The 56,643-nt window shown below is 72.9% G+C and carries 56 protein-coding genes (2 of these 56 cut by a window edge); 43 read left to right on the forward strand and 13 right to left on the reverse strand.

The genetic code is table 11. The features are described from left to right. The 17 genes from BJY14_RS40775 to BJY14_RS40855 form a co-directional block, all read left to right on the forward strand. Positions 1-808 carry the 3' portion of a phosphatidylinositol mannoside acyltransferase gene (locus BJY14_RS40775; protein WP_179848472.1) on the forward strand. 122 nt of this gene lie to the left of the window's left edge, so the window shows 808 of its 930 coding nt (coding positions 123-930); its start codon lies off the left edge, out of view; the stop codon is at positions 806-808. A 10-nt stretch (positions 809-818) separates the two neighbouring features. Next, the gene (locus BJY14_RS40780) at positions 819-1,979 is read left to right on the forward strand and encodes a glycosyltransferase family 4 protein (RefSeq protein WP_179848473.1); all 1,161 of its coding nucleotides are present in this window, start codon (positions 819-821) and stop codon (positions 1,977-1,979) included. 8 nt (positions 1,980-1,987) lie between these two features. Continuing rightward, entirely contained in the window at positions 1,988-2,530 is a 543-nt protein-coding gene (locus tag BJY14_RS40785; protein WP_179848474.1) for a LemA family protein, read from the forward strand. 124 nt (positions 2,531-2,654) lie between these two features. After that, on the forward strand, positions 2,655-3,692 hold the full coding sequence (locus BJY14_RS40790) for a DUF3048 domain-containing protein (RefSeq protein ID WP_312879700.1): 1,038 nt from the start codon (positions 2,655-2,657) through the stop codon (positions 3,690-3,692). 132 nt (positions 3,693-3,824) lie between these two features. Next, a complete protein-coding gene (gene pdxS / locus BJY14_RS40795; protein WP_179848475.1) occupies positions 3,825-4,748 on the forward strand; it encodes a pyridoxal 5'-phosphate synthase lyase subunit PdxS in 924 nt (307 codons plus the stop codon). A gap of 140 nt (positions 4,749-4,888) precedes the next feature. Beyond that, positions 4,889-5,503, forward strand: a complete 615-nt coding sequence (locus BJY14_RS40800; protein ID WP_179848476.1) for a DUF6928 family protein — start codon at positions 4,889-4,891, stop codon at positions 5,501-5,503. Positions 5,504-5,608: 105 nt separating this feature from the next. Next, positions 5,609-6,226 carry a pyridoxal 5'-phosphate synthase glutaminase subunit PdxT gene (gene pdxT, locus BJY14_RS40805; protein ID WP_312879703.1) on the forward strand — a complete coding sequence of 206 codons (618 nt, stop codon included), beginning with the start codon at positions 5,609-5,611 and terminating at the stop codon, positions 6,224-6,226. Positions 6,227-6,229: 3 nt separating this feature from the next. Continuing rightward, on the forward strand, positions 6,230-6,985 hold the full coding sequence (locus BJY14_RS40810) for a YebC/PmpR family DNA-binding transcriptional regulator (RefSeq protein WP_179848477.1): 756 nt from the start codon (positions 6,230-6,232) through the stop codon (positions 6,983-6,985). An 82-nt stretch (positions 6,986-7,067) separates the two neighbouring features. Beyond that, entirely contained in the window at positions 7,068-8,222 is a 1,155-nt protein-coding gene (locus tag BJY14_RS40815; RefSeq protein WP_179848478.1) for a GNAT family N-acetyltransferase, read from the forward strand. A 55-nt stretch (positions 8,223-8,277) separates the two neighbouring features. Next, positions 8,278-8,853 (forward strand): crossover junction endodeoxyribonuclease RuvC, encoded by a 576-nt coding sequence (gene ruvC, locus BJY14_RS40820; protein WP_179848479.1) that lies wholly within the window; start codon positions 8,278-8,280, stop codon positions 8,851-8,853. After that, complete coding sequence (gene ruvA / locus BJY14_RS40825; protein ID WP_179848480.1) at positions 8,850-9,458, forward strand: Holliday junction branch migration protein RuvA; 609 nt, start codon at positions 8,850-8,852, stop codon at positions 9,456-9,458. Before ruvC ends, ruvA begins: the two co-directional genes overlap by 4 nt. A gap of 29 nt (positions 9,459-9,487) precedes the next feature. Beyond that, positions 9,488-10,564: a Holliday junction branch migration DNA helicase RuvB gene (gene ruvB, locus BJY14_RS40830; RefSeq protein WP_179848481.1), complete on the forward strand. Its 1,077-nt coding sequence runs from the start codon at positions 9,488-9,490 to the stop codon at positions 10,562-10,564. 175 nt (positions 10,565-10,739) lie between these two features. After that, positions 10,740-11,249: a preprotein translocase subunit YajC gene (yajC, locus tag BJY14_RS40835; RefSeq protein WP_179848482.1), complete on the forward strand. Its 510-nt coding sequence runs from the start codon at positions 10,740-10,742 to the stop codon at positions 11,247-11,249. Positions 11,250-11,291: 42 nt separating this feature from the next. After that, entirely contained in the window at positions 11,292-13,100 is a 1,809-nt protein-coding gene (gene secD / locus BJY14_RS40840) for a protein translocase subunit SecD (protein WP_312879705.1), read from the forward strand. A gap of 2 nt (positions 13,101-13,102) precedes the next feature. Then, positions 13,103-14,272 (forward strand): protein translocase subunit SecF, encoded by a 1,170-nt coding sequence (gene secF, locus BJY14_RS40845; RefSeq protein WP_179848483.1) that lies wholly within the window; start codon positions 13,103-13,105, stop codon positions 14,270-14,272. A gap of 12 nt (positions 14,273-14,284) precedes the next feature. Next, the gene (locus tag BJY14_RS40850; protein WP_089316298.1) at positions 14,285-14,809 is read left to right on the forward strand and encodes an adenine phosphoribosyltransferase; all 525 of its coding nucleotides are present in this window, start codon (positions 14,285-14,287) and stop codon (positions 14,807-14,809) included. Positions 14,810-15,222: 413 nt separating this feature from the next. After that, positions 15,223-17,397, forward strand: coding sequence for a RelA/SpoT family protein (locus BJY14_RS40855; protein WP_218907595.1), 2,175 nt, complete (start codon positions 15,223-15,225; stop codon positions 17,395-17,397). A gap of 55 nt (positions 17,398-17,452) precedes the next feature. Here the strand turns inward: BJY14_RS40855 and aspS are convergent, their stop codons facing one another. From aspS to BJY14_RS40870, 3 genes are read right to left on the reverse strand one after another with little or no spacing between them, the layout of a single operon-like run. Then, positions 17,453-19,213, reverse strand: a complete 1,761-nt coding sequence (gene aspS / locus BJY14_RS40860) for an aspartate--tRNA ligase (protein ID WP_179848485.1) — start codon at positions 19,211-19,213, stop codon at positions 17,453-17,455. Then, the gene (gene hisS, locus BJY14_RS40865) at positions 19,210-20,490 is read right to left on the reverse strand and encodes a histidine--tRNA ligase (RefSeq protein WP_179848486.1); all 1,281 of its coding nucleotides are present in this window, start codon (positions 20,488-20,490) and stop codon (positions 19,210-19,212) included. The genes aspS and hisS overlap by 4 nt, the downstream gene beginning before the upstream one ends. Positions 20,491-20,501: 11 nt before the next feature. After that, the gene (locus tag BJY14_RS40870) at positions 20,502-21,197 is read right to left on the reverse strand and encodes an MBL fold metallo-hydrolase (RefSeq protein ID WP_179848487.1); all 696 of its coding nucleotides are present in this window, start codon (positions 21,195-21,197) and stop codon (positions 20,502-20,504) included. 222 nt (positions 21,198-21,419) lie between these two features. Here BJY14_RS40870 and BJY14_RS40875 point away from each other — a divergent pair, with 222 nt between their 5' ends. Both BJY14_RS40875 and BJY14_RS40880 read left to right on the forward strand, forming a co-directional pair. After that, the gene (locus BJY14_RS40875) at positions 21,420-22,169 is read left to right on the forward strand and encodes a peptidylprolyl isomerase (RefSeq protein WP_179848488.1); all 750 of its coding nucleotides are present in this window, start codon (positions 21,420-21,422) and stop codon (positions 22,167-22,169) included. Positions 22,170-22,242: 73 nt separating this feature from the next. Then, positions 22,243-23,478 (forward strand): DUF349 domain-containing protein, encoded by a 1,236-nt coding sequence (locus BJY14_RS40880; protein WP_179848489.1) that lies wholly within the window; start codon positions 22,243-22,245, stop codon positions 23,476-23,478. 16 nt (positions 23,479-23,494) lie between these two features. Here BJY14_RS40880 and BJY14_RS40885 read toward each other — a convergent pair whose 3' ends face one another. From BJY14_RS40885 to BJY14_RS40900, 4 genes are all read right to left on the reverse strand, one after another. Further along, positions 23,495-24,058, reverse strand: coding sequence for a TIGR03086 family metal-binding protein (locus BJY14_RS40885; protein ID WP_179848490.1), 564 nt, complete (start codon positions 24,056-24,058; stop codon positions 23,495-23,497). Between the two features lie 65 nt (positions 24,059-24,123). Next, positions 24,124-24,750 (reverse strand): DUF305 domain-containing protein, encoded by a 627-nt coding sequence (locus tag BJY14_RS40890; RefSeq protein WP_179848491.1) that lies wholly within the window; start codon positions 24,748-24,750, stop codon positions 24,124-24,126. Beyond that, positions 24,747-25,382, reverse strand: a complete 636-nt coding sequence (locus BJY14_RS40895; RefSeq protein WP_179848492.1) for a thioredoxin-like domain-containing protein — start codon at positions 25,380-25,382, stop codon at positions 24,747-24,749. The genes BJY14_RS40890 and BJY14_RS40895 overlap by 4 nt, the downstream gene beginning before the upstream one ends. 102 nt (positions 25,383-25,484) lie before the next feature. Then, entirely contained in the window at positions 25,485-25,934 is a 450-nt protein-coding gene (locus BJY14_RS40900) for a hypothetical protein (protein WP_179848493.1), read from the reverse strand. Between the two features lie 248 nt (positions 25,935-26,182). On the opposite strand from BJY14_RS40900, the gene BJY14_RS40905 reads away from it, so the two are divergent. The 7 genes from BJY14_RS40905 to BJY14_RS40935 all read left to right on the forward strand — a co-directional run bounded on the left by BJY14_RS40905 (position 26,183) and on the right by BJY14_RS40935 (position 33,498). Beyond that, positions 26,183-27,490: a replication-associated recombination protein A gene (locus BJY14_RS40905; protein WP_179849951.1), complete on the forward strand. Its 1,308-nt coding sequence runs from the start codon at positions 26,183-26,185 to the stop codon at positions 27,488-27,490. A 105-nt stretch (positions 27,491-27,595) separates the two neighbouring features. Then, positions 27,596-28,012, forward strand: coding sequence for a DUF948 domain-containing protein (locus BJY14_RS40910; protein WP_179848494.1), 417 nt, complete (start codon positions 27,596-27,598; stop codon positions 28,010-28,012). Beyond that, positions 28,009-28,326, forward strand: a complete 318-nt coding sequence (locus tag BJY14_RS40915; RefSeq protein WP_179848495.1) for a hypothetical protein — start codon at positions 28,009-28,011, stop codon at positions 28,324-28,326. Before BJY14_RS40910 ends, BJY14_RS40915 begins: the two co-directional genes overlap by 4 nt. Before the next feature lies 1 nt (position 28,327). Beyond that, the gene (gene alaS / locus BJY14_RS40920) at positions 28,328-30,997 is read left to right on the forward strand and encodes an alanine--tRNA ligase (RefSeq protein WP_179848496.1); all 2,670 of its coding nucleotides are present in this window, start codon (positions 28,328-28,330) and stop codon (positions 30,995-30,997) included. A 55-nt stretch (positions 30,998-31,052) separates the two neighbouring features. Beyond that, a complete protein-coding gene (gene ruvX / locus BJY14_RS40925; RefSeq protein WP_179848497.1) occupies positions 31,053-31,511 on the forward strand; it encodes a Holliday junction resolvase RuvX in 459 nt (152 codons plus the stop codon). Next, entirely contained in the window at positions 31,508-32,668 is a 1,161-nt protein-coding gene (gene mltG, locus BJY14_RS40930; RefSeq protein ID WP_179848498.1) for an endolytic transglycosylase MltG, read from the forward strand. Before ruvX ends, mltG begins: the two co-directional genes overlap by 4 nt. Further along, the gene (locus BJY14_RS40935) at positions 32,665-33,498 is read left to right on the forward strand and encodes a shikimate dehydrogenase (protein WP_179848499.1); all 834 of its coding nucleotides are present in this window, start codon (positions 32,665-32,667) and stop codon (positions 33,496-33,498) included. The genes mltG and BJY14_RS40935 overlap by 4 nt, the downstream gene beginning before the upstream one ends. A gap of 7 nt (positions 33,499-33,505) precedes the next feature. On the opposite strand, the gene BJY14_RS40940 is transcribed toward BJY14_RS40935, so the two are convergent. Next, positions 33,506-34,894: a prenyltransferase/squalene oxidase repeat-containing protein gene (locus tag BJY14_RS40940; protein WP_179848500.1), complete on the reverse strand. Its 1,389-nt coding sequence runs from the start codon at positions 34,892-34,894 to the stop codon at positions 33,506-33,508. 151 nt (positions 34,895-35,045) lie between these two features. Between BJY14_RS40940 and BJY14_RS40945 the strand changes: the two genes are divergently transcribed. Further along, positions 35,046-35,750: an HIT family protein gene (locus BJY14_RS40945; protein ID WP_179848501.1), complete on the forward strand. Its 705-nt coding sequence runs from the start codon at positions 35,046-35,048 to the stop codon at positions 35,748-35,750. Here the strand turns inward: BJY14_RS40945 and BJY14_RS40950 are convergent. Together BJY14_RS40950 and BJY14_RS40955 are read right to left on the reverse strand one after the other, a co-directional pair. Next, positions 35,726-36,670: a PfkB family carbohydrate kinase gene (locus BJY14_RS40950; RefSeq protein ID WP_179848502.1), complete on the reverse strand. Its 945-nt coding sequence runs from the start codon at positions 36,668-36,670 to the stop codon at positions 35,726-35,728. The two genes, BJY14_RS40945 and BJY14_RS40950, sit on opposite strands and share 25 nt — an antisense overlap. A 9-nt stretch (positions 36,671-36,679) precedes the next feature. After that, entirely contained in the window at positions 36,680-37,171 is a 492-nt protein-coding gene (locus tag BJY14_RS40955; RefSeq protein ID WP_179848503.1) for an NUDIX domain-containing protein, read from the reverse strand. A 537-nt stretch (positions 37,172-37,708) separates the two neighbouring features. On the opposite strand from BJY14_RS40955, the gene infC reads away from it, so the two are divergent. The 9 genes from infC (at position 37,709) to BJY14_RS41000 (ending at position 47,806) form a co-directional block, all read left to right on the forward strand. Continuing rightward, positions 37,709-38,239 carry a translation initiation factor IF-3 gene (infC, locus tag BJY14_RS40960; RefSeq protein ID WP_258943360.1) on the forward strand — a complete coding sequence of 177 codons (531 nt, stop codon included), beginning with the start codon at positions 37,709-37,711 and terminating at the stop codon, positions 38,237-38,239. 182 nt (positions 38,240-38,421) lie between these two features. Further along, positions 38,422-38,616, forward strand: a complete 195-nt coding sequence (gene rpmI / locus BJY14_RS40965; RefSeq protein ID WP_179848504.1) for a 50S ribosomal protein L35 — start codon at positions 38,422-38,424, stop codon at positions 38,614-38,616. A gap of 70 nt (positions 38,617-38,686) precedes the next feature. Next, positions 38,687-39,064 (forward strand): 50S ribosomal protein L20, encoded by a 378-nt coding sequence (gene rplT, locus BJY14_RS40970; protein WP_021597478.1) that lies wholly within the window; start codon positions 38,687-38,689, stop codon positions 39,062-39,064. A gap of 34 nt (positions 39,065-39,098) precedes the next feature. Continuing rightward, a complete protein-coding gene (locus tag BJY14_RS40975; protein WP_179848505.1) occupies positions 39,099-39,938 on the forward strand; it encodes a TrmH family RNA methyltransferase in 840 nt (279 codons plus the stop codon). Between the two features lie 269 nt (positions 39,939-40,207). Next, positions 40,208-40,711, forward strand: a complete 504-nt coding sequence (locus tag BJY14_RS40980) for an STAS domain-containing protein (RefSeq protein ID WP_179848506.1) — start codon at positions 40,208-40,210, stop codon at positions 40,709-40,711. 188 nt (positions 40,712-40,899) lie between these two features. Continuing rightward, positions 40,900-41,988 (forward strand): sensor histidine kinase, encoded by a 1,089-nt coding sequence (locus BJY14_RS40985; protein WP_258943344.1) that lies wholly within the window; start codon positions 40,900-40,902, stop codon positions 41,986-41,988. A gap of 133 nt (positions 41,989-42,121) precedes the next feature. Next, positions 42,122-43,231 (forward strand): phenylalanine--tRNA ligase subunit alpha, encoded by a 1,110-nt coding sequence (pheS, locus tag BJY14_RS40990; RefSeq protein ID WP_179848507.1) that lies wholly within the window; start codon positions 42,122-42,124, stop codon positions 43,229-43,231. Further along, complete coding sequence (pheT, locus tag BJY14_RS40995; protein ID WP_179848508.1) at positions 43,231-45,714, forward strand: phenylalanine--tRNA ligase subunit beta; 2,484 nt, start codon at positions 43,231-43,233, stop codon at positions 45,712-45,714. Before pheS ends, pheT begins: the two co-directional genes overlap by 1 nt. A gap of 475 nt (positions 45,715-46,189) precedes the next feature. Then, complete coding sequence (locus tag BJY14_RS41000) at positions 46,190-47,806, forward strand: ABC-F family ATP-binding cassette domain-containing protein (RefSeq protein ID WP_179848509.1); 1,617 nt, start codon at positions 46,190-46,192, stop codon at positions 47,804-47,806. A 55-nt stretch (positions 47,807-47,861) separates the two neighbouring features. Here BJY14_RS41000 and BJY14_RS41005 read toward each other — a convergent pair whose 3' ends face one another. From BJY14_RS41005 to BJY14_RS41015, 3 genes are all read right to left on the reverse strand, one after another. Next, a complete protein-coding gene (locus BJY14_RS41005) occupies positions 47,862-48,701 on the reverse strand; it encodes an ABC transporter permease (protein WP_179848510.1) in 840 nt (279 codons plus the stop codon). A 79-nt stretch (positions 48,702-48,780) separates the two neighbouring features. Further along, a complete protein-coding gene (locus tag BJY14_RS41010; protein WP_179848511.1) occupies positions 48,781-49,749 on the reverse strand; it encodes an ABC transporter ATP-binding protein in 969 nt (322 codons plus the stop codon). Further along, positions 49,746-50,243 carry a MarR family winged helix-turn-helix transcriptional regulator gene (locus tag BJY14_RS41015; RefSeq protein WP_179848512.1) on the reverse strand — a complete coding sequence of 166 codons (498 nt, stop codon included), beginning with the start codon at positions 50,241-50,243 and terminating at the stop codon, positions 49,746-49,748. The genes BJY14_RS41010 and BJY14_RS41015 overlap by 4 nt, the downstream gene beginning before the upstream one ends. Before the next feature lie 164 nt (positions 50,244-50,407). On the opposite strand from BJY14_RS41015, the gene argC reads away from it, so the two are divergent. The 7 genes from argC to argH all read left to right on the forward strand — a co-directional run. Then, positions 50,408-51,436: an N-acetyl-gamma-glutamyl-phosphate reductase gene (argC, locus tag BJY14_RS41020; RefSeq protein WP_179848513.1), complete on the forward strand. Its 1,029-nt coding sequence runs from the start codon at positions 50,408-50,410 to the stop codon at positions 51,434-51,436. After that, positions 51,433-52,590, forward strand: coding sequence for a bifunctional glutamate N-acetyltransferase/amino-acid acetyltransferase ArgJ (gene argJ, locus BJY14_RS41025; RefSeq protein ID WP_179848514.1), 1,158 nt, complete (start codon positions 51,433-51,435; stop codon positions 52,588-52,590). Before argC ends, argJ begins: the two co-directional genes overlap by 4 nt. Positions 52,591-52,613: 23 nt before the next feature. Next, a complete protein-coding gene (argB, locus tag BJY14_RS41030) occupies positions 52,614-53,525 on the forward strand; it encodes an acetylglutamate kinase (protein ID WP_179849953.1) in 912 nt (303 codons plus the stop codon). After that, complete coding sequence (locus BJY14_RS41035) at positions 53,522-54,715, forward strand: acetylornithine transaminase (RefSeq protein ID WP_179848515.1); 1,194 nt, start codon at positions 53,522-53,524, stop codon at positions 54,713-54,715. The genes argB and BJY14_RS41035 overlap by 4 nt, the downstream gene beginning before the upstream one ends. Before the next feature lie 2 nt (positions 54,716-54,717). Continuing rightward, entirely contained in the window at positions 54,718-55,635 is a 918-nt protein-coding gene (argF, locus tag BJY14_RS41040) for an ornithine carbamoyltransferase (RefSeq protein ID WP_179848516.1), read from the forward strand. A gap of 8 nt (positions 55,636-55,643) precedes the next feature. Further along, entirely contained in the window at positions 55,644-56,180 is a 537-nt protein-coding gene (locus BJY14_RS41045; protein ID WP_179849954.1) for an arginine repressor, read from the forward strand. Positions 56,181-56,330: 150 nt separating this feature from the next. Further along, positions 56,331-56,643, forward strand: partial view of an argininosuccinate lyase gene (argH, locus tag BJY14_RS41050; RefSeq protein ID WP_179848517.1) — the beginning only. Its footprint extends 1,106 nt past the window's final position; 313 of the gene's 1,419 nt are visible here — the first part of the coding sequence; the start codon lies at positions 56,331-56,333; its stop codon lies beyond the right edge, outside the window.

Genomic DNA, 56,643 nt, shown 5'->3' on the forward strand with positions numbered 1-56,643 from the left:
CGCCGCGCTCGCCGACCGCACCTGGCACCGCTACGGCGGCGGCGTGCGGCAGCTGGAGAAGAACCTGTGCCGCGTCCTCGGCAAGGACGCCGTCGACGACGAGGTCCGCGTCCTCAGCAAGAAGGTGCTGCGCTCCTACTTCCGCTACTGGCTGGAGGTCTTCCGGCTGCCCGAGTACGACCGGGCGCGGATCCTCGGCCGGATGCGGGTCACCGGCGAGAAGAAGATCTTCACCAACCTCGACTCCGGGCGGGGCGTCATCCTGGCGCTGCCCCACATGGGCAACTACGAGCACGCCGGCGCGTGGCTGGTGCACTGCGGGTACCCCTTCACCACCGTCGCCGAGCGGCTCGAACCCGCGTCGCTGTTCGACCGGTTCGTCGAGTTCCGCGAGGGCCTCGGAATGGAGGTCCTCGCGCACAAGGGCGCCTCCGCCTACGGGCGCATGGCGCAGCGGCTGCGGGCCGGCCGGCCCGTCTGCCTGGTCGTCGACCGCGACCTGACCGAGAGCGGCATCGACGTGCGGTTCTTCGGCGCCACCGCCCGGATGCCCGCCGTGTCGGCCGCGCTGGCCGTCCAGACGGGCGCCGCCCTCATTCCCGTGACACTCTGGTACGAGGGCGAGTATTGGGCTGCGCGGGTCCACGAGGAGATCCCCGTGCCGGACGGGGGCGGCAGACAGGAGAAGATCCAGGCCATGACCCAGGACCTCGCGCGCGCCTTCGAGGAGGGCATCGCCGCCCACCCCGAGGACTGGCACATGCTGCAGAAGGTCTGGGTGGACGACCTCCCGGACGGCCGAAGATGAGGGCCGGCCGATGAGGGTGGGACTCGTCTGCCCCTACACCTGGGACGTGCCGGGCGGCGTCCAGCAGCACATCGGCGACCTCGCCGAGGCGCTCGTCGCGCTCGGCCACGCGGTGTCGGTCATCACGCCCGCCGACGACGACGCCGATCTGCCGCCCTACGTCGTGTCGGCCGGGCGCGCCGTCCCCGTCCCCTACAACGGCTCGGTCGCGCGGCTGGCGTTCGGGTTCCTGTCGGCCGGCCGGGTCCGGCGCTGGATCCGCGAGGGCGGGTTCGACGTCCTGCACGTCCACGAGCCCGCCGCGCCGTCGCTCGGGCTGCTCGCCTGCTGGGCGGCCGACGGGCCCATCGTGGGCACGTTCCACGCCTCCTACGAGAGGTCGCGGGCGCTGTCGGTCACCGCGCCGATCCTGCAGAGCGCCCTGGAGAAGATCACTGGCCGGATCGCGGTGTCGGAGGCCGCGCGCACCACGCTGGTCGAGAACCTCGGCGGCGACGCCGTCCTGATCCCGAACGGCGTCGCGACCGAGCGCTACGCGCCGGCGGAGCCGCTGCCCGGCTGGCGCGGCCGCACGGACACGCCCAGGGACGGCGACGGGGGAGCGCTGGGGTTCCTCGGCCGGATGGACGAGCCGCGCAAGGGGCTGCAGGTGCTGCTGCGCGCCTTCGAGATCCTCGGCCGCTCGCGCCCGGGGCTGCGGCTGCTGATCGCCGGTCCCGGCGACGCCGGCGACGTGCTGGCGCGGGTCCCGGCCGGCCTGCGCGACCGCGTCGTCGTGCTCGGCATGGTGAGCGAGCAGGACAAGGTCCGCGCCTACCACTCGGTGGACGTCTTCGTCGCGCCCAACCTCGGCGGCGAGAGCTTCGGCATCGTCCTCGCCGAGGCCATGGCGGCGGGCGCGCCCATCCTCGCCAGCGACATCGAGGCGTTCGACCGCGTCCTGCGCGGAGGCCGGGCCGGGGCCCTGTTCCCGGCGGGCGACCACGAGGCGCTCGCCGCGGCGGCCGGGGAGCTGCTCGACGACCCGGCCCGCCGCAAGCAGCTGTCCGCCGAGGCCCGCGCCGCCGTCCGGACCTACGACTGGTCGTCGGTGGCCCGCGACGTGCTGCGGGTGTACGAGACCGTCACCGGCGGCCGCGCGGGCGTGGTCGAGTCCGGGCTCGGGGCGTAGGGGGCGGCGTGTCCTACGACTGGGTCATCGACGTCCTGTTCTGGATCGCCGTCGCCTTCCTGATCGTGGTGTACGTGTCGTGGCGCGCGACCAGGCTCGACCGGCTGCACGTGCGGGTCGAGACGGCCCGCGCCGCGCTCGACGCCGCGCTCGTCAGGCGGGCCGCCGCCACGCTGGAGCTGGCCGCTTCCCGGCTCCTGGACCCGGCCACCAGCCTGGTGCTGGCCACCGCCGCCCACGAGGCCCGCACCGCCGACGCCGAGGGCCGCGAGTTCGCCGAGAGCGACCTGTCGCGGGCGCTGCGCGCCGCCGTCGACCAGCCCGGGTTCGTCGACGCCCTCGACGCCCGCGGCGGCGGCGACGGCAGGGCGGTCCTGGACGAGCTGGAGTCCGCCGCCGCGAAGGTCGCCTACGCCCGCCGCTTCTACAACGACGCCGTCTCCCAGGCCCGGATCGCGCGCCGCAAGCTGCTCATCCGCGTCCTGCCGCTCGCCGGGAGGGCACCGCTCCCGGACTTCTTCGAGATCGACGACGACCCGCCCGGGATCTGAGGGCCCGCGATCCGCCGGGGCCGCGTTGATCGGGGCAGCCCCGCGCGGCCGTACCACCGGGCGGGCGAGCGCATCAGATCACGTTCGCTACCCTCTGGCAGATCGTCCAAAGGAGGGGTAGATCGTGCGATCTGTCTGGGACACCACCGTCCGGGGGCGTGCGGCCGCGGGGATGGGCGTCCTCGTCATCGGCGCCGCGCTGTCGGCCTGCTCGGGCTCGGACGGCGCCGCGAAGCCGGCGCCGCCGCCGAGCGGCACGGGCACGCCCCAGGCCGCCGGAACGCCGACGCCCGCGACGCATCCGTTCACCGGCGGCGCCAGGGGACTGGCCAATCCCGTCCTCGCGGTCAAGATCGAGAACACGCGGCCCGCGCTCCCGCAGAGCGGCGTGTCGGCCGCCGACATCGTCTACGTCGAGCAGGTCGAGGGCGGCGAGACCCGCCTGATGGCGGTCTACTCCTCCAAGCTGCCGAAGAAGGTCGGGCCCGTCCGCAGCGCCCGCATCTCCGATCTGCACATCCTGCCGCAGTTCGGCCGTCCCGCCTTCGCGTTCTCGGGCGTCCAGAGCAAGATGAAGAAGTACATCCGCAAGGCGCCGGTGTACGACATCTCCCAGGAGAGCGCGGGCGGCGCGTACTTCCGCTCCGGCGACAGGCGCATCCCCTACAACCTCTACGCCGACCCCAAGAACCTGCTGAAGCAGGCGCCGAAGGCCGCGAAGCCGCGCGACATCGGCTTCCGCTTCGGAGACGCTCCTGACGGCGGCAAGCCCACCAAATCGTTCACCGCCCGGTGGCCCGCCGCCACCATGGGGTTCACGTGGTCCGCGAAGCAGAAGCGGTGGCTGGCCAGCTGGGGCGGCACCCCCGACCGCGCCGCCGAGGGCGGGCTCCTCGGGGGCAGGACCGTCGTCGTGCAGTACGCCAAGACGACCCGCTCGAAGTTCCACGACTTCCTCGGCAGCTACACGCCGCTGATCCACACCACCGGCACCGGCCGCGCGGTCGTCCTCCGCGACGGCAAGGCCTACGGCGCCAAGTGGTCGCGCTCGTCCGAGGATGAGGGCACCACCTACACCACCGCCGACGGCAGGCCCATGACCTTCGCTCGCGGCCAGGTCTGGGTCGTGCTCGTCAACGACGGCAAGCCCTACACGCCCTAGCCGGAGGCGCTGTGGCCCGTCGCCCGTCACTCCGTAAGCGGCCGGCGCCCCCCGCTGACACTCTGCCGGGTCGAGATGTCGTGCGAGCAGGCAATATCATGGGAAAAGACATGTCGTCCGTCCACGTGAGGAATGCCCGTGACCACTTCCACTCCCGTCCCTGACAACGCCGCGCCCGAGACCGGGACCGCCCGCGTCAAGCGCGGCATGGCGGAGATGCTCAAGGGCGGCGTGATCATGGACGTCGTCACGCCCGAGCAGGCGAAGATCGCCGAAGACGCGGGCGCGGTCGCCGTCATGGCCCTGGAGCGGGTCCCCGCCGACATCCGCGTCGAGGGCGGCATCTCCCGGATGAGCGACCCCGACATGATCGACGGGATCATCGCCGCGGTCTCCATCCCCGTCATGGCCAAGGCCCGCATCGGCCACTTCGTCGAGGCGCAGGTGCTGCAGGCGCTCGGCGTCGACTACATCGACGAGTCCGAGGTGCTCACGCCCGCCGACTACGACAACCACATCGACAAGTGGGCGTTCACCGTCCCGTTCGTGTGCGGGGCCACCAGCCTCGGCGAGGCGCTGCGCCGCATCACCGAGGGCGCGGCGATGATCCGCTCCAAGGGCGAGGCGGGTACCGGCGACGTCTCCAACGCCACCACCCACATGCGCAGGATCCGGCAGGAGATCCGCCGCCTGCAGAACCTGCCCGAGGACGAGCTGTTCGTCGCGGCCAAGGAGCTCCAGGCCCCCTACGAGCTGGTCAAGGAGGTCGCCCGGGCGGGCAAGCTGCCCGTCGTGCTGTTCACCGCGGGCGGCATCGCCACCCCCGCCGACGCCGCGATGATGATGCAGCTCGGTGCCGAGGGCGTCTTCGTCGGCTCCGGGATCTTCAAGTCCGGCAACCCGGCCCAGCGCGCCGAGGCGATCGTGAAGGCCACCACCTTCCACGACGACCCCGACGTGATCGCCAAGGTGTCGCGCGGCCTCGGCGAGGCCATGGTCGGCATCAACGCCGCCTCCCTCGGCGAGGACCAGAAGTTCGCCGGCCGCGGCTGGTAGCCCAGGTTCGTCCGCCCGGCCCGGGTGGCCGGGCGGATCGGTGGGTACCCCCCTCCACACGGGCCGCCGAGAGGGTTTACGCTGACGGCGCGGCCGGAGGGGCGAGCCCCGGCTGGTGCCCGGCCGCGGGAGGGAAGAGCATGGCTTGGTCGGTCGCGCTGGCGTGCGCGAGCGCGGGTGAACCCACTGAGGTGTTCCGGCCGGGCCTGGCGCCCGACCCCGACGCCGCCGCGACGATCGCGCGCCGCCTCTACCCGGCGGCCACCCTGACCGAGACCGGCGACACGGTCCTGGACTTCGCGCTCTGGCCGTACGAGGACGAGCTGTTCGTCGGCGCCTTCGACCGGGCGCTGCTGCTGTGCGACCGGCGGCTGTTCTGCCTCGACGACGACGCCCGCCGCATCGCCGACACGGCCGCGGCGGCGCTCCCCGGCTCCCACTGCGGCGTCCTCGTCCTGCACAACGTGATCCGCAGCTGCTGGTTCCGCTGGTACGAGTCGGGCGTGCTGCTCCGCGACGTGTACGTCACCGCCGAGGACGGCGTGGTCGTCGACCAGGGCGAGCGGCTGCCCGCCGAGGGCCCGTTCTGGCGCGCCGTCGACGAGGGCGCGCCGGACGTGCCGCTCCCGTTCGACCCCGAGGAGTTCGGGCTCGCGCTCGCCGAGCAGTACATGTTCGGCCGCGGCATCGCCGACCGCGGCAAGGACGGCTTCCTGCCCCTGGAACTCCCGGTCCGCCGCTTCCGGCACGCCTGACCCCGCCCGGGCCGGATCGGCCCCGGGGAAGATCAGCAAGGTCGTCGGGCGTTGTAAGGAGCGTCTAGGGTTGAGACGTCTCCTCGTGTCCCGGAAGGTTTCCACGTGACTGCTGTGCCCACGATCGGTGTCCTCGCCCTGCAGGGCGACGTGCGCGAGCATGCGCGCGCGCTGGAGGAGGCCGGGGCGCGCACCGTGAAGGTGCGCCGTCCCGACGAGCTGGAGCGGGTCGACGGGCTGGTCCTGCCCGGTGGGGAGTCCACCACCATGTGGCGGCTGGCGCGCTCGTTCGAGCTGCTCGAACCGCTGCGCAAGCGGATCGAGGCGGGCATGCCCGCCTACGGCTCCTGCGCCGGCATGATCATGCTGGCGGACCGGATCCGGGGCGGCGTGGCGGGCCAGGAGACCGTCGGCGGGATCGACATGACCGTGCGGCGCAACGCGTTCGGCCGGCAGGTCGACTCCTTCGAGGCCGCCGTGCCGCTGACCGGTATGGGTGACACGCCGTACCACGCCGTTTTCATCCGCGCACCCTGGGTGGAGTCCGTCGGCGACGCCGTCGAGATCCTCGGACGCGCGGAGAGCGGCCAGAACGCCGGTAGGATCGTCGCCGTCCGCCAGGGGCGCCTCATGGCGACCGCGTTCCATCCGGAGCTGACGGGCGATTTCCGCGTGCACCACTACTTCGCCGATCTGGTGCGCCGGACGACAGAGGAGGATTGACAGATGTCCGGCCATTCCAAGTGGGCGACGACCAAGCACAAGAAGGCGGCCCTCGACGCCAAGCGGGGCAAGCTCTTCGCCAAGCTGATCAAGAACATCGAGGTGGCGGCCCGCACGGGCGGCGGCGACCCGGAGGCCAACCCCACCCTCTACGACGCCATCTACAAGGCGAAGAAGAACTCGGTCCCGAACGACAACATCGAGCGCGCCCGCAAGCGGGGCGCCGGTGAGGAGGCCGGGGGCGCCGACTGGCAGAACATCACCTACGAGGGCTACGCCCCGGGCGGTGTCGCGGTGCTCATCGAGTGTCTGACCGACAACCGCAACCGGGCCGCCTCGGAGGTCCGCGTCGCGCTGACCCGCAACGGCGGCTCCCTCGCCGACCCGGGCTCGGTCTCCTACATGTTCAACCGCAAGGGCGTCGTGATCGTCCCCAAGGCGGGCACCAGCGAGGACGACGTGATGATGGCCGTCCTGGACGCCGGCGCCGAGGAGGTCAACGACCTCGACGGGGAGAACTTCGAGGTCGTGAGCGAGGCCGGTGACCTGGTCGCGGTCCGCTCGGCGCTGGTGGAGGCCGGGATCGACTACGAGTCGGCGGAGAGCAAGTTCCTGCCGAGCGTCACCGTCCCGCTCGACGAGGACAACGCCAAGAAGGTGTTCCGGCTCCTGGACGCCCTGGAGGACTCCGACGACGTCCAGGAGATCTACGCCAACTTCGACGTGAGCGACGAGGTCATGGCCTCCATCGACGCCTGACGCCCCGTCGCCGGCAACGCCGCCGCCGCCCGCCCGGGCGCGGCGGCGTTTCTCGTCGGCGCCGTCGCATACGGTCTGGATCATGGAGATTCGCGCTCTCGCACCCGACGAGGTGGACGCCGTCCGTGACATCCGGGCCCGCGCCTTCGGGCCGCTGCCCGACGAGGTGTGGGCCCGCCGGTCCCGTCTCGCCCGGCAGGCGGCGGAGGCGGGGCGGCAGTTCGCCGGCTACGACGGCGGCGCGGTCGTCGCCACGGGGGCCCTGCTCGACATGACGCAGTGGTGGCACGGGCGGGCGGTGTCCACGGCCGGGGTCGGCGCGGTCACGGTCGCCCCCGAGGAGCGCGGGCGCGGCCTCGGCCGCCGTCTGATGGGCGACCTGCTGGAGCGGTGCGCCGGTCTCGGTCACCCGCTCGCCATGCTCTACCCGGCCACGACGCGGCTCTACCGGTCGCTCGGCTGGGAGCACGCGGGGGCCTGGCACCACGTCGACCTGTCCACCGAGGCTTTGCGCACGATCGCGGCCGAGCGGGTCCCCGTCCGCAGGGCCGGGCCCGGCGACGCCGCCGAGGTGGCCGCCGTGATCGCCCGCGCGCACCGGACGGCGCGCGACTGCGGTCCGGTCGGCTGGCCGGAGGCGAGATGGCGCGAGCACCTGGGCGCCCCGGACGGCTACCACTACCTGGCCGAGGACGGGTTCCTGTCCTACCGGTGGGCGGAGGGCAACGCCGGGCTGGAGGTCGCGCGGCTCGTCGCCTCCTCCGAGAGGACGCTGAGGGCGCTGTGGGCCATCGTCGGGTCCGGTTCGTCCACGGCCGAGTCGGTGCGGGCCTGCGTGTCGCCGATGGACCCGGTGCTGTGGCTGCCGCGCGAGCGCGAGCACGAGACCGTCCACCGCTCCCAGTGGATGCTCCGGGTCGTCGACGCGCCCGCGGCGATCGCGGCGCGCGGCTTTCCTGCCGGGGTCGCGGCCGGGGTCCCGCTGGAGATCGACGATCCGCAGCGTCCGGCGAACTCGGGCCGGTGGCACCTGGAGGTCAAGGACGGGGAGGGGCGGCTGGAGCGTTCCACCGCTACCGGCGCCGACGCCGTCCGCCTCGGCCCGCGCGGCCTGTCGGCGCTCTACTCCGGGATTCCGGAGTCGACGCTCCGCCGCGCCGGCCTGCTCCAGGGCGGGAACGCGGAGGCGCTCGCCGCGGCGTTCGCGGCCACGCCGTTCTCGCTGGATTACTTCTGACCGGCCACGCGGATTGATAGCGTTGGCGGCCGAACAAGTGATCGAAGGAGCGGCCGTGCGGGTGATGGGGGTGGACCCCGGGCTCACCCGGTGCGGGGTCGGGGTCGTCGAAGGCGCCCCGGGCAAGCGGCTGCACCTGGTGCACGTGTCGGTCGTGCGGACCGCCCCCGACGAGGACCACGCCCTGCGGCTGCTGGGCGTGGAGACCGGAATCGCGGCCGTCATGGACGAGCTGCGCCCCGACGCCGTCGCCGTCGAGCGCGTGTTCTCCCAGCACAACGTCCGGACCGTGATGGGCACGGCCCAGGCCGCCGGGATCGCCATGCTGCTGGCCGCCCGGCGCGGCCTGCCCGTCGCGCTGCACACCCCCAGCGAGGCCAAGGCGGCCGTCACCGGGAACGGCCGCGCCGACAAGGCGCAGGTGACCCGGATGGTGACCCGGCTGCTGTCCCTGGAGACCGCGCCGAAGCCCGCCGACGCCGCCGACGCGCTCGCCCTGGCCATCTGCCACGTGTGGCGCGGGGGAGCGCAGCAGCGGCTCGCGCACGCGCAGCGGTCGCGCATCGAGGAGGCGGCCAGGGCCGAACGGGAACGGCTCGCCGCCCGGAGCAGAGGAGGAAGCGTCCAGTGATCGCCTTCGTCAGCGGCCGGGTGGCCGCCGCGGGACCCGACGGGGCGGTGATCGACGTGCACGGCGTCGGCCTCTCGGTGCAGTGCACCCCCGCCACGCTGGCCGGCCTGCGGGTCGGGGAGCAGGCGCGGGTGCCGACCTCCCTCGTCGTCCGCGAGGACTCCCTCACCCTGTTCGGGTTCGCCGACGACGACGAGCGCACCGTCTTCGAGCTGCTCCAGACCGCGAGCGGCGTCGGGCCCCGCCTCGCCCTGGCGATGCTGGCGGTCCACTCGCCGAACGCTCTGCGCCGCGCCGTGTCCACCGAGGACGTGACCGCGCTCACCAAGGTGCCCGGCATCGGCAAGAAGGGCGCGCAGCGCATCGTCCTGGAACTGCGGGACCGCCTCGGCGGCCCTGCCGGCGACGACGGCGGCGACCTGCGCGCGCCCGCTCGCGCCGAGCCGTGGCGCGACCAGGTGCAGATGGGCCTGGTCAACCTCGGCTGGTCGGCCAGGGACGCCGACGCCGCCGTGGACGCCGTCGCGGCCGAGCTCGACGGCGGCGAGGCGCCCCCGGTCGCGGCGCTGCTGAGGTCGGCCCTGAAGAAGCTCAGCAAGCCATGACGGAGCCGGGGGAGGCGCGGGGAGCCGGGATGAGCGAGACCGACGAGACGGAGCGGCTGGTGTCCGCGGACGCCGGCGGGACCGAGGAGCAGCAGATCGAGGCCGCGCTGCGGCCGAAGAAGCTGGACGACTTCGTCGGGCAGGAGCGGGTCCGCGAGCAGCTCTCGCTGGTGCTGCACGGCGCGCTCGGACGCGGCCGGACCCCCGACCACGTCCTGCTGTCGGGCGGGCCCGGGCTCGGCAAGACCACCCTCGCCATGATCATCGCGGCGGAGCTGGGGCAGCCGCTGCGGATCTCCTCGGGGCCGGCGATCGAGCGGGCCGGCGACCTCGCGGCCGTGCTGTCGACCCTCGCCGAAGGCGAGGTGCTGTTCCTGGACGAGATCCACCGGCTGGCGCGGCCCGCCGAGGAGATGCTCTACATGGCGATGGAGGACTTCCGCGTCGACGTCGTCGTGGGCAAGGGCCCCGGGGCGACGGCGATCCCGCTGGACATCGCCCCGTTCACGCTGGTGGGCGCCACCACGCGGGCGGGGATGCTGCCCGGCCCGCTGCGCGACCGCTTCGGCTTCGTCGCGCACATGGACTTCTACGAGCCCGCCGAACTGGAGATCATCGTCCGCCGGTCCGCCCGGCTGCTGGACGTGGAGATCTCCGACGACGCCGCCGCCGAGGTCGCCGGGCGCTCGCGCGGCACGCCCCGGATCGCCAACCGGCTGCTGCGCCGCGTCCGCGACTACGCCGAGGTGCGCGCCGACGGTGTGATCACGCGGGAATCGGCCCGCGCCGCCCTGGCGTTGTACGAGGTGGACGAACGGGGCCTTGACCGGCTCGACCGTTCCGTCCTGGAGTCGCTGATGCGCAAGTTCGGCGGCGGGCCGGTGGGCCTGTCGACGCTGGCCGTGTCGGTGGGGGAGGAGCCCGAGACCGTCGAGGTCGTCGCGGAGCCGTTCCTCGTCCGGCAGGGTCTGCTCGCCAGGACGCCGCGCGGAAGGGTCGCCACGGCCGCCGCGTGGGCGCACCTGGGGCTTCCCCAGCCGCCGACGGCGCCGATGGCGGGCACCCTGTTCGACCTGGACCGGGACGCCGGCCGGACGGAAGAGTGATCATCTGATAACGGGTTGGGAACTTCCCGGCGTCGTCGATCGTCGCCTCGTTGCCGGGGTCTCGCGTACTCTCTAGACTCCGGGACTTGGTTCACCGTCTCCAGCCGGCGGTCCCGTTGCACGTGACCGGTCTGGTCACAGGCTGGGCAATCGACATCGGAAGGATGCCCCAGTAATGGGCAGCGACATTATTCTCGCGGCGGGCTCGGGTGGTAGCGGGTCCTTCAATCTGCTCCTGCTTCTCGCCGTGCCTCTGGTCTTCTACTTCCTGCTCATCCGGCCGCAGAGCAAGCGCCGCAAAGAGCAGATGCAGATGCAGAACGCCATGGAGCCGGGCGCCCGCGTCCTGACGACCAGCGGTATCCGCGCGACCGTCGTGTCGGTCGACGACGACGGAATCGTGCTGGAGATCGCCGACGGCGTCGAGGTCCGGTTCGTCAAGCAGGCCGTCATGCAGGTCCTCAAGGACGACGACCCCGAGGAGCTCGACGACGAGCACGACGAGGACGCCGAGGACGAGGACGGCGACCGCGTCGACCTGTCCAAGGACGGCTCCGAGGTCGACCTGTCCAAGGACGGCGACGACGAGGCCGCGCCCGCCGCGGACGTTGCGGGCGAGGACGGCGAGCCCGAGTCCAAGCCGAAGGGGAAGGCGAAGGTCGAGGCGGGCGACAAGCCCGCCTGACCCCTCTCACGGCGACGATTACGACGGGAAGTACGACGACAAGTGGCTCCGCCCAAGAATGCTCCCAAGCCCGGGCGCACGCTCCTCGCGCTCTTCGCGATCATGGTGGTCATGGCCGGTCTGGCGGTCTGGCAGGGGCAGACGAAGCCCAAGCTGGGCCTGGACCTCGCCGGCGGGACGACCGTGACGCTCACGGCCAAGACCGCGAACGGCAAGAATCCCCCGGCCGACCAGATGAACCAGGCCGTCAAGATCATGACGAAGCGCGTCAACGGTCTGGGGGTCTCCGACGCCGAGGTCGCCAAGCAGGGCAGCAACAACATCGTGGTGAACGTCCCCGGTGAGGGGCAGGGCCGCGTCGTCAACCTGATCGGGACGACGGCCAAGCTGCAGTTCCGCCAGGTGTTCGCGGTCGCCGACGGGAAGCCGTCGAGCGGGGCGGCGCCCGTCCCGTCCTCCAGCCCGACGAAGGGCACGGGGGAGAAGAAGGACGGGGGCAAGAGCCCGTCGCCGTCCGCGTCGGCCTCCCCCTCGGGTGGCGCGTCGCCGTCGGCGTCGTCCACCCCGCGCGGCCGGGCCGTGTCGGGGGCGCTGGCGGCCCCGACGCCCAAGCCGTCCGGTTCCTCCGCCGCGTCGCCCGCGCCGTCGGCGTCGTCGCCGCTGGGCCAGCCGTCCGGGCAGCCCGCGGCCCCCGCGCAGGACTACCCGGGCGTCACCGACAAGGCCGTGATCAGCCAGTTCGAGGCGCTGAACTGCTACAGCGGCGACCGGCGGGCCCCGGGCTCCAACGACCCGAACCGCAAGTTCGTCGCCGCCTGCGACCAGGACGAGGAGAGCGGCCAGGCCGCCAAGTACATCCTCGGCCCGGTCCGGGTGCTGGGCGAGAACGTCTCCTCGGCGAGCGCGATGCCGCCGAACGCCCAGCAGGGCCAGGCCAGCTGGTCGGTCTCGCTGAAGTTCGACGGCACGGGCGCCCGCCAGTTCGGCGAGGTCACCACCGCCGCGTCCCAGGCCTACCAGCAGAACCCGTCCTCCCCGCAGGCGCAGGTCGCGATCGTCCTCGACGGGCAGGTCGTCTCCGCGCCGAGCATCCGCGAGGGCGCCATCACGGGCGGCACGGCCAGCATCGACGGCCCGCCCGACAGCTTCAACCAGCAGTACGCCACCGACCTCGCCAACGTGCTCAAGTACGGGGCGCTGCCGCTGGAGTTCAAGCAGAGCTCCATCGACGAGGTGTCGTCCACGCTCGGCTCCGACCAGCTGACCGGCGGGCTGATCGCCGGCGCGATCGGGCTCGGCCTGGTGGTGCTCTACTGCCTGTTCTACTACCGGGGCCTCGGCCTGGTGGCGGTGTCCAGCCTGGTCGTGGCGTCGGTCATCACCTACGAGGCGGTGGTGATCCTCGGTGAGGGGATGGGCTTCCGGCTCTCCCTGCCGCACATCATCGGCCTGATCGTGTCCATCGGCATCACCGCCGACTCGTTCATCGTCTACTTCGAGCGGCTGAGGGACGAGCTGCGGGCCGGGCGCAAGCTGCGCTCGTCGGTGGAGAACGCCTGGAAGCGGGCGCGGCGCACCATCCTCGTCGCCGACGCCGTCACCTTCCTCGCGGCGCTGGTGCTGTACTTCCTCGCGGTCGGCGGCGTGGCAGGGTTCGCGTTCGCCATGGGCCTCACGACGCTCATCGACGTCATCGTGGTGTTCTTCTTCACCAAGCCGTTGGTCGCGCTGCTGGCGCGCACGAACTTCTTCGGGCGCGGGCATCCGATGTCCGGCCTCGATCCGAGGCGCCTGCACAAGGCGCAGGACACCTCCGCCCCAGCCGCCCGCACGACGAGCCAGGAGGCCTGAGCATGGGAACGCGTGCGGCCATCTCCCGGATCTACCGGGGCGAGATCAGCGCGGACATCGTCGGCCGGCCGAAGATCTGGTACACGATCTCCGGGCTGCTGCTGGCGCTGTCGATCGCGGGCCTGCTGGTGCAGGGCCTCAACTTCGGCGTGGAGTTCAAGGGCGGCTCCGTCTTCACCTTCAAGGCGCCGAGCGCGTCGATCGAGCAGGTGCGCAGCGCCGTCGGCGACGGCGGCGCCCACCAGGTGATCGTGCAGAAGGCGGGCGGCGACTGGCGGGTCACGACCGAGAGCCTGTCCTCCGACCGGGTCACCGAGGTCAAGACGAGCGTCTCCAAGGAGCTGACCGTCCCGGCCGACAAGGTCAGCACCCAGGTCGTCGGCGCCTCGTGGGGCGGTGAGATCCAGAAGAAGGCGTGGCAGGCGCTGCTCGTCTTCATGATCTTGATCATCGCCTACCTGTCGGTGGCGTTCGAGTGGCGGATGGCCGTGGCCGCGGTGGTCGCGCTCGTCCACGACCTGGTGATCACGGCGGGCATCTACGCCTGGTCGGGCTTCGAGGTGACCCCGGCCACGCTGCTCGGCTTCCTGACGATCCTCGGCTACTCGCTGTACGACGCGGTCGTCGTCTTCGACATGATCAAGGAGGTTACCAAGCCGCTCGGCCCGACCTCCAGGACGACCTACAGCGAGGCTGCCAACCAGGCGCTCAGCAGCACCCTGGTCCGCTCGCTGAACACCTCCCTGGTGGCGATCCTGCCCGTCGGCGCGATCCTGTTCATCGGGACGACGCTGTTCGGCGCCGGCACGCTGAAGGACCTGTCGCTCGCCCTGTTCGTCGGCATGATCGTCGGCACCTACTCCTCGATCTGCGTGGCGACGCCGCTGCTCGTCCAGTTCAAGGAGCGCGAGCCGAAGTACAAGCAGATCCGGGAGAACATCGCCCGGCGCGAGCAGAGCACCAAGCGCGCGGCCAAGACCAAGGTCAAGGCCGGAGCCGGCGCCTCCGCCGCCTCGGCGGAGGACGCCCCGTCCGACGACGACGCCGGCGAGCGCGCCGACCAGGACGTTTCCGACGTCCGCAGCACGGTCACCGTGCGGAAGGTCGTGCAGAGCGGGTCGCGGCAGCAGCCGAAGCGCGGGTCGCGGCAGCAGCGCCGCGGCGGCAAGTAGGGCGGGGACGGAGTGGACCTCGGCAAGCTGATCCAGGAGCGGATCCGCGACATCCCCGACTATCCCAAGCAGGGGGTGATGTTCAAGGACATCACCCCTCTGCTGGCCGACCATGTGGCGTTCGCCGGGGTGGTCGACGCGGTGGTCAACCACCACGGCCGCGGCACCATCGACAAGATCGTCGGTATCGAGGCCCGCGGATTCATCCTCGCCGCGCCCGTCGCCTACCACTTCGGGGCGGGCTTCGTCCCGGTGCGCAAGAAGGGGAAACTGCCCTCGGCGACGGACGCGGAGACCTATGATCTCGAGTACGGGAGCGAGACGATCGAGATCCATCTCGACGCCTTCGAACCCGGCGACCGGGTACTGATCGTCGACGACGTCCTGGCCACCGGAGGCACGGCCAGGGCCACCGCCGAACTCGTACGGCGGGGCGGCGGCGAGGTCGTCGGACTGTCGGTCCTCCTTGAGCTGTCGTTCCTGCACGGACGCGACAAGCTGGGGAATCTGGACGTTCATTCCCTGGTTACGGTCTAGTACGAAATAGGGCCGGATACACTGACGCCATCAGGGTCCGGGTGGGAACGGGCGCGGCCCGCGCGACGGCGGGTGCGGCGCCCGGGGTGGACTAGGGAGGCTGGGTGCCAGGTGAGGTGGTATCGACAGACGCGGTGAACACCGCCGCCGAGCAACGGCGCGCGCCACCACCGCCCGACGTCCGGCCGCCCGAGCCCGACGAGCCCGCCGCGCGGACGCCCGCGTCCGCCCCGCCCGTCCAGCCCTCGTCGAGATCCGATGCCCCCCCTGCTCCAGGCCCTGGCGCCACCCCGGACGGCGATGACGCGTCCGGGTCCGCCGTCCCGTCCAGGCCCACGCCGGCCACGATCCCGCCGTCCGCCGCCCGGGTGCGCCGTAGGCTCGCCAGGTTGGGCGCCCAGCGCGGCCCCGCTATGAACCCGGTACTCGAACCACTGATCAAGACGGTCCGCAACACGCATCCGAAGGCGGACCTCCGGCTCATCGAGCGCGCCTACGACGTGGCCGCGCACTACCACCGGCACCAGAAGCGCAAGAGCGGCGACCCGTACATCACCCATCCGCTCGCGGTCGCCACCATCCTCGCCGAGCTCGGCATGAACACCGAGACGCTCTGCGCGGCGCTGCTGCACGACACCGTCGAGGACACCCCCTACACCCTCGACCAGCTCAGCGCCGAGTTCGGCGACGAGATCGCCGCCCTGGTCGACGGCGTCACCAAGCTCGACAAGGTCAAGTACGGGGAGGCCGCGGAGGCCGAGACCGTCCGCAAGATGGTCGTGGCGATGTCCCGCGACATCCGCGTCCTGGTGATCAAGCTCGGCGACCGGCTGCACAACATGCGCACGCTGCGCTACATGCCGCGGCACAAGCAGGAGAAGAAGGCCCGCGAGACCCTGGAGGTGTTCGCGCCGCTCGCGCACCGCCTCGGGATGAACACGCTCAAGTGGGAGCTGGAGGACCTCGCGTTCGCCACGCTGTACCCCAAGCGGTTCGACGAGATCGCCCGCCTGGTGTCCGAGCGCGCCCCGCGCCGCGACGTCTACCTGCAGGAAGTGATCGAGAACGTCTCCACCGACCTGCGCGAGGCCCGGATCAAGGCCACCGTGACGGGCCGGCCGAAGCACTACTACTCGATCTATCAGAAGATGATCGCGCGGGACGTCAGCTTCGACGACATCTACGACCTGGTCGGCATCCGGGTCCTCGTCGACAGCGTCCGCGACTGCTACGCCGCCCTCGGCTCGATCCACGCGCGATGGAACCCGGTCCCCGGCCGGTTCAAGGACTACATCGCGATGCCGAAGTTCAACATGTACCAGTCGCTGCACACGACGGTGATCGGCCCGGAGGGCAAGCCCGTCGAGCTGCAGATCCGCACCTGGGGCATGCACCGCCGCGCCGAGTACGGCGTCGCCGCGCACTGGAAGTACAAGGAGGAGACGGTCGGCGGCCGCAAGGCCGGTGACATGCAGTGGCTGCGCCAGCTCCTCGACTGGCAGAAGGAGACCGCCGACCCGGCCGAGTTCCTGGAGTCGCTGCGCTTCGACCTGTCGGTCTCCGAGGTGTTCGTGTTCACGCCCAAGGGCGACGTGATCGCGCTGCCGCAGGGCGCCACCCCCGTCGACTTCGCGTACGCGATCCACACCGAGGTCGGGCACCGATGTATCGGCGCCCGTGTCAACGGCCGTCTCGTCCCCCTCGAATCGACCCTCGACAACGGCGACACCGTCGAGGTCTTCACCTCCAAGTCGCAGGACGCGGGCCCGAGCCGCGACTGGCTCGGCTTCGTCAAGAGCGCCCGCGCCCGCAACAAGATCAAGCACTGGTTCTCCAAGGAGCGCCGCGACACCGCGATCGAGTCCGGCAAGGACGCCATCGCCCGCGCGATGCGCAAGCAGAACATGCCGCTGCAGCGGATGATGTCCGGTGAGGCCCTCCTCGCCCTCGCCCGCGACATGCGCTACCCGGACGTGTCGTCCCTGTACGCGGCCGTGGGCGAGAGCCAGGTCTCCGCGCAGCACGTCGTGCAGCGCCTGGTCGACGCCCTCGGCGGCGTGGAGAGCGCCGAAGAGGACCTCGCCGAGATCGCGCTGCCGACGCGCCGCAAGCGCAGCCGTCCCGCCGGCGATCCGGGCGTCGTCGTCGCCGACGACCCGGACGTGTGGGTCCGGCTGTCGCGCTGCTGCACCCCGGTGCCCGGCGACGACATCGTCGGCTTCGTGACCCGCGGCCACGGCGTCTCCGTCCACCGCTCCGACTGCGCGAACGTCGAGAGCCTGCGGTCGCAGCCCGACCGCCTGATCGACGTCAAGTGGTCCCCGGGCGAGGACTCGGTGTTCCTCGTCGCGATCCAGGTGGAGGCGCTCGACCGGCCCCGCCTGCTGTCGGACGTGACCCGCGTCCTGTCCGACCAGCACGTCAACATCCTGTCGGCGTCGGTCACCACGACCCGCGACCGCGTCGCCGTCAGCCGCTTCACCTTCGAGATGGGCGACCCGAAGCATCTCGGCCACGTGTTGAAGGCCGTCCGCTCCATCGACGGCGTCTACGACGTCTACCGGGTGACCAGCGGCGCCACCAAGTAGAGGCCCGTACACGCGAAGGGGCGGCCGCGCCTGCGGCCGCCCCTTCGCGTACGGGTCAGTTCTCGGCGGGCTCGTCCTCGGGGACGAAGTCGACCCCGGCCTCCGCGCGCTGCTCCGGGGTGATGGGGGTCGGCGCGGCGGTCAGGGGGTCGTGGCCGGAGGCGGCCTTCGGGAAGGCGATCACGTCGCGGATCGACTCCTGGCGGGCGAGGAGCATGACCACCCGGTCCCAGCCGAACGCGATGCCGCCGTGCGGGGGCGGGCCGAACTTGAACGCCTCCAGCAGGAAGCCGAACTTCGACTCCGCCTCCTGCTTGGACAGGCCCAGCACGTCGAAGACGCGCTGCTGCATCTCGGCGCGGTGGATACGGATGGAGCCGCCGCCGATCTCGTTCCCGTTCAGGACGAGGTCGTAGGCGTCGGCGAGGGCGGTGCCCGGGTCGTCGTGGAAGGTGTCGGCGTACTCGGGCTTGGGCGCGGTGAACGGGTGGTGCACCGACGTCCAGCCGATCTGCTCGCCCTTGTCGTCCTCGACGGGCTCGAAGATCGGCGCGTCCACGACCCAGACGAACTTCCAGGCGGACTCGTCGATGAGGCCGCGGCGGCGGCCGATCTCCAGGCGGGCGGCGCCGAGGAGCTCCTGCGTGGAGTGCCGCTTGCCGGCGCCGAAGAAGACCGCGTCGCCGGGGGAGGCGCCGGTCTTGGCGGCGAGGCCCGCCTTCTCGGTGTCGGAGAGGTTCTTGGCGACCGGGCCGCCGAGGGTGCCGTCCTCCTGGACGAGCACGTAGGCGAGGCCGCGGGCGCCGCGGGCCTTCGCCCAGTCCTGCCAACCGTCCAGTTCCTTGCGGGTTTGGGACGCGCCGCCGGGCATGACGACCGCGCCGACGTAGGGGGCCTGGAACACGCGGAAGGACGTGCCGGCGAAGTACTCGGTCATGTCGGTCAGCTCGTTGCCGAACCGCAGGTCGGGCTTGTCGGAGCCGTAGCGGGCCAGCGCGTCGGCATAGGTGATGTGGGGGATCGGGCGGGGGATCTCGTACCCGGCGATCTCCTTCCACAGGCGCGCCACGAGGTCCTCGCCGACCGTCAGGACGTCGTCCTGGTCGACGAAGGACATCTCGATGTCGATCTGGGTGAACTCGGGCTGCCGGTCGGCGCGGAAGTCCTCGTCGCGGTAGCAGCGGGCGATCTGGTAGTAGCGTTCGAGGCCGCCGACCATGAGGAGCTGCTTGAACAGCTGCGGCGACTGGGGGAGCGCGTACCAGTGGCCCGGCTGGAGCCGGACGGGGACGAGGAAGTCGCGGGCGCCCTCGGGGGTGGACCGGGTGAGGGTGGGCGTCTCCACGTTCACGAACCCGTGCTCGCGCATCACCTCGTGCGTCAGGAACGAGGCCTCCGAGCGGACCTTCATCGCCCGCGCGACGCTCTCGCGGCGCAGGTCGAGGTAGCGGTACTTGAGGCGGATCTCCTCGTTGACGTTGACGTCGCCCTCGATGGGGAACGGCAGCGGCGCCGCGTCGGAGAGCACCTCGATGCGGGCGGCGGCGACCTCGACGTCGCCGGTGGGGAGCTCGGGGTTCTCGTTGCCCTCCGGCCGGACGCGGACCTCGCCGACGACCTTGACGCAGTACTCGGCGCGCAGGTCGTGCGCGGTGTCCTCCTCGCGGAAGACGACCTGCGCGGTGCCGGAGGCGTCGCGCAGGTCGATGAACGTGACGCCGCCGTGGTCGCGGCGGCGGCCGACCCAGCCGGCCAGCGTTACCTGCTGCCCGGCGTGCTCCTTGCGGAGCGTGCCCGCCTCATGGGTGCGGATCATTTCGAGAGCCTTTCCTTCAACGTCGTGGTGAGGTCGGTGAGCGGGACGGCGGTCTGCTCGCCCTCGGCCAGGTCCTTGACCTGGGCGACGCCGTCCGCGATATCTCGCTCCCCGAGGATCACGGCGTACCGGGCGCCCGAGCGGTCCGCGTCCTTCATGGCGCCCTTCAGCCTCTTGCCGCCGAACGCCATGTCGGCCGCGATCCCGGCGCGGCGCAGCTCGTCGACGAGCGCGAACATGCGCCGCTCGGCGGTGTCGCCGAGCGCCACGCCGAACGCCTCGCAGCGCGGCTCGGCGGCGAAGGCGGGGCCCTGCCCGTCCGACGACTCGGCCTCCAGCGCGAGGACCGTGCGGTCCAGGCCGAGCCCGAACCCGATTCCCGGCAGCGGGGGGCCGCCGATGTCCTCCGACAGCCCGTCGTAGCGGCCGCCGCCGCCGATGCCGGACTGGGCGCCGAGCAGCGGGTGGTCGAACTCGTAGGTGGTGCGGGTGTAGTAGTCCAGGCCCCGGACGAGGGTGGGGGTGTCCTCCCACGTGATGCCGAGGTCGGCGAGCAGTTCCCGGACGCGGTCGTGGTGCGCCTTGCACGCCGGGCACAGGTGGTCGGCCATCAGCGGTGCGCCCGCGAGCTGCTCGCGGACCTTCGGGCGCTTGTCGTCCAGCACCCGCAGCGGGTTGATCTCGACGCGGGCGCGGGTGTCGTCGTCCAGGTCCAGGCCGCGCAGGAAGTCCTGCAGCAGGGCCCGGTAGGCGGGGCGGCACTCCTTGCAGCCGAGCGAGTTCAGCAGCAGCCGCACCCGGGTCAGGCCGAGGGACCGGTACCAGTTCCACGCGATCGCGATCGTCTCGGCGTCGACCTGCGGGTCCTCGCTGCCGATCGCCTCCAGGTCGAGCTGGTAGAACTGCCGGTAGCGGCCCTGCTGCGGGCGCTCGGCCCGGAACGCGGGCCCGGTGGTCCACACCTTCACCGGCAGCGAGCCCTTGTGCAGGTTGTTCTCCAGGACGGAGCGCAGCACCGACGCGGTGAACTCGGGGCGCAGCGTCAGGGACCTGCCGCCCCTGTCCTCGAAGGTGTACATCTCCTTGGACACCACGTCGGTGGACTCGCCGACGCCGCGCCGGAACAGGTTGGTGTCCTCGAACACCGCCAGTTCCAGGTAGCCGTAACCGGCCAGCCTCGCCTGCTCGGCGAAGGCCTCCCGGATGGCGTAGAAGAGGTCCGCGCGCGGCGGGACGTATTCGCTGACCCCCTTCGGGGCCCGGAAACTCGAACTCATGGTCTTTTAGATCAGAATCCCTTGTCAGGTCCGTCCGCGGGCACCAACTCCGAAAGGAACGGATTGGTCACACGCTCGCGGCCGATTGTGGTCTGGTCGCCGTGGCCGGGCAGGACGGCCGTCTCGTCGGGCATCGTGAGGCACACCCGGGACAGGCTGGCGAGGATCTGCTCGTACGATCCGCCCGGCAGGTCGGTGCGCCCGATGGAGCCGGCGAACAGCAGGTCGCCGGTGAACATCACGTCCGGGATCTGCTGGGCCTTCGGCGTCCGGAACGTCACCGACCCGGGCGTATGGCCCGGGGCGTGGTCGACGGTGAAGCTCAGCCCGGCCAGCTCCAGCACCGCCCCGTCGGACAGTTCGCGCACGTCGTCGGGCTCGGACAGCTCCAGGCCCCCGAACAGCTGCTGCCCGGCGCCCAGGGACAGGCCCTTGGCCGGATCGGTCAGCAGGTCGCGGTCGTCGGGATGGACGTAGGCCGGGACGTCCTTGGCGCCGCAGACCGGGGCCACCGACCAGACGTGGTCGAGATGGCCGTGCGTCAGCAGCACCGCGACCGGCTTCAGCCGGTGCTCGCGCAGGAGCTCCTCGATCCCGGCCTCGGCGTCCTGCCCGGGATCGATGATCACGCACTCCTCACCGGCGGCGGGCGCCACGACATAGCAGTTCGCGGCGAACGATCCAGCGGGGAACCCGGCGACGAGCACGGTCGTCCTTCCTTAGAACCATCTCGGGTGGGCGTGTTCGAGGGTACCGGCGCGGCCACGGCCACCGCGAACGAGTTGGCGCGGCCGACGTGTCGCGGGGCGCGGCCCGCCGGGGCCGCGGCCGGGCGGGACGGCGCTCCCTGAACGCGGAGACGCTTTTACTCCCGGGTACCGCTACTATGCGCTGCACGTTCACCTGATCACACCGGAGAGGCGAGGCACGTGGCGGCGAAGGACCGCAAGAAGCAGCTCGCGCGGCAGCGCTACGAGCGCCAGCAGCAGCGGCAGGCGCAGGAGGCGGCGCGGGCGCGCCGACTCAAGATCATCTCCGCCGCGGCGGTGGTGGCGGTCATCGTCGTCGGCGGCGCCGCGTTCATGGTGCTCACCAAGGACGACGAGTCCACCGCGGCCGGGCCGCGGTGCACCTACAAGGCGGCCCAGCAGGACGGTGCGCCCAAGGGTGTCGGCACCCCTCCGGGCAAGCCCGCCTACACGGACGTCGTCCAGACGACGATGAAGACCAACCAGGGCGACGTGGAGGTGCAACTGTACGGCGGCAAGGCCCCGTGCACGGTCAACTCCTTCACGTACCTGGCGCAGAAGAACTTCTTCGACAAGACCTCGTGCCACCGGCTGACGAGCGGCGGGCTCAACGTCCTGCAGTGCGGCGACCCGACCGCGAAGGGCACCGGCGGCCCGGGCTACCAGTTCGCCAACGAGAACACCAACGGCGCCATGTACACCGAGGGCACGCTCGCCATGGCGCACAGCAGCCTGCCGGACTCCAACGGCAGCCAGTTCTTCATGGTCTACAAGGACTCGCAGCTCCCGCCGGACTACACGGTGTTCGGGAAGATCACCAAGGGGCTGGACGTGCTGAAGAAGATCGCCGACGCGGGTTCGGACCCCAAGGGCGACGGCAAGCCCAAGAAGAAGGTAGAGATCCAGGACGTCACGATCGCCGGGAAATAGGCGAACGGGATACTAAGGTGTGGAGGGTCCGGTCGCCGTGAGCGCGTCCGGACCCGCGATTCAGGAGGCAAGGGTGTCCAGCGCGACCGATCCCTGGGGCCGGGTGGACGAGGACGGCACCGTCTATGTGAGGACGGCCGACGGCGAGCGGGTCGTCGGCTCCTGGCAGGCCGGCGCGCCCGAAGAGGCCCTGTCCTACTTCAAGCGCAAGTACGACGCGCTCGCCACCGAGATCGGCCTGCTCGAACAGCGGGTCCGCACCACCGACCTGCAGCCGGCCCAGGCCCAGCAGGGCATCGACCGGCTGCGCGAGGCCGTCTCCGATGCGCACGCCGTCGGCGACCTCGACGCCCTCCTGCGCCGCCTGGAGGGCCTGTCGCAGCAGGTCGGGAGGCGCCGCGAGGAGGTCAAGGCCCAGCGCGAGCAGCACCGGCACGAGGCCCGCGAGGTCAAGGAGCGGATCGTCGCCGAGGCCGAGCGCATCGCGGTCGAGGAGACGCACTGGAAGAACGGCGGCGAGCGCCTGCGCCTGCTGGTCGAGGAGTGGAAGGCCGCCGACCGCATCGACCGCCCCACCGAGACCGCGCTGTGGAAGCGGCTGTCGGCCGCCCGCAACGCCTTCACCAAGCGACGCAAGGCCTACTTCGCCACCCTCGACGACCAGCGCGAGGAGGCCCGGCGGGAGAAGGAGCGCCTCGTCACCGAGGCCGAGGCGATGTCGGGCTCCACCGACTGGGGCGACACGGCCGCCGCCTACCGCGACCTGATGCGCCGCTGGAAGCTGGCCGGGCGCGCCTCCCGGGACGCCGAGGAGGACCTGTGGGCCCGCTTCAAGGGCGCCCAGGACACCTTCTTCCAGGCCCGCGGCGCGGCGTTCGCCGAGCGCGACGCCGAGTTCCGCGGCAACGCCGAGGAGAAGGAGAAGATCCTCGCCGAGGCCGAGCGGCTTCTGCCGGTGCGGGACGTCCGGCAGGCTCGCCAGTCCCTGCGCGCGGTCCAGGAGCGCTGGGAGGCCGCCGGGATGGTGCCGCGCGACCAGCGCGACCGGCTGGAGGGGCGGCTCCGCAAGATCGAGGAGGCCGTCCGCTCCGCCGAGGAGAACGAGTGGCGCCGCACCAACCCCGAGGCCCGCGCCCGCGCCGAGGCCACGGTGGGCCAGCTGCGCAGCTCCATCGAGCAGCTGGAGAAGCGGCTCGGCAAGGCCCGCGAGGCCGGCCGCCAGAAGGACGTCAAGGAGGCCGAGGAGGCGCTCAGCGCCCGCCGCGCCTGGCTCGAAGAGGCCGAGCGCACCCTCGCCGAGTTCTCCTGAGCCTCTCGCCGCCTTCCTAGGCCGTGCGGCCCAGGAAGGCGAGCATGCGCGTCTGCTCGTCCGCCCCGCGCGGGGCGGGCAGGGGCGGCGCCAGGTGTCCCTCGCTCCGCAGCGACGCGGCGACCACCTGGGCCGTGGCGAACGCGTGGTGGACGAGGTCCGGGTCGAGGCGCGACGGCTGGCCCGTCGCCCGGGCCAGGTCCCAGGCGTGCACCAGCGGCTCCAGGATGTAGCCCTCCAGGAAGTCGCCCAGCGGCAGCTCGCCCAGCCCGTCGAACGGGATGGGCCGGCCGAGCGCGTCGGGGGTGAGGGCCGCCGCGCACTCCTTGCGGGCCGCCCGCCAGCTCATCAGGACGTCGCCCGCGACGAACCGCGCGGGGTCGGCGTTGACGTCGGGCTCGGGCTCTCCCGAGGCCAGCGCCCGGACCAGGAACTGGCCGCCGGTCACGTGGCCGGCGACGTCCCGGGCGGTCCACCCCGCGCAGGGCGAAGGCACGTCCCACCCGTCGCGGGCGACGCCGGCCACCAGGCCCTCGAAGAGGTCGAGGGCCCGGTGGTAGCCGCTGAGGTTGTGAGCCATGGTGGTCAGTGACGCGCGATCCGGCGGCCCTGTCAAGCGCTATCGCGAAGGTCGCGGGTCCCGGCTCACGCGGCGGGGGAGCCGCGCTGCCGGAGCATCGCGTTCATCTGCGTGATCTCCGCCTGCTGCCCTTCCGCCATCGTGCGGGCCAGCCGCCGCACCCGGTCGTGCCCGGTGCGCTCCAGCACCGCCCGCGCCATGCCCACTCCGCCCCGGTGGTGCGCGACCATCAGCTTCAGGAACAGCATTTCGGCGGCGCGGCCGGACGCCTTCTCCAGGTCGGCGAGCTGTCCGCGGGTCGCCATGCCCGGCATGGCGGCCGCGCCGCCCCGGTGGCCGCCGTGCCCGGACATCCAGCGCATGCGGCCGGACGGGTCGGCCTTGGGCACGCCCCACTCGTCCAGCCAGGCCGTCATCATGCCGATCTGGGCGGACTGGGTGTTGATGATGTCGTAGGCCAGCAGCCGGGTCTCGGGATCGTCCGTGCGGTCCCTGACGATGAACGACATCCGCACCGCCTGCGCGTGGTGCACGCTCATGTCGCGGGCGAACCCGGCTTCGGGGCCGTCCGTGCCGGGCCGCTCCGAGCGGAAGACGGCGAGCGCGACCAGGACGGCGCCCGCGAGCAGGACCAGGGCCGCGAGGACGACGGTGACACGCCGCCCCCGCGGCGCCGCGGGGGCCTCGCTCACGGGGCGTCCTTGCCGCCGGAGCAGGCCGCGCCCGGCTCGGGGGTCTGCGGGCCCTTCACGAAGGCCCGCAGGAACTGGTCCACCCGGGTGTCGGTGGCCTGCTGGAGCTTCACCTGCCTGCCCCACGCGGTGAGCGTGACCGGCGAGTCCTGGTCCGGGTAGGGGCTGAGCAGCGTGTAGTCGGTCGCGGAGACGTTCCCCTTGAGCGCGTCGAGCTGGTCCGCGGGGAGGCCGGGCCGGTAGGTGATCCAGACGGCGCCGTGCTCCAGCGAGTGGACGGCGTGCTCGTTCAGCAGCGGCGTCTCGTAGACGCGGCCGTCGCAGTTCTGCCAGACGGGGTTGTGGTCGCCGCCCATGGGCGGATCGGTGTCGTACTTGACGCTGCCGCCGACGTGGCCGCGGCCGAGCCCGTCCTTGGTCACCAGGCCGCGGATGGAGGAGGAGCCGTCGGCGGACGACGACCTGGTCTGCATGAACGTGAAACCGATGGCGACGACCGCCACCAGGCCGATCACCGCGAAGAACACGATGCCTCCCCACGGGACCTCGCGCTGCGTCAGCGCGTTCTTCGTGGCGGTCTTGCCGCGCGCGTTCTGGTGATGCGCGTTCTTGTTACGGGCGCTCTTGGACATGCGGGCGTCCTCTCAGGGGTGCTGTAGGTCAGAACGGACAGGGCCGCGCCGCACCGGCGAAGGCACGATGCGGGCGGGCGAACGGCCGAAGGGCCGGTCCGTCTACAGCCGGAGGACCTGGAGGGAGGGCGGCGACGCGGGGACGATCCGGGTGCAGGGCGGCGGGGCGAACGCCCAGCCGATGCGCGCGGGCAGGCGGGAGAAAGGCCGGCGCAGCACGGCGGCCAAGCCCAGCAGGACCAGGGTGAACAGGACGGCCAGGCACAGGCACACGTCCATGGGGGCGTGCGCGGGCAGCCTCAGCGGGGAGACGGCCGACACGCCCTCTGCGGGGCCGTGAGGGCCGTGGAGCGTCCCGGCCCCGGCGCCCGGCTGCTCGTGGCCGGTGGACGCCGAGAGGGCGCCGACGGGAACGCTCACGGCGTGCTGGGTGCACACGCGCGGCGGGGGAGCGTGGCCCAGCCCGTAGCTGAACACCAGCCCGCCCACGGCGAAGAGCGCCACGAGCAGCCCTGCCGGCCCGTGGCGTCGACGGGGGGCCGTACCGGACACCGTCACGCTCCTGATCGCGTCTTCCGGGCTGTTCCAACGCCGCAGCCGCCCTCCGGGTTCCCGCCCGCCGCCCTTCGGAGAACCGCGCGGCCGCCCGCCGTGGAGCTGCGGGACCGTCCGGGACCGTCCGCGCCGCGAGATAGTGTCGGAGCGTGACCAGCAGGGCGGAATCGGGCGAGCCGGAGGGCCTTTTCGACGCTCCGGAGCGGGACGGGGCGGTCCCGGCGGACGTGCGGGCCTCGCCGCCGATGGCGCCGGCCCGGGGCGGCGCGGAGCAGCCCCTCGCCGTCCGGATGCGGCCCCGCGCCCTCGACGAGGTCGTCGGGCAGGGCCACCTGCTCGGCCCGGGCACGCCGATCCGGCAGCTCGTCGACCGTGACGTGCCCATGTCGCTCGTGCTGTGGGGCCCGCCCGGAACGGGCAAGACCACCCTCGCCACCGTCGTCAGCCACGTCACCTCCCGCCGCTTCGTGGAGGTCTCCGCGGTCAGCGACGGCGTCAAGCGCGTCCGCGCCGAGATCGACCTGGCGCGCCGCGAGCTCGGCATGACGGGCCGGCAGACGGTCCTGTTCGTCGACGAGGTGCACCGCTTCAACAAGGCCCAGCAGGACGCCCTGCTGCCCGCCGTGGAGAACCGCTGGGTGTCCTTCATCGGCGCCACCACCGAGAACCCGTTCTTCTCCGTCATCAGCCCGCTGCTGTCGCGCTCCCTGCTGCTCACCCTGGAGCCGCTCGGCGAGGACGACCTGCGCGAGGTGATCCGCCGCGCCCTCGCCGAGGAGCGCGGGCTGAACGGGGCGGTCACCCTCGACCCCGCCGCGGAGGACCACCTCATCCGGCTGGCCGGCGGCGACGCCCGCCGCACCCTCACCTACCTGGAGGCCGCCGCGCTCGTCGTCGACGACGGCGGCGCGATCGACGCGGACGTGCTGGAGAGGGCCGTCGACCGGGCCGCCGTCCGCTACGACCGTGAGGGCGACCAGCACTACGACGTCATCAGCGCGTTCATCAAGAGCATCCGCGGCAGCGACGTCGACGCGGCGCTGCACTACCTCGCCCGCATGATCGAGGCCGGCGAGGACGCCCGGTTCATCGCCCGGCGGCTGATCGTGCACGCCAGCGAGGACGTCGGCATGGCCGACCCGACCGCCCTGCAGACCGCGGTCGCCGCCGCGCAGGCGGTGGAGTTCGTCGGCCTGCCCGAGGCCCGCATCAACCTGGCCCAGGCGGTGATCCACCTCTCCCTCGCGCCGAAGTCCAACGCGGTGATCACGGCGGTGGACGGCGCGCTCGGCGACGTCCGCAAGGGGCTCGCCGGGCCCGTCCCGGGGCACCTGCGCGACGCCCACTACAAGGGCGCCGCGAAGATCGGGCACGGGCAGGGCTACAAGTACGCGCACGACCACCCCGGCGGCGTGGTCCGCCAGCAGTACGCGCCCGACGCGGTCGACGGACGGGAGTACTATCGCCCGACCAGGCACGGCGCGGAAGCCCGGTTCACCGAGGTGCTCGCGCGGATCCGCTCCGTCCTGCGCGGCGCCGCGGACCGGCGATGATCGTTCTTCGCCGCCCGGTGCTCCCGCCAAGCGGCGCGGTGGACCGGTAAGGTCTGTCAGGCCATGCCCGGCCCCGTGCCGGCCTCACGCGAACGGAAAGCCCTGATGCTTACTGGTGGACAGCTAGCAGGCCTCATCGTGGCCGTGTTCTGGGCGGTGCTCGTCTCGTTCATCGCGCTCACCCTGCTGAAGCTCTCCAAGCTCCTCGGCGAGGCCAGCGATCTCGTCCACGACATCGGCGAGCAGGCCGGCCCGCTGATGGACGACATGACCCGGACGGTGAAGCGCGCCAACGAGCAGCTCGGCCGGACCGACGTCATCACCAAGCAGGTCGCCGGCGTCACCCAGAACGTCTCGGCCGTGACCACCGTGATGACCTCGGTGGTCGGCGGGCCGCTGGTGAAGGCCGCCGCCTTCTCCTACGGCGTCCGCAAGGCCCTCGGCAACCGCGACGGGGAGGAGCGCGCCGCGTCCGGACGTCCGGAGCTGCCGGCCCGCTCCCCGGGCAGGGGGCGCAGATGAGGCGGCTGTTCTGGCTCTCGGTCGGCGCCGGCGCCGGGGTCTACGCCACGCACCGCGTCAAGCGGCGCGTGGAGCGCTTCGCGCGCGCCCTGTCGCCCGAGAGCGTCGCGGCGCGGGCGGTGTCGACCGGGCAGGACGCCGGCGAGCGGTTGAGGCTTTTCGCCTCCGACGTCCGTACCGAGATGCGGGCCCGTGAGGAGGAGCTGCGCGAGGCCGTCCGCATGGACCAGGCCCCGCCGGACGGGGGGCCGCCGGCCCGCCGCGTGCTCAAGGCGAGATACACGATCATCGAGAACGACAAGGATGGCCACTGATATGGAGTCGGCAGAGGTCGCACGCCGCTTCCTCGGGTTCTTCGAGGAGCGCGGGCACACGGTGGTGCCCTCGGCCAGCCTGGTCGCCGAGGACCCGACCCTGCTTCTGGTCAACGCCGGCATGGTCCCCTTCAAGCCGTACTTCCTCGGCCAGCGCACCCCGCCGTCCCAGCGGATGACGAGCGCGCAGAAATGCGTGCGCACGCCCGACATCGAGGAGGTCGGCAAGACCACCCGGCACGCCACCTTCTTCCAGATGCTGGGCAACTTCTCCATCGGCGACTACTTCAAGGAGCAGGCGATCCCGTTCGCCTGGGAGCTGCTGACCCGGTCGCGGGACGAGGGCGGCTTCGGGTTCCCCGAGGACCGGCTGTGGGTCACCGTCTTCAAGGACGACGACGAGGCCCAGAACATCTGGCACGACAAGGTCGGTGTCCCCCTCGACCGCATCCAGCGGCGCGGCATGGAGGACAACTTCTGGTCGATGGGCGTGCCCGGCCCGTGCGGCCCCTGCTCGGAGATCTACTACGACCGCGGCCCCGAGTACGGCCGCGAGGGCGGTCCCGTCGCCGACGAGGACCGCTACCTGGAGGTCTGGAACCTCGTCTTCATGCAGTTCGAGCGGGGCCCCGGGGAGAGCAAGACCGACTTCCCGATCCTCGGCGACCTGCCGGCCAAGAACATCGACACCGGCATGGGCCTGGAGCGCATGGCGGCGATCCTGCAGGGCGTCGACAACATCTACGAGACCGACACCCTCTGGCGGGTCCTCGACCGCGCCGCAGGGCTGACCGGCACCGCCTACGGCCGCGACCACCGCGCGGACGTGTCGCTGCGCGTCGTCGCCGACCACGTCCGCAGCGGCACGATGATGGTCGCCGACGGCATCCGCCCCGGCAACGAGGGCCGCGGCTACGTGCTGCGCCGCATCCTGCGCCGCTCCATCCGCAACCTGCGCCTGCTCGGCGGGCAGGACGCCGGGCTCATGCACGAGCTGACCGCCGTCGCGATCCAGGCGATGGGCGAGCAGTACCCGGAGCTGGTGCGCACCGCCGCGAACATCCACACCGTCATCGACGCGGAGGAGGACTCCTTCCTCCAGACGCTGCGCACCGGCACCACGATCTTCGACACCGCCGTCGCGGACACCAAGCGCTCCGGCGGCGCGACCCTGGCGGGCGACCAGGCGTTCAAGCTGCACGACACCTACGGCTTCCCGATCGACCTCACCCTGGAGATGGCGTCCGAGCAGGGCCTCCAGGTCGACGAGGAGGGTTTCCGCCGGCTCATGAAGGAGCAGCGGGACCGCGCGAAGAAGGACGCCCGCGACAAGAAGACCGGCAACCTCGACGTGTCCGTCCTGGACGAGCTGCTCACCGGCGCCGGCGGCAGGGTCGACTTCACCGGCTACGGCAGCCTCGCCGGCGACGCCCGCCTCGTGGGGCTGCTGGTGAACGGCGCCAACGCGCCCGCCGCCGGGGAGGGCGCCGAGGTCGAGGTCGTCCTCGACCGCACCCCGTTCTACGCCGAGGGCGGCGGCCAGCTCGCCGACCACGGCCTGATCAGGTTCGGCAACGGCGCCGTGGTCGAGGTGACCGACGTGCAGGCGCCCCTCGCCGGGCTCGTCGTGCACCGCGGGCGCGTCCGCAGCGGCGAGGCGCAGGCCGGCGACACCGCCTACGCCGAGGTCGACGTGGAGCGGCGCCGGGCGATCTCCCGCTCGCACACCGCGACGCACATGGTGCACGCCGGGTTCCGCCGCGCCCTCGGCGAGTCCGCCGCGCAGGCCGGGTCGGAGAACTCGCCCGGCCGGTTCCGGTTCGACTTCACCGCGTCCGGCGCCGTCCCCGCCAGCGTGCTGCGCGACGTCGAGGACGAGGTCAACGAGGTCCTGGTCGGCGACCTGGACGTGCGCGCCTTCCACACCTCGATCGACGAGGCCCGCGCGATGGGCGCGCTCGCGCTGTTCGGCGAGAAGTACGGCGACGAGGTCCGGGTCGTCGAGGTCGGCGACTACTCCCGCGAGCTGTGCGGCGGCACCCACGTCGCCCGCAGTGGGCAGCTCGGCCTGGTCAAGGTGCTGGGCGAGTCGTCGATCGGCGCCGGCGTCCGGCGCGTCGAGGCGCTCGTCGGCATCGACGCCTTCCGCTTCCTGGCCCGCGAGAGCGTCCTCGTGGCGCAGCTCGCCGAGCAGATGAAGACCCGCAAGGAGGAGCTCCCCGAGCGCGTCTCCGGCGTGGTCGCCCGGCTGCGGGACGCGGAGCGGGAGCTGGAGAAGCTGCGCTCCCAGCAGGTCCTCGCGATCGCCGGGTCCCTCGCCGAGGGCGCCAAGGACGTGGGCGGCACCGCGTTCGTGGGGCACCGCGCCCCCGACGGCACCGGCGCCGACGACCTCCGCAAGCTCGCCGTCGACATCCGCGGCCGCCTCACCTCGCGCCCCGCGGTCGTGATGGTCGCCGGCATGCCGAAGGACCGTCCCGTCGTGGTCATCGCCGTCACCCAGGGCGCGCGCGACCGCGGCCTCAAGGCGGGCGCGCTCGTCGGCCTGGCCGCCAAGGCGCTCGGCGGAGGCGGCGGCGGCAAGGACGACCTGGCCCAGGGGGGCGGCGCCAACCCCGCCGCGATCGGCGATGCCCTCGCCGCCGTCGAGCAGGCGGTAGGGGCCGCGTGAGTCCGGCACGACGGGGCAGCAGAAGCGAGCCTCACCTCCGAGCGGAGGCGAGCCCATGAGGACGGGCGTCAGGCTCGGGGTCGATGTGGGAAGCGTGCGGGTCGGGGTCGCGCGATGCGATCCCGGCGGGATCCTGGCGTCCCCCCTGGAGACGGTGAAGAGCGGCAAAGGCGACGTCGACCGGCTCGTGGACCTCGTCGCCGAGCACGAGGCGATCGAGGTCGTCGTCGGCCTCCCCACCTCGCTGTCGGGCCGGGAGGGGCCGGCGGCGCAGTCGGCCCGCAGGTTCGCGGCGAGGCTCGCCGACCGCCTTCCCCCGGAGACGGTGCGGCTGCACGACGAGCGCCTCACCACCGTCACCGCCGAGAGCGGCCTGCGGGCCGGCGGCGTGCACGGCCAGGCGCGGCGCAAGGTGGTCGACCAGGCCGCCGCGGCGGTGCTGCTCCAGGCGGTCCTCGACGCCGAACGGTCGACCGGACGCCCCCCGGGTGAGATCGTCCAGGGGAGCTCATGAACGACTTGGACCTTTTCTCCGACCCGTACGGCGACGGGCCTCCGTCAGAGGAGACCTACGGCCGGCGTGACCAGCGGCGCCGGCGCAAGCGCCAGAAGCGCCGCCGGCGCAGCGGGCGCGCCGCCGCGCTGTTCGCGATGGCGTTCCTCGTGGCGGTGTTCGGCACCGGAGGCGTCCTCGGGTACGCGTGGCTCGACAACAAGTGGCACCCGCCGGACTACGAGGGCGCGGGCTCCGGCAAGGTCACCGTCCAGATCAAGGACGGCGCGACCGGGTCGGTGATCGGCACGACGCTGAAGCAGCACCGGGTCGTCAAGAGCTCCGAGGCCTTCGTGAAGACCTACAACAAGGAGACCCGCGCCTCCAGCATCCAGCCGGGGTTCTACCAGATGCGGCTGGAGATGTCCTCGGCCGCCGCGGTGGCGCTGCTGCTCGACCCGAAGTCGCGGGCCGGCAACCAGGTCGTGATCCCCGAGGGGCGGCGTGCCGTCGAGGTCTTCGAGCTGCTGGCGAAGAAGACCGGCATCTCCGTCAAGGAGTTCCAGGCGGTGGCGAAGCGCCCGAAGAACCTAGGGCTGCCCTCCTACGCGCGGGGCAAGGTCGAGGGTTACCTGTACCCGGGGCGCTACGACCTCGACCCGAACGGCTCGGCGGAGCAGATCCTCAAGGAGATGGTGGGGCGGTACACCAAGGAGGCCGCCAGCGTCGACCTGGTCGCCGAGGCGCGCAAGGCGCACATGAACCCGGCGACGGTCATCACGCTCGCCAGCCTGGTCCAGGCCGAGGGCGGCAAGCCCAGCGACCTGCCGAAGATCTCCCGCGTCATCTACAACCGGGTGGACAAGGGCATGAAGCTGCAGTTCGACACCACGGTCCTGTACGCGTTGAACGAGCGGCGGCTCACCGTCACGGAGAAGGACCTGCAGACCCCCTCGCCCTACAACACCTACCTGCACGCGGGCCTGCCGCCCGGCCCGATCTCCAACCCCGGGCCGGACGCGATCGAGGCGGCCCTGTCCCCGGAGGACGGGACGTGGCTGTACTTCATCGCCACCGACCCGACGAACAAGGTCACCAAGTTCGCCACGACGGAGCAGGAGCGGCTGGCGATCGAGAAGGAGTTCCGGGCCTGGCAGAAGGCGCACCCGGGCCAATGAGCGAGAGGACGGGCCGCCGCGCGGCGGTGCTGGGGTCGCCCATCGCCCATTCGCTGTCGCCGGTGCTGCACCGGGCGGCGTACGCGGCGATGGGGCTGGACGACTGGTCCTACGACGCGGTCGAGTGCGGCGAGGACGGCCTGGCCGCGCTCCTGGACGGGCTCGGGCCCGAATGGGCGGGGCTGTCGCTGACCATGCCGCTCAAACGCGTCGCGCTCGGCCTCGTCGACACGGTGTCGGACCTCGCGGCGAAGGTCGGCGGCGCGAACACGATCGTCCTGCGGGACGGGCGGCGGCACGGTGACAACACCGACGTGTACGGCATCGAGACGGCGCTCGGCGAGGCGGGGCTGAAGGCCCCGTCCGCGGCGCTGGTGCTGGGCGGCGGCGCGACGGCCGCGTCCGCGCTGGCCGCCCTCGCCGGGCTCGGCACGCGCGAGGCCGTCCTCGCGGTGCGGACGCCGGAGCGCGCCGCCGGCGCGGCCGAGGTGGGGGAGCGGTTCGGGCTCGCGGTCCGGGTCGTGCCGCTCGGCGAGGCACCCGCGCACCTGCCCGCGGAACTCGTCGTGTCGACCCTCCCCGGCGGGGCCGCCGACGTGTTCGCGGCGCCGGTCGCCGAGTCCGGCGCGGCCCTGTTCGACGTCGTGTACGCGCCGTGGCCCACGGCGCTCGCGGCGGCCGTCCAGCGCGCGGGCGGCACGGTCGTCAGCGGTTTCGCGATGCTCCTGCACCAGGCCGTCCGGCAGGTGGCCCTGATGACCGGCCGCGACGACGTGCCGGTGGAGGCGATGCGCGCCGCGGGCGAGGCGGAACTCGCCCGCCGGGCCTGACCCTCGGTCAGGGCGGGGCGCGCTGGGCGCGGCGCCGCTTCACCGACTCGTCGATGCTGGTGAGGACGATGGGCAGGATCACGCTGAGCCAGAAGTCCTTCCAGCCCCACGTTCCCGCGGCGACGCCGAGCGCGCTGCCGGCGCACACGAGGCTCAGCAGGAACACCGCCCAGTGCCGCTGGGCCAGGCCGACCGGGTCGATGAGGCGGCGGTGCGGGAGCATCTCGGCCAGCGGACGCTCCCGGGCGTGGGCGCGCTGCACGACCAGCGCGTCCGGCAGCCAGTGCAGGACGTCGGCGTTCCCCGCGAGAGGGATCCGCGACAGGGCGACCAGCGTCTCCAGCCGCCACCACAGCGTCCACAGCGAGGTGCGCCCGCTGCCCGGGTAGCCGTTCCAGCGCGGGTCGGCGACCTCCCCGCGCACCAGCGTCCGGAACGCTCGGGCGACGGTCGCTCCCTGCGGTCCGCGCGGGTCCCGCAGCAGCGCGGTGAGCGCGATCGGCAGCCCGTAGTGCCACAGGGCGAGCCGCCACACCGGTTCCGGTCCGGCGCCGCGCTCCGACACGGTGTGCGGCGAGACGCCGTAGGTCTCGATCCACGTGTGGTCGTCGTCGGGGTCGAGGTGTTCCAGCAGCCAGTCGTAGGCGTCCAGCAGCCGCTCGGTCCGCAGGCCGGGGCGCGCCTCGGCCAGCGTCACCAGCGCGAACGCGGTGTGCGTGACGGTGGGCCGGGACGCCTGCGTCGGGCCCCAGGCGGGACGGTGCGCGGTCCGGTCCGCCGTCAGCCACTCCACGCCGCGGTCGACGGCGGGATCGTAGGGGTTGAGCTGGCTGAGCGCGCGGAGCGCCAGGCACGTCAGCCACACCCGGGACGGGCAGCCGTGCAGCGAGCCCCATCCGCCGTCGGGGTTCTGGTTGTACAGCAGCCACCGGTAGGCGCGCTCCAGGTCGGGGGCGTCGTCGCGCAGGTCGCAGCGGGCGCGGGCGAGGAACCGCGCGATCCAGCCGGTCGCCTCGATCACCGGCATGCCGAGGCTGGTCTGGGTGGCCCAGCCGCCGTCGCGCAGCGGGTCGTCGGACCGGGTCTGCCGGGCGGCGAGGAGTTCCAGGCCGTCGTCGAAGTGCTCGAAGGCGCGCCCTGCCTCGGCGAACGCCATCAGCCCGACGGCGGTGGCGGTGGTGCCGGGTTCGGGGCGCGCGAGCTCGTGGTACCAGCCTCCGCCGGTGCCGAGGGCGGGGGCGTAGGTGTCGCGCAGGACGTCCAGCGACTCGTTCAGGCGGGCGTCGAGGACGGCCAGGTCGATGACCGGGACGTGGGCGCCGCGCCGCCGTGCGGCGGAGCGGACGGCGCGGGGCGCGGGGGGCGCCGGGGACGGGAGCGGGGGTGTCTGGTTCACGTTTCTGCCTTCTGCTCTTGTTGTTCCCGGCGGGCCGGGATTTGTACCTCGCGGTCCCGCGTCTGTATCCGCCGCCGCAGCGAGCGCGGGCGTGCGGCACCGGGCACGCTGGAGGCGGACCGCTCCCGCGTTCCGTGATGTTGGAGGTGGCTTGGCCGAGCCGACCGTCCGGGACGAGCCCGGCCACGACTGCGTCCTGTGCCCCCCGCTGCGGTTCCGCGTCAACGGCATGGCCGGGCTCCCCGGCGAGTCGGGCGTCATCGCCGGCGACCGCGACTTCTTCCTGATCCCGGACGTCGCGCCGCTCGCCGAGGGGCACCTGCTGCTGGTGACGCGCGAGCACCACCAGTGCGCCGGAGACTTCCCCGGGCCGATGTGGGAGCGCGCGATGCGATGGCGCGACCGGGTGGCCCGCCTCTACCGGGAGGCGTACGGTCTCGGCGGACTGCTGCTGTTCGAGCACGGGCCGGCGAGCCCCCAGGGCGGTGGCGCGTGCGTCGACCACGCGCACTGGCACTTCCTTCCGGGCACGGCGGGGGTGCGGGCGGTCGTGGAGCGGGAGGGTCGCCCGGGCGTTCCCGCCGACCACGCGACCCTCCAGGCCCGCTACCGCGCCGGCCGCTCCTACCTGCTGATCGAGGAGGACGGCGCCGCGACCGTCCACCCGGGCGACGGTGTGCGGAGCCAGTTCCTGCGCTGGGCGGTGGCGGCCGGCGGCGCGGGCCGGGCCTGGCGCTGGCAGGAGACCTTCGGGCTGCCCGCCAGCCGGGGGCGCTTCCTGCGCACGCTGCGGGCGATGCGGGCGGCGGCGGACGCCCTGCCGGGCGCGGTTCAGCCCCCCGACAGCCACCAGTAGAGCTCGCACGAGGTCAGCCGGTCCCCGTACCCCGCCCTCGGCGTACCGGGGGCATAGCCGGTGGAGTACGCCTCCGGCGGCCGTCCCCGCTGGTGGACGAGCACCCGTTCCAGGGACGTCGGGCCGAACCGCAGCAGCCACAGGGGGCCGCCGGACACGGCGCGGTCGAGGACAGGCAGCAGATCCCGCGGTTCCCGCCCGCCGATCGGAGGCGCATGGCCGAGCAGGCGCGCGAGGGTGTGCGCCTCGGAGACGACCAGGTCGGCCCGCTCCAGGACGGGCAGCACGCAGGACGCCGTAAGCCGCGCGTCGATGTCGTGGGGGACGACGTCGAACACCACCCGCGTGCCCGCCGCGCGCGCCGTGCGGACCGCCTCGTGGAGAGCCTCCCGGGAGGCGGGGGCCAGCAGGGAGTATCCGTCCACGGCCAGCACGTCGGCGTCCTCGATCCCGGCCGCCGCCGCCCGCACGTCCGCCGCGGCGAGCCGTCTGGCGGGCGGCTCGTCCTGGACGACCAGCAGCCGGACGCCGGGCCCGCCTTCTTCGCCGCCGGCGGCGTCGCGCAGCATCACCGACACGCCGTTCGGGACGCCGGGCTCGACGACCAGGCGGTGGGCCGCGCCGATCCGGCACAGCTCGCGGCGGATCGCCTCCGTGTAGTCGTCGTCGCCGACCCTGGCCAGCACCTCGACCCGGCGGAAGTAGCCCACCGCGCAGCGGGCGAGGTTCACCGCCGTCCCCGCGGTCAGTGCACGGGCGGGTGCGTAGCAGAGCCGGTCGGCGTCGATTTCCGCGAAGCGGACGCCCGGCAGGCTCGCGCGCACCTCGATCCCCGCGTCCCCGATGACGAAGAGCGAGTGGCGGCGCTCGGCGGCGCCGTCGAGGCCCGGCCATTCGAGGGGCGATCGGAACGGCGCCATGACCCGGGCTCAGCCGGCCGGAAGCAGGAAGGCCCGCATCACCGGGCGCAGGCTCGGGATGAGGTCGTACCCGCCGGCCTCGCGCAACGGCACCCAGGCGCACCGGTCCAGATGGTCGCTGACGTCCTGGTTCTCCAGGGTGGCGTCAAGGGTCACCGGCCGGCAGCGGCGCGCCGCCGCCACCACCCGGATCTGCCCGCCGGGGTTGCCGCGGTCGGGCATGAACCACTGCCACAGGTGGAACGGCGGACCCGGATCGATCTTCAGGCCGACCTCCTCCCAGACCTCGCGGCGGATGTGGTCGTCGAGATCGAGGTCGGCGTCCTCCTCCAGCCGCCCGCCGGGCACCTCCCAGCGGCCGGGGTGGAACGGGTCGGAGGCGGCCTTGCGGACCAGCAGCAGCCGCCCGCCGGACACGATGAACGCCTTCTGCGCGAACTGGAGCCGGACCGGAGGCACGGCGGTGAGGGGGCCGGCGGCGCCGGCGTCGACCGAGGGCATCGCGGGAGACCTCCCTGGTGCCGGCCCCACCGGGCCGTCTCGGCTCCACCGTAACAACCCGAGGTCCGCGCGCCGAGACGCCCGCCGGGTCAGAACACCCTCACTCGGCGGCGGCTCGCGCGCCGGCCCGGGAATGGCGCCGTGCCGCGGCCTGTTGTAGCGGTTGGCGTACTCTCGGCCGGGTGCTCGCGCGGCGAAGGCCGGGCGGGTGATCCGGTATGGCGCACCCGGCCTCACCGGGTGGTATTCTTGGTGGTCGACCGGCCCTGTGCGCGCGACTGAACGGTGGCGCGTGCCGGGCGCTCAAGCGGAGGCCACCTCCCACCTGACCGGCTGCGAAGCCGGTGGGTCTCGGTCCGGCGAACGGGCGTCAGCCCGTACCGCCGTAGTTTCCGGGCGGCATCGCCGTTCCCGGAAGACCGAAGGTGGCCCCGTGCGTGAGTCGTGCGGGGCTTTTCTCGTGGAAGCCTCGGGGTACGACCGGTCCAACGAACTTGAGAACGGCCCCAAGGAGGTCCCATCAGCGCCGAACCGCGTATCAACGACCGCATTCGCGTGCCCGAGGTCCGGCTCGTCGGCCCGAACGGCGAACAGGTGGGCATCGTGCCCATCGCCAAGGCCCTCGAACTCGCGCGTGAGTCGGACCTCGACCTCGTCGAGGTGGCGCCCACCGCGCGTCCGCCCGTCGCGAAGCTCATGGACTACGGCAAGTTCAAGTACGAGTCCGCGATGAAGGCGCGTGAAGCGCGGAAGAACCAGGCGCACACGGTCATCAAGGAGATCAAGCTCCGCCCGAAGATCGACCCGCACGACTACGAGACCAAGAAGGGTCACGTGGTGCGGTTCCTGAAGGCCGGGGACAAGGTGAAGGTCACGATCATGTTCCGTGGTCGTGAGCAGTCCCGTCCCGAGCTCGGTTTCCGGCTGCTGCAGCGGCTCGCCGACGACGTCGAGGAGCTCGGCTTCGTCGAGTCGCGGCCCAAGCAGGACGGCCGGAACATGATCATGGTGCTCGGTCCGCACAAGAAGAAGACGGCCCGCGGGCAGGAGTCGGAGACCACCGTCTGACGGCCGTTCGGGGACCGGCCTCGCGGTGGCCCCCATCGCGAACTCGCGGCTGAGCGAGGTCGCGGCCTACGTACATCGAAGCCTGACCAGGCGCGTCCACGGGTCGCCGTGCGGTGCGCCGATCAGGCGCGCCTCCATGCCGGTCGGCACGGAGGCCGGGAAAGAGGGAGACGACGGCGACCATGCCGAAGACCAAGACCCACAGCGGTGCCAAGAAGCGCTTCAAGCTGACCGGCACCGGCAAGGTGATGCGCCGCCGCGCCAACCGCAACCACCTGCTCGAGCACAAGCCGTCCAAGCGGACCCGGCGTCTCGACGGCCCCGCCGTGGTGGCCCCCGCCGACGCCAAGAACATCAAGAAGCTGCTGCGCAAGTAGCGCTCGACCCGGAACATCGCCGACCGGCCGAGGCCAGCATGGCCCCGGCCCCCACGAAGGAGTCAGACACGTGGCACGCGTGAAGCGGGCGGTCAACGCCGCCAAGAAGCGTCGGGTCGTCCTGGAGCGGTCGAGCGGCTACCGCGGGCAGCGTTCGCGCCTGTACCGCAAGGCCAAGGAGCAGCAGCTCCACTCGATGACCTACGCCTTCCGGGACCGCAAGGACCGCAAGGGCCAGTTCCGCCGGCTGTGGATCCAGCGGATCAACGCCGCGGCCCGCGCCAACGGCATCACCTACAACCGGTTCATCCAGGGCCTGAAGGCCGCCGAGGTCGAGGTCGACCGGCGCATGCTCGCCGAGCTCGCCGTCAACGACGCCCCGGCGTTCGCCGCCCTGGTCAAGGTCGCCAAGGACGCGCTCCCGGCCGAGGGTTCGGAGGCGGCCTGAGCCGGGCGACCGGCACACGGGCGATCACAGCGACATGGCGGGCCGCGAGCTGACCTCTCTCCGATCACCACGGGTGAAGGCCGCTCGGCGGCTCGCCAAACGCGCGTTCCGGCGCCGTGAGAACCGGTTCCTCGCCGAGGGGCCGCAGGCGGTGCGGGAGGCGCTGCGCATCCCCGGCGGGCTCGCGGAGCTGTTCACCACGGCCGAGGCGGAGGCCCGCCACCCCGAGCTGGTGCTCGCCGCCGAGCGCGCCGGCGCGCCGGTGCTGCGCGTCAGCGGCGAGATCATGGCGGAGCTCGCCCAGACCGTCACCCCGCAGGGGCTGCTGGCGGTCTGCGAGTTCGTCGACGTCCCACTGGACAGGGCGCTGGAGAACGCCCCCCGGCTGGTGACCGTGCTCGCGCACGTCCGCGACCCCGGCAACGCGGGGACCGTCCTGCGCACCGCCGACGCCGCGGGCTCGGAGACGGTCGTGTTCACCGACGCGTCCGTCGACCCCTACAACGGCAAGTGCGTCCGCGCCTCAGCGGGCAGCCTGTTCCACCTGCCGGTCGTCGTCGGCCCCCGGTTCGACGCGCTGATCCCGGAGTTGAAGGGCGCGGGCCTGACCGTCCTGGCCGCCGACGGCGCGGGCGACCGCACCCTCGACGAGGCGATCGACGAGGGGGTGCTCGCCCGCCCCACCGCCTGGGTCTTCGGGAACGAGGCGTGGGGACTGCCCGAGGAGATCCTGCGGCATGTTGACGAGGTCGTCCGCGTGCCCATCTACGGGCGGGCCGAGAGCCTGAACCTGGCGACGGCCGCGGCCGTATGCCTCTATGCGTCGGCCCGGGCGCAGCGCGGCTCCCAGGGAGAGCGCCCGAGCCGTACGTGAAGTACGGCGCGGTCCCGGTGTTTCCACTGCATTCCGTGATCGAATGGCCGCATGCGGTCGCGATTGGCGCCGCCTCGTGACGGGTGAGCTGGGAAGATGGTCTTCGCGTGGACGCGGCGCAGGGGGGCCTGCCGCCGCGCGGGGCTCGTTCGCGGGGAGGAGCGAGAACCGCGACCGGCGGGGGATCACGCCGTCGTGCCGCCGCGCCTAACGTGTTGATCAGCGGGTTGACCAGTGCGGCGACGAGGCCGCACGGGAGTGGGGGCGAGATGACCGAGGAGACCAGGCGAACCGCGAGGGCGGGCCGGCGTCCCCCGGAGGTGCGGTGCCGGGCCGGTGCGGTCCAGGCCGCCACCGTCCCGGACGCCTTTCCGGACGCCCCCGGCGCGTACGCGGACGACGGCCTGCGCATCGAGGCCGCCAGGGTCGAAGCCGGCACGGCCGTCGTCGCGGTGGCCGGGGAGATCGACCTGCGCACCGCCGGGCCGCTGCGCGACCGGCTCGTGGAGACGCACGGCCGGCTTTCCGGGACGGGGCCGCGCCGCCTGGTGGCCGACTTCGCCGCCGTCCCGTTCTGCGACGCGGCCGGGCTCGGCGCCCTGGTCGCCGCGCACAACCAGATCTCCGCCGCCGGCGGCGAGATCGCCCTCGCCGGGGTGCGGCCCGCCCAGCTGCGGTTGTTCAAGATCACCGGCCTGCACCGGCTGTTCGCGATCCACCGCGATGTCGAGGCCGCGCTGTCCGGCCAGGACTCGCCCACGAGGTCCGGATGAGGGCGCGAACCCCTGATGGGGCGCTCCGCGGGAGGCGGCGACACCCCACGCGAAAGCCACACATGCCTTGCCGCGAGGCGGTTTCCGGGTCCCGTTAGGGGCCCGACTCCGGCTAGAGTCTCTTTCCGACAGGCCGCGTTCCCATCGGTGTTCTGGAGGCCGCTGTGGGCGGAGAGGAATCCCCTCTCGTGGCCGCGCGCGGACCCGAGGCGGGGTCCGGGCCGGGCCCCGAGGGGGGCGGCCCGGACGACCTGCCCGACGGGCTGATGGTCGCCGGCCGGGACGCCCGCGTCGTCGTGTTCAACGCCGCCGCCGCGCGGATCACCGGGATCCCCGCCGGATCGGCCGTGGGCCGCGACTTCCGCGACGTCCTGCCCCTGCACGACGCCGAGGGCCGCGACTGGTGGAAGTGCCTGGCCCCCTACGACGGGCTGTCCACCCGCACCCGCCACCCCGAGCGCGTGCTGTTCCTTCCGGGCGGCACCGAGGTGCTCGTGACCGCCGCGTACCGGCGCGACGCCGAGCGCCGTGTGGAACGGTTCACCGTGTGCCTGCGCGACGCCCTGCACCGCGCCCGGCAGGAGCGCGACCGCGCCGACCTGGTCTCCACCGTCGCCCACGAGCTGCGCTCCCCGCTCACCAGCGTCAAGGGGTTCACCGCGACGCTGCTCGCCAAGTGGCACCGCTTCAACGACGACCAGAAGCGGGTGATGCTGGAGACCGTCAACGCCGACGCCGACCGCGTCACCCGGCTGATCACCGAGCTGCTGGACGTGTCCCGCATCGAGTCGGGCCGGCTGGAGATGCGCCGCCAGGTCGTCGACATCCCCGAGGAGGTCCGCAAGGTCATCGCGGGCCGGGTCGCCGCGGGGGAGCCGGAGGACCGCTTCCGCTTCGAGACGCGCGGCGAGCTGCCCGAGATGTGGCTCGATCCCGACAAGATGGATCAGATCCTCGGCAACCTCGTCGAAAACGCGGTGCGCCACGGGGCGGGCACTGTCACCATTGTGGTGGAGCCGGACGCGCATAAGGAGGGGGCGGCCGTGTCGGTGCGCGACGAGGGCGAGGGCATTCCGCCCGAGGCCGTCCAGCGCGTCTTCCGGCAGTTCTGGCGCGGGCCCGGCGGCAACCGCCGCGGCGGCACCGGGCTCGGGCTCTACATCGTCAAGGGGCTGGTCGAGGCGCACGGCGGCGTGATCACCGTGCGGCGGGCGCCCGGCGGCGGCGCCGAGTTCCGATTTACCGTGCCCGCAGGGGCCCCCGACTACGCCGGCTGACCCGCGGCCCACACCGCGGCACGGCATCGGGTCCCTCGGCGGGCCAGCGCGTCACGCGCACGCTTTCCGGATGTCCTCCGCCCGCGCACTAGACTGCGGGCGTCCCACGCCGACCGGAGTCGATCACACCACCATGTCTGCACCCAACAAGTCCTATGACCCCGTCGAGGTGTCCGCGCTGCAGCCCGAGGAGCTGGAGCGGGCCCGCGCCGAGGCGCTCGCGGCGATCGCCGCGGCCGCCGACCTCGACGCCCTGAAGCAGGTCCGGCTGGCGCACGCCGGAGACCGTTCCCCGCTCGCCCTGGCCAACCGCGAGATCGGCGCCCTCCCGCCCGCGGCCCGCGCCGAGGCGGGCAAGCGCATCGGCGCGGCCCGGGGCGCGGTGGCGAAGGCGCTCAAGGAGCGCCAGGCCGAGCTGGAGGAGGAGCGCGACCGCCGCGTCCTCGTCGAGGAGACCGTCGACGTCACCCTTCCGTGGGACCGCGCGCCGCGCGGCGCCCGGCACCCGCTGACCACGATGCAGGAGCGGATGGCCGACGTCTTCGTCTCGATGGGCTTCGAGGTCTCCGAGGGCCCCGAGGTCGAGGCGGAGTGGTTCAACTTCGACGCCCTGAACTTCCTTCCCGACCACCCGGCCCGCACCATGCAGGACACCTTCTTCGTCGAGTCGGAGGAGTCCGGGCTGGTGATGCGCACCCACACCTCGCCGATGCAGATCAGGTCGCTGCTGTCGCGGCCGCTGCCGGTGTACGTGGTGGCGCCCGGCCGCACGTTCCGCACCGACGAGCTCGACGCCACGCACAGCCCGGTGTTCCACCAGCTGGAGGGCCTCGCCGTCGACGAGGGCCTGACGATGGCCGATCTGCGCGGCGGCATCGACGCGTTCGTCACCGGCATGTTCGGCGAGGGGCTGAGGACGCGGTTCAGGCCGTCGTTCTTCCCGTTCACCGAGCCGTCCGCCGAGGTGGACATGCAGTGCTTCGTGTGCCGGGGCGCGTCCGCGGAGCCGGGCGGCGCGCCCTGCCGCACCTGCAGCTCCGAGGGCTGGATCGAGCTCGGCGGCTGCGGCATGGTCAACCCGCGGGTGCTGGTGGCCTGCGGGGTCGACGCGGACCGCTACAGCGGCTGGGCGTTCGGGCTGGGCGTCGAGCGGACGCTGATGTTCCGGCACGGCGTGGAGGACATGTACGACATGGTGGAGGGCGACGTCCGGTTCACCCTCCCGTTCGGGATGGAGATCTGATGCGGGCCCCGCTTTCCTGGCTGCGCGAGTACGTCGAGCTCCCGGCCGACGTCACGGGCCGCGCGCTGGCCGCCGAGCTGATCGCGGCGGGCCTGGAGGTCGAGACGGTCGAGCGGGCCGGCGCCGACATCACCGGCCCGCTCGTGGTCGGCGAGGTCCTGGAGATCGAGGAGCTGACCGGTTTCAAGAAGCCGATCCGCCACTGCCGGGTGAACGTCGGCGACGCCAACGGCACGGGGGAGCCGCAGAGCATCGTGTGCGGCGCCACCAACTTCGCGGTCGGCGACCGCGTCGTGGTCGTCCTGCCGGGCGGCGTGCTGCCCGGCGGGTTCGAGATCGGCGCCCGCAAGACCTACGGGCGGATGTCGGCGGGCATGATCTGCTCGGTGACCGAGCTCGGGATCGGCGACGACCACAGCGGCATCCTCGTCCTGCCGCCGGACGCCCCCGTCGGCGCGGACGCGATCGAGATGCTCGGGCTGCGCGACGACGTCCTCGACATCGCCGTGACGCCCGACCGCGGCTACGCCCTGTCCATCCGCGGCATCGCCCGCGAGGCCGCCATCGCCTACGGCGTGCCGTTCAAGGACCCGGCGGACGTCGAGCTGCCGGCGGACGACGAGGGGGCGCAGAGTCACCCGGCGAGCATCGGCGACCCGGCCGTGTGCGACCGGTTCGTCCTGCGCGAGGTGAGCGGCTTCGACCCGGACGCGCGGACCCCGATGTGGATGCAGGTGCGCCTGCACCGCGCGGGGATGCGGCCGGTGTCGCTGGCGGTCGACATCACCAACTACCTGATGCTGGAGCTCGGGCAGCCGCTGCACGCGTTCGACCGGGGCAAGCTGACCGGCCCGATCGTCGTGCGGCGCGCCGAGCCCGGCGAGCAGCTGGAGACGCTCGACCACGTCAAGCGGGCCCTCGACCCCGACGACATCCTCATCACCGACGCGTCGGGCCCGATCTCGATGGCCGGCACGATGGGCGGTCTCGCCACCGAGATCGACGAGCGGTCGAGCGACATGGTCGTCGAGGCCGCGCACTTCGACGCCATGGGCGTCGCCCGGATGAGCCGCCGGCACCGCCTGCACAGCGAGGCGTCCCACCGGTTCGAGCGCGGCGTCGACCGCGAGCTGCCGCTGTACGCCTCGTACCGGGCGGTGCGGATGCTGGCCGAGCTGGGCGGCGCGAAGATCGTGGCCGGTGTCACGCACGCCGAGGCGCCGGTCGAGCGGGCCGCGGTGGAGATGCCCGCCGGGCATCCCGACCGGGTGGCGGGCGTGGCCTACGGGCGGGAGGCGGTCGTCCGGCGCCTGGAGCAGGTCGGCTGCGCGGTGGCCGGCGGCGACGTGCTGACGGTGACGCCGCCGTCCTGGCGCCCCGACCTCACCGCGCCCAACGACCTCGCCGAGGAGGTCATCCGCCTGGAGGGGTACGAGAACATCCCGGCGCGGGCGCCGCGCCCGGTGGCGGGCAAGGGCCTGACCGCCGAGCAGCGGCTGCGCCGCCGGGTGGGCCGCGCGCTCGCCGGCGCCGGGTACGTGGAGGCGCTCGCCTTCCCGTTCGTCGCCGAGAAGGACCTGGACGGCCTCCAGCTCCCGGCTGACGACGCGCGCCGGCGGACGCTGCGGCTCGCGAACCCGATGTCGGAGGAGGAGCCGCTGCTGCGCACCACGCTGCTGCCGGGCCTGCTCAAGGTGCTGGCGCTCAACGTGGGACGCGGCTTCGGTGACGCCGCGCTGTTCGAGGTGGGCGTGGTGTTCCGGCCGCGCCCGGACGCCCCCGAGCGGGCGCCGCGGCTGGCCGTGGACCGCGGCCCGACGGCCGAGGAGGTCGCCGGGCTGGAGGCCGCGCTGCCGGACCAGCCGTACCGGGTCGCGGCGGTGCTGTCCGGCGACCGCGAGCCGTCCGGCTGGTGGGGCGAGGGCCGTCCGGCGCTGTGGGCGGACGCGGTCGAGGCGGCCCGCACGGTGGCCCGCGAGGTCGGCGTCGAGCTGACGGTGAAGGCCGACCAGCACGCGCCCTGGCATCCCGGCCGCTGCGCCGCGCTCTACGCCGGCGACACCCTCGTCGGGCACGCCGGTGAGCTGCACCCGCGCGTCACGAAGGCGTACGGTCTGCCCGCGCGGTCGTGCGCGATGGAGCTGGAGCTGCGTCGCCTGGGCGAGCCGGTGACCGTCCGCGCTCCGCACGTGTCGTCGTATCCGGTCGCGATGCAGGACGTCGCGCTGGTCGTGGACTCCGCGGTGGCGGCCGCCGAGGTCGAGGCGGCCCTGCGCGACGGTGCGGGCGAGCTCCTGGAGGCGATCCGGCTGTTCGACGTCTACACGGGCGAGCAGGTGGGGGAGGGCCGCAAGTCGCTGGCCTACTCGCTGCGGTTCCGCGCCCCCGACCGGACGCTCACGGCCGAGGAGGCGTCGCAGGCCCGCGACGCCGCCGTGGCCGCCGCGTCCGAGCGGACCGGAGCCGTCCTGCGCGGCGCCTGACGGAACGCGAGCGTGCCCCGGACCCCGCGCGGGGTCCGGGGCACGTCCACGTCTCAGCCGGCGTGGCCGAGGCTCCCGTCGCGGCGTCCGGTGAGACGAGCGGGCTCATCGACACGGCCGCCACGGCGCATCAGCCGCCGCCGGCGAGCACGGCCGCGCCCTCTCCCGCACGCGTGCGGCTCCGCGGTACGTCCGGCGGACACCGGGCCGGCGGTCCCCGTCCGGAATTCTTAACGCGACTTGTGTTGCGATTAGTCGCCGGGTATGCTCGACCGCGTCACATCGCCGCCCGGCTGGGGAGTCCATTGAGGATCTGAGGTCCGACACCGCGCAGTGGCCGTTCTCCGGCCCGCGCACGTGACCTCAGTGCGGACTCCGACCCGCCGGGCTTTCTCATGCCCGCCGGCGCGTCGCGCGATCCCGCGGTGTCTCCATGCGTCCCGCATCTCTTCTCGCTCATCATGGAGGCCGCTCAATGTCATTCGCCATCGTGTGCTCGGACCTGTCGTTCGCCTGGGAGGACGGCACCGTCGTGCTGGACGGGCTGGACGCCGCGTTCGGCACGGGCCGGACGGGCCTGATCGGCGTCAACGGCTCCGGCAAGTCCACCCTGCTGAAGATCATCGCCGGCGAGCTGCGCGCCGGATCGGGCACCGTGAGCGTCGACGGGGAGATCGGCTACCTGCCGCAGAACCTCGTCCTCGACGACGCCGCCACGGTCTCGGACCTGCTTGGCATCACCGCGACCCGCGCGGCCCTGCACGCCATCGAGCGCGGCGAGGCCACCGAGGAGAACTTCGCCGCCGTCGGGGACGACTGGGACGTCGAGGAGCGCGCCCGCGCGGAGCTCGACCGGCTCGGGCTCGGCCATCTCGACCTGGACCGCACGGTCCCGACGCTGTCGGGCGGCGAGGCCGTGATGGTCGGGCTGGCGGCGCGGTTCCTGGCCCGTCCCGACGTCCTGTTGCTGGACGAGCCGACCAACAACCTGGACCTGGACGCGCGCCACCGCCTGTACGAGGCGGTCGCGTCCTGGACGGGCGTGCTCGTCGTCGTCAGCCACGACCGGGAGCTGCTCGACCGCGTCGACGAGATCGCCGACCTGCGCGAGGGTGCCGTCCGGTCCTTCGGCGGCGGGCTGTCGGCCTACGAGGACCTGCTCGCCGTCGAGCGGGAGGCCGCGGAGCGGACGGTCAGGGCCGCCGAGACCGACCTGCGCCGCCAGAAGCGCGAACTGGAGGAGGCCCACGTCAAGCTGGCCCGGCGCAAGCGCTACGGCAACAAGATGCAGGAGAGCAAGCGCGAGCCGAAGATCGTGATGGGCGAGCGCAAGCGGCAGGCCCAGGTCTCGGCCGGCAAGCACCGCATCATGCACGAGGAGCGGCTCGCCGACGCCCGCACGCGGCTCACCGAGGCTGAGGGGGCCGTTCGCGAGGACGCCGAGATCCGCGTCGAGCTGCCCGCCACGCGCGTCCCGGCGGGCCGGACGGTGCTGACCGTGACGGGCCTGGCCGCCGCCGAGCCGGAACCCGGCACGCTGGGCGAGCTGATCGTCCGCGGGCCGGAGCGGATCGCGCTGGTCGGCCCCAACGGGTCGGGCAAGACCACGTTCCTGCGGACGCTCGTAGGCGACCGCGTCCCCGAGGGCACGGACGTGAAGGTCGGGGTGGACGGCGTCCGGTACCTGCCCCAGCGGCTCGACGTCCTGGACGGGGAGCTCAGCGTCGCCGAGAACGTCCGCGCGCAGGCGCCGTCGGCGCCGCCGGCGCGGATCCGGGCGGGGCTCGCGCGGTTCCTGTTCCGCGGTGCGCGGGCCGACCAGCCGGCCGCGACCCTGTCGGGCGGGGAGCGGTTCCGCGCGGTGCTGGCGTCGCTGCTGCTCGCCGAGCCCGCCCCGCAGCTGCTCCTGCTGGACGAGCCGACGAACAACCTCGACATGGCCAGCGCGGCGCAGCTCTCGCAGGCCCTCGCCGCCTACGAGGGCGCTCTGGTCGTGGTCAGCCACGACGTGCCGTTCCTGCGCACCCTCGGCATCACCCGCTGGCTGCGCATGGACCGGTCGTGCGGCCTCACCGAGGTCGAGCCGATGTAGCGCGTGCGGCGGCCCCCGCGCGGATCGTTCCGCGCGGGGGCCGCCTCGCCGCCGGTCAGGTCAGCACGCGCTTGGTGAAGGTGCGGGTCGCCGCCCAGGTCAGCAGGACCGTCCCGCCGACGATGGCGAGCATGAACGCCCACACCGGCATGTGCGGGATCTCGGGGGTGAGCGCGCTGCGCAGCCCCTCGCTCACGTACACCAGCGGGTTGAACAGGCTGGCGATCTGCAGCCAGCGGATGTTGTCCAGCGCCGACCAGGGGTAGTAGACGCAGCCGAGCATCGTCATGGGCAGCAGGACCATGGCGAACAGCATCTGGACCTTCTGCGGGTTCATCAGCGTGCCGAGCAGCAGCCCGCCGGACGCCGACATCAGCGCCCCGACCACCATCACCGCGATCAGCACCGGCCAGTTGTCCACGTGCACCTCGGGCGACTGGCCGTCGGCGTGGATGAACAGCACGGCGGGGAACACCAGCAGCCCGCCGATCAGGCCCTGCAGCGCCGCCGCGATGATCTTCTGGACGGCCAGCAGCGGCACCGGGACCGGCGCCAGCGCCCGGTCGGTGATCGACTTCTGCCAGCTCAGCTCCATCATCAGCGGGAAGATCACCGCCATCATCGCCTGCATGATGATCGAGGAACCGACGAGCCCGGGCAGCAGGATGGTGGAGAACGTCGGCCCGCCCGGCCCGCCCGCCATGGCGCCGCCGCCGAGCTTCGGCAGCACGTAGGCGAACACGAACACGAACATGACCGGCTGCACCAGCACCCGGGTGAACGTCGCCAGGAAGTTCTTGCGCATGACCCGCGCCTCGCGCGCCATCATCGCGGCGAAGGTGCGGGGGACGGTGGCCCGCGCCGGCGGCGGCGGTGCCAGGACGGTGATGCTCATTGCTTTCCTCCATCGTGGCCACGACTCGTGACAGGAGTGGTGCTTTGGGTTGAGGCCCGTTGCTTCGGCAGGGGCGAGGTCAATCGCGGTAGTCCCTTCCGGTGAGGGCGAGGAAAACGGTCTCCAAACTGGGACGCAGTTGGCTGGCGTCGGTGACCCCGACGCCGGCCGCGGCCCCGATTTCCACGAGCTCGCCGAGGATGCCGTCGGGCTCGGCGGCGAACACGCGCACCTGGCCGTCGTTGATCTCGACCTTGCTGATGCCCTCCCGGTCGCCGAGGGCCTTGATCCCGTCCGGGGCGGGGGAGTCGTAGGCCACGGTGATGACGGTGTCGGCGCCGGCGCTCGACTTGAGCTGGTCCACCGTGCCGCTGGCGAGGATCTTGCCGTGGTCGACGACCGCGACCCGGTCGCAGAGCGCCTCGGCCTCCTCCATGTAGTGCGTGGTGAGCAGGATCGTCTGCCCGCCCGCCTGGAGCCCCCGCAGCACCTCCCAGAGGTTGGTGCGGGTCTGCGGGTCGAGCCCGGCGGTCGGCTCGTCCAGGAACAGAACCTCGGGGCCGTGCATGAGGGCGCGGCAGATCATCACGCGCTTGGCCTGCCCGCCGGAGATCTCGAACGGGTTGCCGCCGCGCTGCTCGGTGAGCCCGAACAGCTCCAGCAGATCGGCGGCGCGCTTGCGGGCGTCCCGCGCGCCGAGCCCGAAGTACCGGCCGCGGAACTCCAGGTTCTCGGCGACGGTGAGGTCGCTGTCGAGGGTGTTGTTCTGCGAGACGACGCCGATGCGGCGCTTGATCTCGACGGCGTCCCGGACGACGTCCAGGCCGGACACGCTGGCGGTGCCGCCGGTCGGGACGACGAGCGTGGTGAGCATGCCGATGGTGGTCGACTTGCCGGCGCCGTTCGGCCCGAGCAGGCCGAAGAACTCGCCGCGCGGGACGTCCAGGTCGATGCCCTGGACGGCGGGCACCGCGGGACGCGGACCGGACGCGGGATAGGTCTTCTCCAGACCGACCGTGCGAACGGCGGTTTCGGGGGGATGAGTCACGCGCCGTCTCCCTTCGCTTCCCCGTCGGGGGAGTAGTTCTCGAACTTGCGGATCAACTTGAGCAGGAACCGGCGCACGGCGGCCTCGTCGTCCTCGTCGACGACGTCGTAGAGGCGGGTGAGGTCGCGGCCGATGGGACCGGACTTCTCGGCCAGGAACCGCCGCCCGGAGTCGGTGATGAGCAGCATCACGCCGCGCCGGTCCCGGTAGGAGCGCTCGCGCCGCACGTGCCCGTTGCGTTCCAGGGTGTCGACGACCGAGGTGACCGTGGCGGGGGTCACCATCAGGCGCTTGGCGACCTCGCCGGGGCGCAGGCCGTCCTCGACGACGAGCAGGCGGAGCAGGAAGAAGCCCGCCGGGCTGATGCCGTGCCGCTCGATGATGCGCCAGACGATCGGGCCCGAGAGCCGGGACGCGACACCGAAGAGCTGGCCGATCCGCCACTCCTCGATGGGCCCGAAGATCTTCAGGTCGCCGAGACCGTGGTTCTCCATGCGAGGGATGTTAGGGCACTGATGTTTAGGTGGCAAATCATTAGTCATCTAAGTACTTTGCGCTGTGGCGCTTGTCTCAGCGGTGTGAAAGACGTAACCCGTCGTTGAATAGGAATCCAGCCTCATGCATACTCTTGCTTGACAGAGCGAAGGGCAGAGTGGACATGGGAATCCGGACGGCGGTCGCCGGCGCCAGCGGTTACGCGGGCGGCGAGGTGCTGCGCATCCTGGCGGGACATCCAGAGTTCGAGATCGGCGCGCTGACGGCGGGCTCCAACGCGGGCGCCGAGCTCGGCGCGCACCAGCCCCACCTGCGATCCCTGGCCGGACGCGTCCTGGAGGAGACCACCCCCGGCACGCTCTCCGGCCACGACGTGGTGTTCCTGGCGCTGCCGCACGGCCGGTCCGGGCCGCTCGCCGAGCAGCTGGGCGAGGACGTCCTGGTCATCGACTGCGGCGCCGACCACCGGCTGGCCGACCCCGGCGACTGGGAGAGGTTCTACGGCACCCCGCACGCGGGCACGTGGCCCTACGGGCTGCCCGAGCTGCCCGGCCACCGGGACGCGCTGCGCTCCGCGAGGCGCGTCGCGGTCCCCGGCTGCTACCCCACGGCCGTCTCGCTCGCGATGTTCCCCGCGCTCGCCGCGGGCCTCGCCGAACCCGACGTCGTCGTGGTCGCGGCGTCGGGGACCTCCGGCGCCGGGCGGGCCCTCAAACCGCACCTGCTGGGCAGCGAGGTGATGGGCTCGGTGTCCGCCTACGCCGTCGGCGGCACGCATAGGCATACGCCCGAGATGATCCAGAACCTCAGCGCGGCGGCGGGGGAGCCGGTCACGGTCTCCTTCACCCCGACGCTCGCGCCGATGAGCCGCGGCATCCTCGCCACCTGCACGGCCAAGGCGCGCCCCGGCGTCACCGCGGCCTCGCTGCGCGCCGCCTACGAGGAGGCGTACGCGGGCGAGCCGTTCCTCGGACTGCTGCCGGAGGGGCAGTGGCCCGCCACGTCCATGACCCTCGGCGCGAACACGGTCCTCGTCCAGACCGCGCTCGACGAGGCGGCGGGCCGCCTCGTCGTGGTCGCCGCCGTCGACAACCTCACCAAGGGCACCGCGGGCGGCGCGGTGCAGAGCGCCAACCTCGCCCTCGGCCTCCCGGAAGAACTCGGGCTGACCACGATCGGAGTGTCCCCTTGAGCGTCACCGCCCCCCGGGGTTTCCGCGCCGCCGGCGTCGTCGCCGGGCTGAAGGACAGCGGCAACCGCGACCTGGCCCTCGTCGTCAACGACGGGCCGTCCCGCGCGGCCGCCGGCGTCTTCACCCGCAACCGCGTGCGGGCCGCTCCGGTCCTGTGGTCCGAGCAGGTCCTCAAGGGCGCCCGCGTCCGCGCCGTCGTGCTGAACGCGGGCGGCGCCAACGCCTGCACCGGCGCCCCCGGCTTCCAGGACACCCACGCCACCGCCGAGAAGGCCGCCGAGCTGCTGGAGGACTCGGCGGGCGAGATCGCCGTCTGCTCCACCGGGCTGATCGGCGAGCGGCTGCCGATGGACCTGCTGCTGACCGGCGTCGACAAGGCCGCCGCCGAGCTGTCGCGCGGGGACGGCGGGCTCGCCGCCGCCGACGCGATCCGCACCACCGACACCGTCGCCAAGATCTCCTTCCGGCAGGGCGCCGGCGGCTACATGATCGGCGCGATGGCGAAGGGCGCGGGCATGCTCGCCCCGTCCCTGGCCACCATGCTCTGCGTCGTCACCACCGACGCCGACCTTCCCGCGGACGCCCTCGACCGGGCCCTGCGCGCGGCCACCGGCGTCACCCTCGACCGGCTCGACGCCGACGGGTGCATGTCCACCAACGACACCGTGCTGCTGCTCGCCTCGGGCGCCGCCGAGGTCGTCCCGGACGAGGAGGAGTTCACCGCGCTGCTCACCGAGGTGTGCGCCGACCTCACCCGGCAGCTCCTCGTGGACGCCGAGGGCGCGTCCAAGGCCATCGCGATCGAGGTCGTCGGCGCCGCCTCCGAGGACGACGCGGTCACGGTCGGCCGCTCCGTCGCCCGCAACAACCTGCTCAAGTGCGCCATCCACGGCGAGGACCCCAACTGGGGCCGGGTGCTGTCGGCCGTCGGCACCACCGACGCGGTGTTCGAGCCCGACCACCTCAACGTCGCCATCAACGGCGTGTGGGTGTGCCGGAACGGGTCGTTCGGCGACGACCGCGACAAGGTCGACCTGCGCCCCCGCGACGTGACGATCACCGTCGACCTGTCCGCCGGCCCGCACAGCGCCACCGTCTGGACCACCGACCTCACGGCCGACTACGTCCACGAGAACTCGGCGTACGCCACATGACCGCCGTCACCCCGGGCGCGCAGATGCGCAAGAACCGGATGGGCGTCATGGGCAAGGCCGAGACCCTGATCAAGGCGCTGCCGTGGCTGGAGCGCTTCCACGGCAAGACCGTCGTGATCAAGTACGGCGGGCACGCGATGACCGACGAGCGGCTGCGGCACTCCTTCGCCGAGGACGTGGTGTTCCTGCGCTACGCCGGGCTGCGGCCGGTGGTCGTGCACGGCGGCGGCCCGCAGATCAACGCGGCGCTGGCCCGCAACGGCATCGACTCGACGTTCACCGCCGGGCTGCGGGTCACCACCCCGGAGGCCATGGAGGTCGTCCGGATGGTGCTGACCGGGCAGGTCCAGCGCGACGTCGTCGGCCTGATCAACCGGCACGGCCCGTTCGCGCTCGGCATGTCCGGCGAGGACGCGAACCTGTTCACCGCCGAGCGCAAGCACGCGGTCGTGGACGGCGCGCCGGTCGACATCGGCCAGGTCGGCGAGATCGTCGAGGTGCAGGTCGGGGCCGTGCGGGCGCTGCTGGACGACGGCCGCATCCCGGTGATCTCCAGTGTCGCGCGCGGCGACGACGGCGAGGTCTACAACGTCAACGCCGACACCGCGGCGGCCGCGCTGGCCGTCGCGCTGGACGCGGCGAAGCTCGTGGTCCTCACCGACGTCGAGGGCCTGTACGCGGACTGGCCGGACAGCGACGACGTCATCGACCGGCTCACCGCCGACGAGCTGGCCGTCCTGCTGCCGGACCTGTCGGCCGGGATGGTGCCCAAGATGGAGGCCTGCCTGGCCGCCGTGCGCGGCGGCGTCCCGCAGGCGCACGTCCTGGACGGCCGGGTCCTGCACTCGCTGCTGCTGGAGATCTTCACGGACGAGGGGATCGGAACGATGGTGCTGCCCAGCCTCCCGGGCGACGCCGGGGCGGAGGAGAAATGAGCGATCTCAGGGAGCGGTTCGAGGCGGCGTTCATGCCGAACTACGGCGTCCCGCCCGTGGCGCTCGCGCGCGGCGAGGGCTGCCGGGTGTGGGACGCCGCAGGCCGCGAGTACCTCGACCTCATCGCGGGGATCGCGGTCAGCTCGCTCGGGCACGCCCACCCCGCGCTCGTCGAGGCGGTGTCGTCCCAGGCGGCGACCATCGCGCACACCTCCAACCTGTTCCTGAACGAGCCGGAGGTGCTGCTCGCCGAGCGGCTGCGGGAACTGCTGGGCGGCGACGGGAGGGTCTTCCTCGCCAACAGCGGCACCGAGGCGAACGAGTGCGCGCTCAAGCTCGCCCTCAAGTACGGGAAGGGCAACGGGCGTCCGTACTTCGTCGCGGCCGAGAACGGCTTCCACGGCCGGACGCTCGGCGCGCTGAGCCTGACGGGCAAGGCCGCGATCCGGGAGCCGTTCGGGCCGTTCGCGATCGACGTCCGGTTCGTCCCGTACGGGGACGCGGGCGCGCTCGACGCCGCGGTGGACGAGGGCTGCGCGGCGGTGTTCCTGGAGCCCACGCAGGGCGAGGCCGGGGTCGTCCCCCCGCCGGACGGCTACTTCGCCGCCGTCCGCCAGATCTGCGACGCGGCGGGAGCGCTGTTCGTCGCCGACGAGATCCAGTCCGCGATCGGCCGCACCGGCACCTGGTTCGCGTTCGAGCACGAGAACGCCAGGCCCGACGTCCTCACCCTCGCCAAGGGCCTCGGCGGCGGCCTGCCGATCGGGGCGTGCGTCGCGTTCGGGCCGCACGGCGGCCTGTTCGCCAAGGGCGACCACGGCAGCACGTTCGGCGGCAACCCGATCGCCGCGGCGGCCGCCCTCGCCGTCCTCACCACCATCGAGAAGGACGGCCTGCTCGCCAACGCCGCCTCCGTGGGGGAGGCCCTCGCCGCCGGCCTCGACGCCGTCGAGCACCCGCTGCTCGCGGGCGTGCGGGGCCGCGGGCTGTGGCGGGCGGCCGTACTGACCGGGCCGCACGCGGCCGCCGTGGAGGCCGCCGCACGCGACGCGGGCTTCCTCGTCAACGCCCTCCAGCCCGACGCGGTGCGCATCGCCCCGCCGCTGATCCTCACCGCCGAGCAGGCGGGCTCGTTCGCCGAGGCGTTCCCCGGTATCCTCGACGCCGCCTCCCCCGAGCAGGAGAACTGACCGTGACCAGGCACTTTCTGCGGGACGACGACCTCAGCCCCGGCGAGCAGGCCGAGGTCCTCGACCTCGCCGCGCAGGTGAAGAAGGACCGCTTCGGCCACCGGCCGCTGGAGGGCCCCCGCTCGGTGGCCGTGCTGTTCGACAAGCCGTCCACCCGGACACGGCTGTCGTTCGCCGCCGGCATCGCCGAGCTCGGCGGCAACCCCCTGGTGATGGACGCGGGCACGAGCCAGCTCGGCCGCGGCGAGACCATCGCCGACACCGCCCGCGTCCTCGAACGCCAGGTCAGCGCCATCGTGTGGCGGACGGGCGGGCAGGAGCGCATCGAGGAGATGGCCGCCGGCACCGCGGTCCCGGTCGTCAACGCGCTCACCGACGAGTTCCATCCCTGCCAGATCCTCGCCGACCTGCAGACCGTCCGGGAGGAGAAGGGCGGCCTCGCCGGCGTCACCCTCGCCTACTTCGGCGACGGCGCCAACAACATGGCGCACTCCTACCTGCTGGGCTGCGCCACCGCGGGGATGCACGTCCGGGTCGGCGCGCCCGCCTCCCAGCCGCCCGCCCCCGCGGTCGTCGAGCGCGCGAAGGAGATCGCGGCCGCGACCGGCGGGTCCGTGACGGTCACCGCCGACGCCGCCGAGGCCGCCGCCGGAGCCGATGTCCTCGCCACCGACACGTGGGTGTCGATGGGCCAGGACGGCAAGGACACCTCGCTGTACGAGCCGTACTCGGTGGACGAGGACCTGCTCGCCCTCGCCGATGCCGAGGCGGTCGTCCTGCACTGCCTGCCCGCCTACCGCGGCAAGGAGATCGCCGCCTCCGTCCTCGACGGGCCGCGCAGCCGCGTGTGGGACGAGGCCGAGAACCGGCTGCACGCCCAGAAGGCGCTGCTCGTGTGGCTCCTGGAGCGCGCCCGGTGACCACCCCCATGACCAAGGCCGCGCGGCACGCCCGGGTGATCGACCTGCTGACCCGGCACCCCGTGCACTCGCAGGGCGAGCTCGCCAAGCTCCTCGGCGACGAGGGCGTCGAGGTCACCCAGGCCACGCTCTCCCGCGACCTGGTCGAGATCGGCGCGGTGAAGCTGCGCGCCGACGACGGCAGCCTGATCTACGCCGTCCCCGGCGAGGGCGGCGAGCGGATCCGCCGCGCCCGCACCGGCGCCGCCGAGACCTTCACCGGGCGGCTCTCCCGGCTCGCCGCCGAACTGCTCGTCTCGGCCGAGGCGTCCGCGAACCTGGTCATGGTGCGGACCCCGCCGGGCGCCGCCCAGTACCTGGCCTCGGCGATCGACCACGCCGAATGGCCGTCCATCCTCGGCACCGTCGCGGGCGACGACTCGATCCTGGTCATCGCCCGCGACCCGCTCGGCGGGGAGGACGTCGCCCAGGCGCTGCTGCGGCTGACCGGCACGCGCGAGCGACGAACCCAGGGGCCGCCGGACGGCCCCGACCCCGCCTCCTGACCCGCGGGGCGCGGCGGATACGCCGTACGCTGTTGCGGACGCCGGCGCCGCGGCGCCCGTGCGGGTGCGTCCGTGCCGTACCCGGCAGGGGGCGGCGTGGTGAGATGGCAGTTGACCGAACGACCAGTGGTGGGAAGAAGAGGATTCTCCGTGACCAAGGCACCGACGCGGCTGTGGGGCGGCCGGTTCGAAGGCGGCCCGTCGGACGCGCTCGCGAGGCTCTCGGTGAGCGTCCAGTTCGACTGGCGGCTCGCCCCCTACGACCTGATGGGATCGCGCGCGCACGCCCGCGTCCTCAACCGGGCGGGCCTGCTCACCGATGACGAGCTCGAGCGCATGATCGGTGCCCTCGACGACCTCGAGGAGGCGTGCCGCGGCGGCGAGTTCCGCCCCACGGTCGCCGACGAGGACGTCCACACCGCCCTGGAGCGGGGCCTGCTGGAGCGCCTCGGCGCCCTCGGCG

This window comes from Actinomadura luteofluorescens (genome assembly GCF_013409365.1).
Lineage (GTDB): Bacteria > Actinomycetota > Actinomycetes > Streptosporangiales > Streptosporangiaceae > Spirillospora > Spirillospora luteofluorescens.

Excerpts from the sequence above, each read along its gene's own strand:
- BJY14_RS40935 (WP_179848499.1), top strand. The coding sequence starts at position 32,665 with ATGAGCGAGAGGACGGGCCGCCGCGCGGCGGTGCTGGGGTCGCCCATC.
- secF (WP_179848483.1), top strand. The coding sequence starts at position 13,103 with ATGGGAACGCGTGCGGCCATCTCCCGGATCTACCGGGGCGAGATCAGC.
- BJY14_RS40980 (WP_179848506.1), top strand. The coding sequence starts at position 40,208 with ATGACCGAGGAGACCAGGCGAACCGCGAGGGCGGGCCGGCGTCCCCCG.
- BJY14_RS41015 (WP_179848512.1), bottom strand. The coding sequence starts at position 50,243 with ATGGAGAACCACGGTCTCGGCGACCTGAAGATCTTCGGGCCCATCGAG.
- BJY14_RS40885 (WP_179848490.1), bottom strand. The coding sequence starts at position 24,058 with ATGGCTCACAACCTCAGCGGCTACCACCGGGCCCTCGACCTCTTCGAG.
- BJY14_RS40905 (WP_179849951.1), top strand. The coding sequence starts at position 26,183 with ATGGCGCCGGCCCGGGGCGGCGCGGAGCAGCCCCTCGCCGTCCGGATG.
- BJY14_RS41045 (WP_179849954.1), top strand. The coding sequence starts at position 55,644 with ATGACCAAGGCCGCGCGGCACGCCCGGGTGATCGACCTGCTGACCCGG.
- ruvX (WP_179848497.1), top strand. The coding sequence starts at position 31,053 with ATGAGGACGGGCGTCAGGCTCGGGGTCGATGTGGGAAGCGTGCGGGTC.
- BJY14_RS40950 (WP_179848502.1), bottom strand. The coding sequence starts at position 36,670 with ATGGCGCCGTTCCGATCGCCCCTCGAATGGCCGGGCCTCGACGGCGCC.
- pdxS (WP_179848475.1), top strand. The coding sequence starts at position 3,825 with ATGCCCGTGACCACTTCCACTCCCGTCCCTGACAACGCCGCGCCCGAG.
- rpmI (WP_179848504.1), top strand. The coding sequence starts at position 38,422 with ATGCCGAAGACCAAGACCCACAGCGGTGCCAAGAAGCGCTTCAAGCTG.
- BJY14_RS40955 (WP_179848503.1), bottom strand. The coding sequence starts at position 37,171 with ATGCCCTCGGTCGACGCCGGCGCCGCCGGCCCCCTCACCGCCGTGCCT.
- yajC (WP_179848482.1), top strand. The coding sequence starts at position 10,740 with ATGGGCAGCGACATTATTCTCGCGGCGGGCTCGGGTGGTAGCGGGTCC.
- alaS (WP_179848496.1), top strand. The coding sequence starts at position 28,328 with ATGGAGTCGGCAGAGGTCGCACGCCGCTTCCTCGGGTTCTTCGAGGAG.
- BJY14_RS40815 (WP_179848478.1), top strand. The coding sequence starts at position 7,068 with ATGGAGATTCGCGCTCTCGCACCCGACGAGGTGGACGCCGTCCGTGAC.
- BJY14_RS40855 (WP_218907595.1), top strand. The coding sequence starts at position 15,223 with ATGAACCCGGTACTCGAACCACTGATCAAGACGGTCCGCAACACGCAT.
- aspS (WP_179848485.1), bottom strand. The coding sequence starts at position 19,213 with ATGATCCGCACCCATGAGGCGGGCACGCTCCGCAAGGAGCACGCCGGG.
- argC (WP_179848513.1), top strand. The coding sequence starts at position 50,408 with ATGGGAATCCGGACGGCGGTCGCCGGCGCCAGCGGTTACGCGGGCGGC.
- BJY14_RS40975 (WP_179848505.1), top strand. The coding sequence starts at position 39,099 with ATGGCGGGCCGCGAGCTGACCTCTCTCCGATCACCACGGGTGAAGGCC.
- hisS (WP_179848486.1), bottom strand. The coding sequence starts at position 20,490 with ATGAGTTCGAGTTTCCGGGCCCCGAAGGGGGTCAGCGAATACGTCCCG.
- pheT (WP_179848508.1), top strand. The coding sequence starts at position 43,231 with ATGCGGGCCCCGCTTTCCTGGCTGCGCGAGTACGTCGAGCTCCCGGCC.
- BJY14_RS40910 (WP_179848494.1), top strand. The coding sequence starts at position 27,596 with ATGCTTACTGGTGGACAGCTAGCAGGCCTCATCGTGGCCGTGTTCTGG.
- BJY14_RS40780 (WP_179848473.1), top strand. The coding sequence starts at position 819 with ATGAGGGTGGGACTCGTCTGCCCCTACACCTGGGACGTGCCGGGCGGC.
- BJY14_RS41035 (WP_179848515.1), top strand. The coding sequence starts at position 53,522 with ATGAGCGATCTCAGGGAGCGGTTCGAGGCGGCGTTCATGCCGAACTAC.
- BJY14_RS40895 (WP_179848492.1), bottom strand. The coding sequence starts at position 25,382 with ATGTCCAAGAGCGCCCGTAACAAGAACGCGCATCACCAGAACGCGCGC.
- BJY14_RS41005 (WP_179848510.1), bottom strand. The coding sequence starts at position 48,701 with ATGAGCATCACCGTCCTGGCACCGCCGCCGCCGGCGCGGGCCACCGTC.
- BJY14_RS41000 (WP_179848509.1), top strand. The coding sequence starts at position 46,190 with ATGTCATTCGCCATCGTGTGCTCGGACCTGTCGTTCGCCTGGGAGGAC.
- BJY14_RS40810 (WP_179848477.1), top strand. The coding sequence starts at position 6,230 with ATGTCCGGCCATTCCAAGTGGGCGACGACCAAGCACAAGAAGGCGGCC.
- BJY14_RS40915 (WP_179848495.1), top strand. The coding sequence starts at position 28,009 with ATGAGGCGGCTGTTCTGGCTCTCGGTCGGCGCCGGCGCCGGGGTCTAC.
- BJY14_RS40800 (WP_179848476.1), top strand. The coding sequence starts at position 4,889 with ATGGCTTGGTCGGTCGCGCTGGCGTGCGCGAGCGCGGGTGAACCCACT.
- pheS (WP_179848507.1), top strand. The coding sequence starts at position 42,122 with ATGTCTGCACCCAACAAGTCCTATGACCCCGTCGAGGTGTCCGCGCTG.
- ruvB (WP_179848481.1), top strand. The coding sequence starts at position 9,488 with ATGAGCGAGACCGACGAGACGGAGCGGCTGGTGTCCGCGGACGCCGGC.
- mltG (WP_179848498.1), top strand. The coding sequence starts at position 31,508 with ATGAACGACTTGGACCTTTTCTCCGACCCGTACGGCGACGGGCCTCCG.
- argB (WP_179849953.1), top strand. The coding sequence starts at position 52,614 with ATGCGCAAGAACCGGATGGGCGTCATGGGCAAGGCCGAGACCCTGATC.